This is a genomic window from Crateriforma spongiae, from assembly GCF_012290005.1.
In the GTDB taxonomy this organism is placed as follows: domain Bacteria; phylum Planctomycetota; class Planctomycetia; order Pirellulales; family Pirellulaceae; genus Crateriforma; species Crateriforma spongiae.
On record NZ_JAAXMS010000006.1, the window covers coordinates 173015 to 230685 of the forward strand.

Below are 57671 nucleotides of genomic sequence, written 5' to 3' on the forward strand. Positions count from 1 at the left end.
GGATGGGGCACCGAGATGTCCATCATTGGGACGCCCACGATCCGATGGGCACAGTTTATCCGACCGCCGGACGTGTCATGGGCAATTGCGGGGGAAGCGTTTTGACGATGGCTACTGGGGCGATTCGCACAGTGGCACAATCGGACTGGTTGATTCCAACAGCGCCGCGATCGTCACGCGGCTGAACGCGGCCTCCGTTTCCGCGTATGCCTTGTCCAGTTCCGCATGTAACGGACACAACTCATGGTGCGTGGCCAGTCCCAGCGGACAACGACGGATTCGTTCGATCGGGTCGACGATGTTGATGACGTCCAGAATCGTCAATTGATCGGTCGGCCGAGTCAATTCGTAACCGCCACCAGGACCGGGCCGCGACCGGACCAAATCGTGAGCCACTAAGTCTTGCAGCACGCGGGTCAGATAACGCCGTGGCACCTTGGTCTGTTTCGCCAAGTTGTCTGCCGAAACTGGTGCCCCGCATCCGGCCATGCTGGCCACGGCACGCAAAGCGTATTCGGCAGTCTTGGAAATCATGATGGGCCGGCAATGCCGATGACGTTGGGGAAGTTCAGCGGATTCGTTTGTTTCCGCAGAATAGCTTTTCGACGCGGAATCATCCACACGCAGGAGAATCGGTGGCATCCTTCTGGCTACATGTCCATTTGTCACCGATCACCCACTGCGTGTGGGGCGGAAACACGGGCTGTTCGCCCCGTCTTGGCGTGCAACATCAACGGGTTGAACTTGGATCCCGTTGTGTCCGGACGGCTCGTGTTGCGGTGAAACAGGAATGTCAAGAATTCGTCCGATTGTCGGTGTGACACCAGTCGGTTGAATCGTCCTATCGGTGCCAAGCGGAGATCCGTTTGTTTCGGATCGCTGTTTGGAGCTTTCCCCCCGTGAAGGATTTCGAATTCATGTTGACAGGTCAGTCACGATTGACACGCAAGTCACGAATGAAACAGAAGACACGACGCCGACGTCTGATGGCCGAATCGCTGGAGTCTCGGCGATTACTGGCGGCCAGCATGGGATGGGATGGCCCCGGCCAGGGGGCAGCCGATCTGAGTTACTACATCGAGGGCACGGCACCGGGGTTGTCTTCGGAAGAAACGATCCAGGCATTGGAGACGGCGTTCGACGCCTGGGCTTCAGTCGCCGATATCACGTTCACGCCGACATCCACCGCGGGCCTTCGCGATTCGATTGATATCTCATTTGCTGCGATCGATGGATCCGGCGGCACGCTGGCTCAAGCCTACTTCCCGGATGACGTGAATCCACCACGCATTGCGGGCGACATTCAGTTCGACATCGCGGAGAACTGGGAAGTCGGAAATGAGCAAGGCAATGCCGCCTTCGATCTGGTCTGGGTCGCGGTCCATGAGATCGGACATTCGTTGGGACTGGAGCACTCGGATGATTTCGGCGCCGTGCTGTCCGAATCCGTTTCACCGGCTCAAGCGTTCACGGAACTGGGCGATTCGGACACCAACGAGATCTTGGAGCTGTATGCTCCGGCAGTGACCGAAACGCCGTCCGAAGATGACGTCACCGATCCCGATGTCGATGAAGACCCCGATGTCATCATCGACGATGGCGGTTTGATCGATCCGACGGACTCGGCCGATGACGGAACGGACGATGAGTCGGACGGGGATTCGGGAACCGACGACACGCCGACAAACGACGGCGAAGAGCAAGCTGACGGCGACGAAACCGATGGTGATGAAACCGATGGTGATGAAACCGATGGTGATGAGACCGATGGTGATGAGACCGATGGTGATGAGACTGACGGCGACGAAACCGACGGCACGGATCAAAGCGACACGCCGGACGACGGCAACACGGATGCGGGCGATGACATGGCAGATGACGACGACACGGACGCGGGCGATGTTCCCCCGACGCTAAGCGACGCGGCGATCAACCGTTTGACACGTATCAACACCGACACGCTGTTTGAAACTTATGACACCGACGGTGATGGTTTCTTGGCGGAAAGCGAAGTTCCCACGCGGTTGTGGACGCATCTGTTTGACGCACAGGCCGACACCGATGGCGACACGGTTCTATCGAGCGAAGAGATCAGCAGCTTGGTTGCGATGCTTCGCCAAAACCGCTTTGATACTCTGGACAGCGATGGCGACGGTACGCTGACCGAAGACGAATTGAGCCGCCGACAGTGGCGTCGATTGTCGGCCGCGGATGCCGATCTGGATGCCACGATCAGCTTTGACGAATTCGATCAATGGATGGATGATCGTGGATCCGAAGCGGGCGCGAAGTCTGAAAGATTCGGGTTCGGTTCCATGTTCACGCGAATGATTCTGGACACGATGTTGAACATGTTCCGTCAAGTTTTGTCGTTCGCGCTGCATCCATCCGGATTCAGGACCGGTTTCAGTTCGTTCTTTCGGATTTGATCCGGATCGCCTGGACGGCGTATGGCGGGATGGTGTGTTGAAACTCCGTCCCTGCCGCGATCTTTGACGCCACCGGCTTCACCGTCTCGGGCGACTCGAACGTATTGACGGCGTCTTTGGTGCCCGCCAGGGTGACCATCGATGCCGTTGATGCCATGGCTTGAACACCGCTGATTTCGATCTGGGCATCGACTTCAGCGGCCGTCGGATTGACCAGCTTCAGGATGATCTCGCCACCGTCGCGGTCGTACGTCGACGAAATGGAAACGTCCAGCGATCCAAGTTGAATCTGTTGCTTCAGGTCGCCGTTGATGAAACAGCGTAGGGTGTCGCCATTCATTTCGATCTTCAAGTCGTACCATTGGTCGGATTCGATGCCTCCGTCGACTTCGGCGATCGTGCTGCTTTGGTCACCGTCAAACGATTCAATGCCATGTTTTTGATTGTTCCAACCGCCGACGTTCCACCAGTAGCCGCCGTTGCCATTGGCGTCAGAAGCGAATCGAAGCAGGAATCCTTCTTTGCCGCCCGTTTTCCTGACACGCGCGGTGAAGACGATTTTTTCTCCGGAGAAGCTCTCGTGACTAATCGCCAACGCGGGAGTCGCTTGCAGGTCGGTTTGCCTGAGTCGACCGCCGGTGTAATCGAATTCTCCCGAACTTGATTTCCAATCCGCCAAGTCAAGCGGTCGGCCGTTGACCGCCGCTTCGGCCAATTCGATCGTCGTGTTCCATGTGCCGATTCCGACGTGACCGTCAAACAAGGGTTCCGGCGACTTGGCGACCACATCGATGCTGTTCGCAAGGTAGACATCGCCCTTGTTACGGCTGAACAACTGTTGGACGTAGTAGTTGGTCGTCCGCACGACGTTTCGATCGTCAAAATAGATCATGTCGGGACGCCATTGCATGTGTCCTTTGCGGCCGAACAGCGGCGCGTAACAGGTCATGTCAACCAGGTCGGCGTTGCGTTCGATGCCCGTCAAGAACGCGGCTTCGGACAACGCGCAATACAGCGTGTTCTTGCGATCGGTATCGTGCGCGGCGTATTCACCGACAAAGATCAGCGGTTTATCGCGGTCAAATGAATCGAACCGATTCACGTTGTCAAAGAACCAGCGTGGGCTCATGTAGTAATGTTCGTCGGAACTGTAGACTTTTTCTTTCGTCATCAAGTCGTAGATCGGAATGCCCGTGCCCAGTCCTGACGTGCCGATGATTTTGATCTCGGGATACGCCTTTCTTATTGCTTCGGCAAAGACCGGGAATCTTTGCCGCATGTCCGGCGTGTCGTGTTCTTCGTTGCCCAGGCAAACGAATTCCAAGCCGAACGTTTCGGGATGGCCCATTTCGGCACGCACCGATCCCCAAGTGCTATCGACCGGTCCATTGGCAAATTCAATCAGGTCCAACGCGTCCTGAACGTGAGGCCCCAATTCATCCATCGGTACAAACTCCGTGCACCGAAAACCACAGCCAACGCCGATGGGAACCACCGGCAACGGTGCCATGTCCAAGTCTTCGCACAGCTGGAAGTATTCAAAGTAGCCCAGGCCATACGTCTGGTGGTAACCCCAGAGGTTCCAGTTGGGTTTACGTTGTGCGACGTCACCCACACTGTCTTTCCAGCGGTACTGATTGTCCAAGCCCCAACCGTGAGTGATGCAGCCTCCGGGGAAACGCAAAAATTGGGGGTTCAAGTCACGCAATGCTTCGACCAAGTCTTTGCGCAGCCCATTCTTGCGACCGTTGAAGGTTTGCTGGGGGAACAGCGACACCATGTCCAGGTCAAGCGTGCTCGGGCCTTTGGTCGTGATCTGCAGTCGTGCGTCGTCTCGCGTTTCATTGGCGGTCAGCACGCCGTCCAGCTTTTGCCACGTGCTGCCCGGTTTGGGCAGTTCCACCTCTCCACATACATCGCCTTCGGGTGAAAGCAGACGTACGGTAAAAGGGGTGTCACCCCGCCAGTCGTCAACGCGAGCGTACAACGACACGTCGTACTTGGCGGACTGGTCGATCCGTATGCCGTCAAAGCCCAGGTTTTGAATTCCAAAAGTGCCCGGCTGGTCCGCAGTCACGCTGACATAATGCGTGTTGTTGGAATTCAGCGGCGATTCGTCTTGGACTTGCAGGGTCGCATCAACGAAGCGCTCGTGATTCTTGGGCGACGATGCGATTTGCCAAGCGTAAAGCGGATGAAATTCGGTACGTGGATGCGTGTCCTTCAGCGAAAAATATTCAAAAGACCGGTTTTGAATCAGCTCCGCGTAAAGCCCGCCGTCCGCGGCGTCATTGATGTCTTCGAAAAACAGACCATAAAGATGCGGACTGATTTCCACGGTGGGTTGGTCGGCATGAATGCGTACCTTGATCCGTGTTTGTGCCGATGCGATTCCAGCGATGCAACAGAGGATGCCTAGGAAGGCAACCATTCGGTTGCCGTGACGATGGAACGATCGAATCTTGGGAAGACAAAACATGACGCATCGACAACGTGAGTGGTGAGATCAACCTTGTGTGTCATCACGCTAGCACAGGCGGCATTGAACATTTGCGCAAAACAGTGTTGAAATTGCGCTCGCTTTCCTCTCGATTGTGCGTCGAAAAGCCGCGTGGCTCTTTTGTGTGAAAAGGCTTGACACCGGAAGACAACGTGATGCCTGTGTCGAATGATTTATCAGTATTGCTGAATATAAAATGCCGTTGATCTATCTGCTGATCGTCGTTGTTGCTTTGTTGTTGGCGGTCGGCCGATACAAAGTGCATCCATTGATCGCGTTGCTGATGTCCGGTTTGACGCTGGGCTGTCTTTGCGGCGTCGGCGCGGCGGTGACGGTTGATCTGTTGATGCAAGGGTTCGCCGACACGCTGAAGTGGATCGCGGTGGTGATGGTGTTCGGTGCGATCATCGGCGAGATCACCAGCGAAACCGGCGGTGCACAGCGGATTGCGGCCGCAGCGGTTCGCATCGCCGGGCGCAAGCATGTGTGTTCCGCCATGGGCGTCACGGGGTACATCGTTTCGATTCCCGTGTTTGTGGATATCGCCTACATCATGATGTGCACCGTGACGACGGCGGTGGCCCGGCGCAGTGGTCGATCGGTGTTGTCGGTGGGATTGTCGTTGGCGGCCGGTTTGACGGCGACGCATGCGCTGATGCCGCCGACGCCGGGCCCGTTGGCGGTGGCCGGGATCCTGGATGCGTCGCTGGGCCGTGTGATCGTGATCAACGCGGTGGTGGCGTTTTGTGCGATGTCCGCGGGTGTTTGGTGGGCGGCGACGGTAGGGGGACGTGTCAGCCTGGCATCGGATCCGTCCAACGGTGACTCGCGTCGGGCGGATGGTACACCGGATCCATCAAGTGGGACAAGGAACGATCAGCAAGATCATGTTCAGGACGTCAATGGGCAGGACGTCGATGCATCGATCCCATGGTCGGCTTTGCTGCCCATTGTCGTGCCATTGGTTTTGATATCGGTGCGATCGTTCTTGCCGGTGTTGGATGATGCATCCAGTGGTGCTTCCTTGTTGGCATGGTCGGTTGGGGCCTTTGAGGTTTTGGGGCTTCCCTTGGTGGCGCTGACGATCGGCGTCGCCCTGGCGATGTTGCAGTACGGCCGGGACTTTTCCATGGCCCGGTTGGCGGCGGCGACGGAGCGAGGCATCGAGAAATCAGCGGCGGTCATCATGATCACCGGGGCCGGTGGCGCGTTCGGTCATGTCATCAAGAATGCGGGGGTGACCGAATGGATCGCACAAGCGGCACCTATGTTGGGGACCCTAGGCTGGCTATTACCGTTTTTTCTGGCGGCGATTTTTACCACCGCCACAGGGTCGATCACCGTTTCGATGGTCACCACCGCGGGCGTCGTGGCACCACTGGTGGCTTCGATCGGTGTGTCGCCGGAAATGGCGGCTGCGTTGATCGGCAGCGGTGCGTTTTGTGTTTTTCACGTCAATTCAAGCTTCTTTTGGCTATTGAATCGTTTGCACGATGCGCCGCCCGCGGTGTTGCTGCGAACCTACACGGTCCAATCGCTGTGCATGGGGCTGGGGGGACTGGCGGCCGTCGGGCTGATGCGTCTTTGCGGGCTGCGTTGAACAGCGGAATCGGCTGGCTAGACGCGACGACGTGGATCAAGCAAAGTAGCGGGGCGGATCAGGCCGACTTGCCTGCGACGCCACTTCCCCGCCATCGTGCTACGACGAAGAATTGAATTGATGAAGACGAACCTTGATGTGTTCTCAAACGCCGCCATCGGTCCCCGGTTATGGCTGGCTTGCGGAATCGCCGCCGTGCTGGCACTGGCCGGTTCACCGTCATCGGCCGACGAAAATGATGCCGCACTGAGCGTGATGACGTGGAACGTGGAATGGTTCTATGACGAATACCGTGGTGACAACCACAGTGATCTGTCCAAGAAGCAGTCCGCACCGGATCGGGACCGCTGGGAATGGAAACGTGATGCGGTGGCCGAAGCGATCGCGGAAGTGCGGCCGACGGTTGTGGCGCTGCAAGAAGTGGAAAACCGGCGTGTGCTGTGGTACCTGACGCGTGCGTTGGATCGAAACCATCGCGAAAAGTATCGCGAATATCAGATCGATGGTACCGATCACTACACCGAACAAGACGTCGGTTTGCTGTGTCACGAATCCGCTGACGTTGTTGCGGTCAGCCAATTCCATCAGTCCAAGTCGATGCGCGCGACCGAGCGGTTCTACAACCTAAGCAAACACATGTTGGCGACCGTGGAGGTCCCGGTCGGCGATACGACCGAACACGTCCACATCTTGATATTGCACCTGAGAGCCAGAGCGGAGGCGGAGGACCTGCGTATCCGTCAAGCCAGATTGGCCCATTTGTGGATCGCCGATCGTGTCGCCGCGGGCGAACATGTGATCGTGCTGGGTGATATGAATACCGAAGAAGACGGCAGTCAGACGCGACCCGAAAGTGACGTCGCGGCGCTTTGCGGATGGGACACGGCGACTAAAGACGACGACTTGATCGATCTGCACGATCGTTTGCCCGCGTCCGGTCGCCGTACTCACTTGTTACCCGGCAAACAGTTTGATCGCATCTTGGTCACGCCTTCGTTGATCGAGGACGAACCCGGAGTCCCCGATTTGGTGTTCGACGAAATCACCGTCCGCAGTGATGTGAACATTCGCGGCGACTTGGACACCCAAAGCGAACACTGGGACGGATACTGGTCGATGAAAGATCAGGATCGTGATATCAGCGATCACCATCCGTTGGTGGCGACATTTCGGGTCAAGTGAGTCCGCTGGATGTGCTGCGTGACGTTTATAGTCACGCTAATTTTCGAACCAGCCAATCACAGGTCATTGATCATGTGATGTCGGGTCACCATGCGATGGTGGTGATGCCGACCGGCATGGGAAAGTCACTGTGTTACCAGATTCCTGGCATCCTGCTTCGTCGTGATCCGGCGGATTTGACGTTGGTTCTGTCGCCCTTGATTGCGTTGATGCAGGATCAGGTGGACGCGCTGTGTCACAAGGGCATTGATGCGACGTTTATCAATTCATCTCTCGACGCGAATGTAAGAAATCAGCGTTACCGAGAGGTTGCCGAAGGGCGATATGCGCTGCTGTACGTGACCCCCGAGCGTTTTCGGAAACCTGAGTTTCGTGAAGCTCTGGCCAAACGCACGGTTCAGTTGTTTGTCGTGGACGAAGCCCATTGCGTCAGCCAGTGGGGGCACGATTTTCGACCCGATTATTCTCGTATGGCGGAGATCAGGTCTGTCGTGGGAGATCCGGTCACGATCGCGGTGACGGCGACCGCGACGGCCGAATGTCGTGAGGATATCTATCGCCAACTGGACATTGATGCGGCCGATATTCGGTTGTTTCATGAAGGAATCGACCGGCCGAATTTACAGCTGGACGTCCAACATGTTTACGACGAAGCGGAAAAACTGGAACACTTGCACGATCTGTTGCATTCACCGATGGCCAAGACGGGCAGCACGATTCTGTACTTCTCATTGATCAAAACACTGCAGCGTTTCAGCGATCAGTTGCTGAGCCGCGGCGTTGATCATGTCAGCTATCACGGTGATCTGCCGCGAAACGTCCGTCGTCGCATCCAAGATGAGTTCATGTCGGGCCAGGCCGATTTGGTTTTGGCCACACCCGCGTTTGGGATGGGCATCGACAAGTCGGACATTCGCATGGTGATCCATGCGGAAACGCCGGGATCGATCGAATCGTATTACCAGGAAATCGGTCGTGCCGGGCGCGACGGAAAGCCCAGTCGTTGTGTGTGGCTATATGACCAAGCGGACCTAATGACTCAGATGCAGTTCATCGAATGGTCCAACCCTGATGCGGCGTTCTACGGACGCTTGTTTGATGCTCTGCAATCCAAACGGGAACAGTGCCTGGCATACGGGCTGCAATGGCTGAGCGATCAATTGCAACGCATCAGCCGTCACGACCATCGTTTGGACACGGCGATGGCGATGTTGGAAAGGGCCGGTGTCTTGGCAGGCCCACGACCGCCGGAATGTTTCGATCTGACGACCGATCACTTGCCGTCGCCGTTTGATGACGACGCGGCACTGGGGCAAAAGAAGACGCGTGACCAGCAACGGTTGTACGAGCTGGTCAAGTTTGCGGCGACCGATCCGAGCGATCGCCAGAAATACTTGTACGAGTATTTTTGTTGAACGTCGGGGACGGGCATGGAACCTGGCCACGGTTGATCCAGGGAGCGAATCGTGGCATTGGAACCGATGGCGCGTCGCGAATAATCACCGACGCATCGCGATTGATAGACAGTACCGAGTTGATTGCGCAGGGACGCGGCGAGGTTTGGGCGGTGGTCCCGGTCTCGGAGAGATCGGGCTACGTGCTGGGCCTTGCCGGCTAGGCCGCTTTCAGTTCACGGTTTTGGCGGGCGTATTCGACCCAACCGGTGACTTCTTCCAAATCGGGCAGTGCTCCGCCGCGAAGGATCCGTTGACCTTCACCGCCGCGAGCGATCGGATCAACGATCGCCAGCAATTCGGAGGGATCCCATGCGACCAAGTCTTCGGGGCTGGTGATTTCCGCCAACACCAACAACTGGGCATCGTGACCGCGGAGCATTGGCACACGGCAAACGAAGGTCGCTTGCTGTTGCCAAGCCAGAACGGTTTCGGCTTCGACGCGTCGGTGATCCAACTGTTCGGCTACCTTGGCAGGATCGGAAATCAGCAGGTCGTCGACCGTGTAGATACCGATCGCGTTCAATCGTTCCGCCATGCGGGGGCCGATCGACGGAGCGTCGACGACATCGTCGCTGCGTTGCAGGTAGAAACGCAGAGTCTTTTCGCTGCTGGAGGATGATTCACGCGACGACGAATTGCTGGACGTCGACGATCGTGACGACGAGCTATTGGACGATGAACTGCGCGAGGACGATCCACGTTGGCTGGATGCTTCACCGCTGCCGGATCCGTTGGATTTGCCGTCGCCGTTGCGGCCGTAGCCGTCACGATCGTATTCCGACTCATAGGTGCGTCGGGTGTTGTCGTGATCACCGCCATCGCTGATCCGAACGACGTCACGGTCGCTTTGTCGATGGCTGCGGCGTGTGCGTTCGCGTTCACCGTTGCGGTACGAACGGGTGCCAGAGTTTGAGGAACGGGTGGACGAACTGCGTCGGCTGGATGACCGGCTGGACGTCGACCGTTGCGAAGAAGCCGATCGCGACGAACCGCTGCTGCGGCTGGTTGACGACGAACGCGACGATTCTCGTCGGCGTCCATTGCGACGCAGGTTGTCGTAATCGACCGCATCGGATTCGTGACGTAGCACGCGGCGGCGGCGACGTCGGATCAACCGGCCGTCGGCGTCACGATCGTATTCATAGTCGTCGTCATCGTATCTGGCGTCTTCGTATCGCTCGCTGTCGAACGGGTCGCGTTCAATCTCGCGATAGGATCGTGAACTGACCGGCTTGCCGTCGACGACCAAGCCGTCGGCGTCCAGCGAAGTGCTGCGATGGGCCGAAGCGATCCAGCTGGTGATGCGGGACAATTCGTAACTGCTGCCGGACAGCAGGATGCGTTGGCCGCGTTCGGTGGCCAAGAAGGCTTGAACGCGGACCAGAAGCTGGTCGGGGTGGATCGCAGCCAATTGTGCCGGGTCAGTGATGCCACAGCCCACCAGGACGCGAGCGTCAAAGCCACGCAATTGAGGAACACGACAAACCAAACGGCACTCATGTTGCCAACGACGGATGGTCGCGGCGTTGGTGTTGCCCAGCCCAAGCGAATCGGACAGGCGGTTGGAATCTTGTTGCATCAAGTGATTGATGTGGGTGATGCCGAGGCTGCGTAATCGAGCGGCGGCAACGGCATCGATTGACGGTGCTTGGTCGATCGGGCTGTCCACGGTCAAAAAGAACGGGCTGTCGGTTTGATCCTCGCCCGCACTCCGGCGGCGAATCATGCGACTGCCGTCGGCATCGGCCAGCTGTTGGTCGGCCGCGGTTGCCTTGGCATCGCTTTCGCCCGGCGTCGGTTGCACGGTCGTGTAAGTGTTGCCGTAATAAAATCCGTCGCGGTACGTGGTGCCGTCGGCGGCCAAGTCGGTCGCCGGCATCGCGCGGCTTTGGCCTTCGCGGTGCAAGTACAAGTCGTGTTGGCCGTAGGCTTCACGCCAAGCGACGTCAAAGTCACGGTTGATTTGATCGACCGGTGCGTTTGTTGCGTGGCCAACCGCAGCGCGATCAACGGATGTTGTGTGCGGGTGCGGACCGACGTACGTCTCCGGTGCATACTGTGGTTTCCACATCGGGCGGTGCGGATGCAGCGTGGCTTGGCCGTGCAGACGGAATTGTCGTGCGCCGGTGCGATTGGCCTGGTTGGCAAATTCTGCATCGCTGGTCAGCACCAACAACTGGCGTCCGGTGCGGACGAAATCGAACAACGCACTGGTCACGCTGTGGTTCCAGCGTCCGTCGTCACCGTATTCGTGATAGCCACGGTGGGCTTCGGTTGCGCTGACCGGTTGAGTCCCGCCCGCAAGGGCAAACATCGACGGCCAAGTTTCGATAACCAGTGGAACGGGGCGCCCGGTTCGAGCCAGCAGATCGGCCGCGGCCATGCGGATGGCCAGGGAAGCCAAGCCACGATCGGCTTCGCCGAACTGATTTTCCGGCCGGCCATCAATCTGGACGTTCAGCGATGCCGATTCGTGGCCAACGCGAGCGGTGTCATGATGGCTGCGTCGATCCGCCAAGTGACGATGGGCCGCCGGATTCCAGCTGACGTGACGCAGACGTCCGCCGGACAACCGGACCAACCAACGGCTGGCCGCATCGGCAAGTGGCGTTTGGCTGGGCGTTGATCGGACGATCGATCCCAGTTCTTGCAGAATTTGCTGGCGACGACGTTGCAGCCAATCCCAACGTGATCCGTTGGAAAGCTGGTGGTCGATTTGTTTCAGTTCCGAAACGATTTGTTCGTACTCAAAGCAATCACGCTGATTCTTCCATTCATCGCGGTGCGGACCGGTGACGGTTGCACCCATGCCATGCAGATCGACGACGGGCAGATGCCGCAAGGAGGCTCGCAAATCAGCGGCTTCGCGAAGGCAAGTTTCCAGTTCACTGGTCACACGTTGCAGTTCTTCGCTTCGAAGGCCACGTTCGTGATTCCAATTGGGGTGCCGGAAGTAAACGCTGTCGAATTCCGCCGTGCGAGATGTTTCGGCCAAGTGAGCCGATTCACGCAGCAATGATTCTCGCTGGGCCGACAACCGGTCAACGGCGGCGGTCAGCCAATTGAAACAGGATTCCAGTTCGGCCATCGAACGGTCGTGAACCGGACGCAAGGTTTCGACCGAACCACGATAGTCGGTATTGGGATAGTCGGTTCCGGTCGGGTAACGCCAAGCGTCGGTCAAGTCCGCGCGGATCGCACGCAGTGTCTCAGCGATGCTGGTTGCCGAATACGGTCGATCGCTTGCGACAGGTCGATACACCGGAGCTCCCGCGTACCAATCCGACCACAGACCTGGTCCGGCGTCATAGTGATTCAGCAACCAGTCGATTTGACGGGTGGCCGCCGCGATCCGCGACTGGACATCGTCGATCGAGTGCAACGGACGATACGCACGACGGTAGAAGTCTTCCCAACCGGCATCTCGATCGTATCGGTCAAGCGCGGCGGCAAAGTGATCCACCGACGGACGGTTGCGGTAGGTGGACCAGGCGTCGTTGCGTTTGGCCAAGTCGGCGACCAGCGTGCGAAGCGACTGGACTTCCACCAGAGTGCGACGAAGGTGAACGATTTGGGCGTCAACGTCGTTGATACGTGCCCGTAGTCGGCTGTCCAGACCTGCGGCCCATCCGTCAAATCGGCGGTCGGGGCGATAAAGGTGGGCGTCGCGATCGATCGCCGTGATCCAGCGTCGCAGTTCGGCTTGACGATGACGCAGCGATTCGGCGCGGTCGTGCAGTTTGGCCAAGCGGTTGCGCCACTGCGATCGGTCGGCGGCATGCCAGTAATCTTGGGCCAGGACCGATGACGAGGCATCACGGTGTACCGGATCCGCGTCTGGCACGATGCGCCGGCGCTCCAAAACGGCCAAACGCTGGTGAAGTTCTTCGCGTCGACGCACCAGAGAATCGTATTGCCAGGTCCGGTCGCTGGGACGCAGTTCGGCAATTTGCGCGTCCACGTCGGCCAATTCGGTCCGCAGTCGCCGTTGCCGTTCCGATTCGCGGTCGTGTCGATAGTTGCCGCCCAGCGGGTCGGCGGAACCCAGTTCGTGATAGGCGTACCCGCGGAACCCCGATTCGCCCCGTGACGCCAATGCGGAATCGCCGTGCAAGGGCAGATCGCGATAGGTTTCGGGGTGATCCAGGCCGCTGCGGACGCAAGCCGAAACCACGCGACTGACATCGCTCAGGTGCGTGTCGGTGATCACCCCGTCGACGATCGATTCGGGCAATTCGACCGAACGCAGCGACAATCTTGCGTCGGTGTTGTGTGCGGTCGTGCGGACCCACGATCCTTCCAGATTGTCGAAACGGATCGGGTATTCACCGCGAGTTTCGAATTCAATCGTGCGGCGACCGTGTGGCGATCCGTCTTGTTCGCGACGGCAATGAACCATCCCGTTGCGGTCGGCCCAGACGACGCGGCCGGTGCTGCTGCTCATCATTCCCAGCGGGTAATCGCGGTCGACCAGCGAATCGCGGACGAACCTGGCGATTGCCGTTTTTCCGGCACCCGCGGGGGCGAGCAACACGTTCAGATGTTCCGAAAGCGGGCCGATTTCGACTCGCTGCAACGGACCATGAGTGTCAATATCGATGCGGTCCAACAGCATGGTCAGGCTCCTCCATGGCCACGTGGGTCTTCAATACGTTGGGTCTTTCTCGGCCAGCCGGCCTACATGCCTGACTGCGGGATTGCCGAAAAACCTGTGCTGTTTCACAGCGTGCCGGCGAACTTTAATCGAAATGGGAAAAAAGCCGAAAGATCGATTTGTGGTGCAACGTTCGCAATTGTGCACCTGGACAAAAAAGAACGCCCCCGACGAACTCCGCTGCAGATTCCCTGTGCCACAGGCTCAACATCCTGTGACCGGCGACCCTGCGAACCTGCCACCGTCGCTCATTCGCCTTTTTCAGGCACTTTTTCCAGGATGTCCAGCAACACCTGGTCGGTTTCCACGCCCTCGGCCTGGGCTTCGAAGTTCAACAGGACACGGTGACGCATCGTCGGCAAAAACACTCGCCGGATGTCTTCAAAACTGACGTTGTAGCGACCGTCCAATAACGCCCGCACCTTCGAAGCCAACGCCAGCGTCTGTGCGCCACGGGGACTGCTGCCCCAACGCACGTACTGATTGGTGGCATCGACGCTGTGCGGGCCTTCGGGATGCGTGGCCAACGTCAGCCGGACCAGATAATCCTGGACGTGCTTGGCCAGAATCACGTCGCGGATCAGTTGCTGCAGCTGCAAGATTTCTTCGCCGCCCATGACTTTCTCGACACTGGCTCGTTCGCCGCGCGTGGTCCGGTCGACGATCGTGTTCAGCTCGTCACGGCTGCTGTAGCCGACGACCAACTTGAACAAGAAACGATCCAACTGGGCTTCGGGCAACGGATAGGTGCCCTCTTGTTCGATCGGGTTCTGAGTCGCCAGCACAAAGAATGGGCGATCCAATTCAAAGCGATGCCCCGCGGCGGTGACGGTGCCTTCCTGCATCGTTTCCAGCATCGCGGACTGTGTTTTCGGCGTCGCGCGGTTGATCTCATCGGCCAGCAAGATCTGCGTAAACACCGGGCCACGCTGGAACTCGAAACGCCGATGCCCCTCGGCGTCTTCGACGATCATGTTGGTGCCCAGGATGTCCGCGGGCATCAAGTCGGGCGTGAACTGGATGCGGTTGAAATTTAAATCCAGCACTTCGGCCAGCGTGCGGACCAGCATTGTCTTGCCCAGCCCCGGAACGCCTTCCAGCAAGCAATGCCCGCCACACAGCATGGCCGTCAACACGCCGTGGACGATGTCATCGTGTCCGACGATCACGCGGCCGATCATTTCGCGAAGCGCACCGTAGCGGTCGCGGAATTGTTCGGCCTGGGCCTGCATGTCGTCGGCGGTGATGGTCATCTATCCAACCCGGTCAGCAATAGTGAAACGCGTGATCAAGGCCACAGAATAACCGACCAGATCAATCGACGGGGAAGCCTCGTTTACGAAGCAATGCCGCCGTGTCGACATCGCGACCGCGGAACCGCCGAAATCCTTCGGCCGGGTCGATCGTGTCGCCCACCGAGAACACGTTGTCGTGCAGCGACTTGGCCGCTTTCGGATCGTAATAGCTGCCCTTTTCCTCGAACACCTCGGCCGCATCGGCGGTCAACGCGTCGGACCACAGATAACTGTAGTAGCCGGCCGAATATGCATCGCTGGAAAAGATGTGCTGGAAATGCGGCGTACGGTGACGCATGGGCAATTCGTCGGGCATGCCCAACTCCGCCAGCGTTTCGCGTTCGAACTTGTCTGGATCGATGTCAGCATCGCCGGCCAAGTGCAGCTTCATGTCCACCAGCGCGCTGGCCAAATACTCGGTGGTGCCAAAGCCTTGGTTGAATGTGGCCGCCTTTTCGATCTTTTCCAACAGTTCCTTTGGCAACGGCTGGCCGGTTTCATAATGCACCGCGAATTTGTTCAGAACTTCCGGCGTCGACAACCAGTGTTCATTGATCTGTGACGGAAATTCGACATAGTCCCGCGCGACGTTGGTCCCCGACTGGGACGGATAGGTCACATCGGACAGCAATCCGTGCAGGGCGTGGCCGAATTCATGGAACAACGTCACCGCGTCATCCCACGAGATCAGCGTCACTTCGCCCTCGGGGGCTTCGACAAAGTTTGAATTGTTCGAAACGATCGGCGTTAAGTTTTCGCCCATCGCCGATTGCGGACGATAGTCGGTCATCCACGCGCCGCTGCGTTTGCCTTCGCGGGCGTACGGATCCAAGTACCACAGGCCGACATGTTCGCCGTCGCCATCGGTGACTTCCCAAACCCGCACGTCAGGATGAAAGACGGGGATGCCCGTCAGCGGTTTGAATTGCAAACCATACAATTCGCCGGCGGCCCACATCATGGCCTCTCGCAACTTGTCCAGCTGCAAGTACGGTTTGACTTCGTTGAAATCCAGATCGTACTTCGCCTTGCGGACCTTTTCGGCATAGTAGCGATAGTCCCACGGTTCAATCTTGACGCCGGGATCTTCTTTGTCGGCAATCGCCTGCATGTCGGCCACTTCTTCGCGAACGCGAGCGACCGCTTTGGGCCAAACCTTGGTCATCAATTCCATCGTGGCTTCGGGCGTCTTGGCCATCGTCGGCTCCAAACGCCAGTGCGCGTGGGTGGAATAGCCCAGCAATTTCGCGCGGGCCGCACGCAGTTTCAAAATCTCTGCGATGATCGCGTTGTTGTCGTACTGGTCGCCGTTGTCACCGCGGCTGTAATAATTCCGCCAGACTTTTTCACGCAGCCCGCGGTTGGTCGCGTAGGTCAAAAACGGGTCCATCGACGATCGCGTGTTGGTGATCGCCCATTGATCGGGTTTGCCTTTTTCGGTCGCGGCACTTTTCATCGCGGCCACGATGCTGGCAGGCAGCCCGTCCAGGTCGGCTTCATCGCTGATCCAAGTCACATAGCCCTTTTCATCTTCCAAAACGTTCTGGCTGAAATCGGTGAACAGCCGGGCCAGACGCTTGTTGATCTGTGACAGCTTGGCCTTGTCGGCGTCGTCCAGCTTGGCGCCTTTGCGGACGAACGTCTTGTACGTGTCGTCGACCAAACGCCGCTGGGCTACCGTGAAATCGCCGTCGTCCAGTTGCTGGTACACCGCTTCGATGCGTCGAAACAAAGCGTCGTTCTGCGTGATCTTGTCGGAATGTTCGGCCAGCTTGGGAACAATGCTGCGTTCCAAATCGGGCATCGGTCCGACGTTCAAGTTGGACGAGTGGACGTCGAATACGACCTCCAACCGGTTCAACATCCGTCCGGCCTTTTCCATCGGGATGAACGTGTTTTCGAAGGTCGCCGGTTCGGGATTGTTGGCGATCGTTTCGTAATCCGATTCGGCCGCGGCAATGGCCACGTCGAACAACGCCGGAAATTCATCGACGCGAACCGCATCAAACGGTGGCACGCCACCGAACGGTCCGGTCCAGGGTTTCAGCAACGGGTGCGTGGCGGGATCAATGTCGTTGGACGTGGAGGTTTCAGCCATGGATTCCTGAGACGGTGCGGTGATTAAAGTCGCAAACACGGTTGCCATAATGGCGGCGACGATCAAACGGTGATGCATCACGAAAGGGTTCCCGCGGGTTAACGATTCGGATCAGAAAAAACTTGGTGCAAAAATTCAGCGGCGGACCGCTCGATGCCCGGACAGGAACTTTCCCTCGGCCCGGCCACGTTCAATGTTTCCGGACGGACATCCGCCAACCAGCGTCGCACCCGGTCCATCGATTCGCTGTTCAGTTTAAGGGTCATCGCCGGTTTACGGTGCTTGTCGGCCAATCGTTTGGTCAACAGCGTTCCGCCCGACAGCTTTCCCAAATACAGAATCAACGTTGCGTCGCTGTCGATCACGTTTTGCTCGGTCCGCGGCGGATACATCGGTGACCGGTGTTCGGTCATGTGATACCGACTGGGCACCCTGCCGTCCTCCGCCAACCGACCCGCCGGGCACCACCCGCCATGTTCCAATCCCAAATCGATCGCCACGTCCAAACCCGCACGGTCCACGCCGGTTTGGCCACCGGAAACGATCCGCCGGGGCAGCGGTACGACGACATCAGAGGGAAAAAGACTCATGCGTTGAATTGAAACGCATCGGACACCTGTGGCCAATAGTCCTTGACGTCGGCAACGCCCAAGTCGGCCAGCACGCCACGCCAAGTCCGCGGCGGTGACGCGTGAAACGCCATCCGGTCTTTCTTGGTCGGGTGGTCGATCGCCAAAGCCCAACTGTGCAGCGAAATGCCCGCGGGAAACGGACGCTTCGATCCGTATTTTCGGTCTCCCAGAATCGGGTGGCCTCGGTCGGCAAACTGAACTCGAATCTGGTGTTTGCGTCCGGTCGCCAATCGAACGGCCAACAACGTGCACCGATCATCACCGGCGATGGATTGGTATTCCAGTTCCGCCGACTGTGCCGATCCCCCAGTCGGACTTCCGTTGCGGCCGACGGTTCGCATCCGCCGCGCCGCGTCGTCTTTGAACACTTCGTCGCGCAAGTGTCCCGTCGGCGGATCGATTTCACCCTGGACGACGGCCAGGTAAACCTTGCCCGGTCCGCTGTCGTTGCCTTTGCGTGCGAATTGGGTCTGCAGTCGCGATGCCGCCTTGCTGGTCCGGGCCAACACCAAGACGCCGCTGGTCATCGTGTCCAGTCGGCTGACGATGCCGACGAAAACGTTGCCCGGCTTGTTGTATTTGGCTTTCAAGTATTCGCAGGCCACCGCGTGGATCGTCGGACGCCCCGCCTCCGCACCCATCGTCGCGATTTCCGCGGGCTTGTTGACCACCAACAAATGGTTGTCTTCGTAAAGGACCTGCAGTGACATGGGCGGCTGGGTTCCAAAAATTTTGCTGCGTTGCAGGCCAGGATGAACGAGGGTGCGATGGCCACATCGACGCGAATGTCCTTGACTTTCCGCCGCCGGCGACCGATGTTGAAGGTTACCAGTGTTCGCGTCTTCGTTGACACTCCGGGGGCGACTTGGATTCGACCGGATGACAAGAAGCGGCGGCCTGCGTGTCGTGGTTGATCAGTTGGCCACGTAAAAAGCTGATCAAACTTTTTAGTTGCAGACGAAAGTTTTGCACTGGCTGCCTAAGAACAGGCAACCCGGGTTGATGGGGATCGCCAAAGTCGCCTGAAAACCCGTCGTTAATTTTGGCTGGCCCGCCGTCTTGGGTGAGACGCGGCGGGCGAGATTTTGATTCGCCCTAGCGAGCGACGGAGCCTGTCGAGCAGCGCCGTGGTGAGCGAAATTCGGTCCGCTTGCGGACCAAAATGGTTCGACTACACACGTAGACGGTCACGTGGATGCATCGCGGGACGCGGGTTCAATTCCCGCCGCCTCCATCCATGAAAAAGGGCATCGTGAATATTCACGATGCCCTTTTTTCGTCGGCGACCAATCGCTATCACGTCCAGTCGCGACGTGGACGGCTCCGCAACGCGTTCGCATCGGCGTCATCAAACGACTCGGCCTGGGGATTCCAGTTCAAAGGACGATTCAGTTCCATTGCGATCGAACCCAGGTGCATCACCGTGCTTAATCGGTGCAACGATTCCGCATCGTACATCGTCGAATCCCCGGACTTCAGCGCATCCAGAAAATCGCGATGTTCGATCCTTGGCTGTGGCCAGATTCGGCTGTGCGTGGGATCAAAGCTGGCCTCCAGGAACTTCGGATCACTGGCGGTCAGTTCGCCACACCAGCCACGATTGCCAATCCAGCCATCGCTGCCTTCCAGGCGAATCGATGGCACGTCGGACTTCACTTGCATGGTCACGCCGTTGGCATAGGTGTAATCCAGGTCGAATGTGTGCGGGACCGAATTGATCGCGTTCTCTGGAATCTGACCTTTGCCGGTGACCGAAATCGGTGTGGTGTTTTCGCTGAAGTTGGCCACTTGAGCGGTGTCGATCAGGTGGGATCCCCAGTCGGTCAGCGAACCGCCGGAAAAGTCGCGAATCTGACGCCAGCACTGCGCGGTCGTTAACTTCGGCGTGTAGGCCCGCATCGGGGCCGGCCCGATCCACAAGTTGAAATCCAAGTCGTCGGGAACCCGTGCCGGCTGCTCGATCGGGAAAACGGGTTTAACGGGCAAGCCGACTTCGATGTGTTGCAACGTGCCGATGACACCGTTGCGCACCAGTTCGGCGATCCGGAAATACTCCGTGACCGAACGGTCCTCCAGGCCGGTGCCAAAGACTTTGCCACTGCGTTTGACGGCCGCAACCAATTCCTGGCCTTCGCGAATGGTCAACGTCGGCTTTTCACAAAACGTGTGCTTTCCGGCATCCAACGCCATCAACGACATCGGGACGTGCCAATGATCGGGCGTTGAAATCACCACCGCGTCGACGTCATCACGCGACAACACCTCGCGAAAGTCGTACGTCACATCGCAGCACGTATCATCAAAGTGTTCGTTGACCAACCGGCCCGCTTCGATCGCACGCGACTTCATCACGTCACAAACCACCACCGGCCGACAATCGGACTGATTTAGAAAGCCGTTCAAATTGCGTTGAACGCCATGGATGCCCACTCCGATATGCCCGAGGGTGATCGTGTTGGACGGAGCGTTTTTGCCGAAGACACGAGGGGAGACAAACAGCGGTGCGGAGGCCGCCGCGACCATGGTCTTCAAAACGGATCGACGATTCGCGCGGCGAGATGAATGAGGGTGCATGGCGATCGCTTGTAAAAGGTGGGCAAGGATGGTGGGAAGGTGCGGTGGGGCTGGGCGGCGACGAAGCGAACGCTACAGCGGCCGCACCCAAATGTTTCGGTACTCGACCGGGCTGCCGTGTGCTTGGAACATCAGCGGCATCTTGTCAGGGTGTGCGACGTAGGGAAGGGCCTTGTTGTGCCGTGTCGGCCCGAAGATCTCGGTGTTGTTTTGAATCAGCACACCGTTGTGAAAGACGGTGATCCTGGCCGGCGAAACAATGGTCTCGCCATCAAAGACCGGCGCAGTGAAAGCGATGTCATACGACTGCCATTGTCCAGGCTTTCGGCAAACGTTCACCAACGGCGGTGATTGGCCATAGATCGCCCCAGCGGATCCATCGGCGTAGATCTCACACGAATAGGAATCAAAAACCTGCAGTTCATACTTCTGCATCAGAAAGATCCCGCTATTCCCCATGCTGCCCGGCTTGCTTTTGTTGGGCTCCGGATCTGGGGTTCGCCATTCGACGTGCATCTGGATGTCACCGAATGCTTCCACCGTATTCAGGCCGCCTTTTCCGGCGATCAAAAGCCCGTCGCGAAACTTCCATTGGTTGTCACGAAATTGATCCATGGACGTTCCGTCGAACAACACGATGGCGTCCGACGGCGCGCCAACCTTGGCTTCCGCTGATAAGCACGGCGGTTCAACCCGCTCGGGTTGACTGCGGTCGGGCTGGTGAACGGTGAAGCCGGTGTCCGCGATCGATGGCAGGCCGTGGTGGCCAGGGAATTTGTAAAGGTGAAAGCCTTCTTCCGCGATCGCAGTGGGAACGCAGGCCAACAAAGGCACGAAAAAAATGGGCAATCGCATGGCAGCAATCAATCGGCAGGATGACGGTGGGAAAGAGCAGGTGGGATGACACGCTTTCAAATGACGCCGCGTGGGAACAGGCGATGGCAAGAAATTGCCGCGTTGATGCACGACGGTACGTGGAATGTGTTTGGTAAAGAAGTGTTTGGAGTTAAAGCGGACGAATCTTAATATTGCGAAAACGGACGCGGCTTCCGTGATCCTGGATCAGGATGTGGCCTTCGGCCGCTTCGCCATAGTTTTCAATGTCACATGACTTCGACTCGGCCACTCTTTTGCGAAAGTCGTCGCCACCACGTTGGTACTGAACGACTTTGACGCCGTTTAGCCAATGTTCAATGTGGTTTCCTTTGCTGATGATCCGGCTGTGGTTGTACTGGCCCAACGGCATCACGGTTTTGTTCTTCGCGGCGTACAGTTCATAAGCGGACCCAACGGTGCGAAAATCACCGGGTTTCATTTTGCCTTTCAGCATCCACGGATGGTTTGCATCGTCCAGGATCTGATACTCCAGACCGATGCCGTGTTTCGGGTTCTCATCCAAGCCTTCCAGCACAAAAATTTTGACGCCGGAATTGCCGCCAACGCTGTCCATCGCCCAGTCCCAGGCCAATTCAAAGTTGCTGTATTTTTTGACGGTGATGATGTCTCCGCCGTTGCCCGATTCAGCCCCATCGTCGGCGGCGCATTGCAGTTCACCCGATGCGATCACCCAGCCCGCGGTGGGAAAGTCCGGGCGATTGATGCCTCGCCAGCCAGTTGACGTGACACCATCAAAAAGCAATTGCCAGCCGTCAGCCTTCTCTTGCTCGGAAAGCGTGTTCGCGGGGGCTTCGCCAAACGTCGCCACGGCACCCTGCGTCAGCAGAAAACACAGTGTCGCGGCCCAGCGAACCAGCAGATGGCGTGTATCGGTCATGCCGATGATTGGGGGCTTGGTGACTCGGATCCTGTACGTCGAACTTGATAATGCTGACTGTACGTCAATCGAGTCTCATCAGACACCGGCAAATACGAAACCAGTTATCAATATTGCGCAATTTCGGTGTGGCTGATCGAGCCTCGCGTCAATTGGCCGCAGCTCTTTTACGCAGCGTGCTGCTTGCGATAAGCCGTTGGTGTTTGTCCGGTCGCCTGTTTGAACTTCAGTCCCAAGAATGCGGCCGATGAAAAACCCGTGCGCTGTGCAACCATTTCGATCGGGTACGCTGTCTCCACCAACATTTCTTTGACCAGTCGCAATCGCTCGCGAACGATCTGGTCGTTGATGGTCGATCCCGTTGACTTTCGAAAACGAATCTCGGCCATGCGGCGGGACATGCTCATCTGGCCAACCACGTCGTGCACCGAAATTTGTTTGGGCAACTGGTCGCGGATAAAGTAGAGCGCGCGTCGGACCGCTAAGTCTTGCACGGCAAAGGTATCGGTCGATAAACGCTGGATCGTGTACAGCGGTTGGGAAATGATTTGTTGGCCCGACGCGTCTTCACCACGCATCATCCGATGCAACAACTCCGCGGCGCGATACCCTGCCTTTTCGTTGGCCACTGCGATGCTTGACAGTGGGAACTCGGCCAAGTCGCAAACCATTTCATCATTGTCAACGCCGACGACCGCGATCTGATCGGGGACGGCGAAACCGCGGTTCAACGCGCATCGGATCACTTCTTGCCCACAATCATCGTTACAGGCAAGGATGCCGGCGGGGCTTCGCAGCGATTTCAGCCAGCGTTCAATCGCGGCTTCACGTTGTTCGACGCTCAGCCGGCGTTTGCGGCGTGGTTCTTGAAACCAGTCCACGTCGATGTTTTCCGACTTGGCGTGTTCTGTAAAGCCTTTGCCCCGGTCGTCCGACCAGTACATATTCGCGTAGCCACAGAAACCAAGGTTGCGAAAGCCCAAGGACAACAGATGCTCCGCCGCGATCTTTCCGATGGCCCGGTCATTGGACTGGATCGTGGGGATCTCAGACGGCAGTTCGCCGATGCCTTTCATGATCAGCGGAACATTCTCAGCGATCAATTGCTTCATCAGGCCGGCATCATCGGTGTGGGCAATGATCCCATCGACGGGACGGCGGCGATCCGCCCGAACCTCCGCTCGGTCTGGTTTCAAATAGAACGCCGGTTCTTGGATGAACGACCACGGACCATTCGCCCGCGCGTACTTTGAAATCCCGCGCAGCAGGCTCTGCCCATATCCCCGCGACGTCTCAATCAACAACTTCACTCTCAAAATCGTCATCGTTATCGAAAAAGGGGGTCATCGAAAAAGGGGGTCAGGCCTCTTTTTGGGTTTCGGGACGGTCGATGGATACCACCGATGTGAGCGAAAACGCCAGATCGCGGCACGCGGAGCGAGCAGAAAGGAACGCCTGGACGCTGAAAAGAGGCCTGACCCCTTTCTGTGGCGGCGGTCGTTAGCGTGGCTTCAGCTGGGAGATTAGGAAGTCCGTTGGTGTCTTGTGTTGGACGTCGGGGGCACCGGGGTAGGCGAGTTCGCAGTGGACCCCGACGGAAAGGCAATGTTCTTGCAGCTTCACACCGAAGTTTGATGTATGCGTGGGGTCTTTTTGGTTTTGGCCGATCGCTGGCGGGCGCGAGTACGTCAGATAGACGCCAGGGTCGTCCGGGCTGACCAGTGCATAGGGTGAATATTCCGCGATCCACGGCATGATCGAATCGCGACCGTCCAGGAAGGCTGTGAAATTGGCAAAGCCGAAGGCGTGGCCGCCGTATCGGCTGTTGGGCGTCCAGGCTTTCATCTGCTTCGGATCGAGCGTTGTTTGGGCTCCGGTCACAGCCGCGCACCACAGTCGCGTCGATTCGCGAGCCACTGGATCATCGCTCTCTGGATCCGCCATGTCGTCATGAAAGGCGATCCACAAACTCGAACAGGCCCCGGCCGATCCTCCGGCGGCACCGATTTTTTGTTTGTCGATGTTCCACTCACCTGCTTTGCTGCGGATGAATTGCAGAGCCCGGGCGGCGTCATGAAGCGGAGCCTTTACCGGTGGTTTGATCCCCTGCGCCGCGGCCTGCTTGACATGACGATAATTGCACGCGGCGACGGAGATGCCGGCGTTCAGCAACGCACGGGCGTCCGCAAATCGGTGCAACCGTTCTTTCGATCCGCCCTGCCATCCGCCTCCATGAATCACCAGGACCAGCGGAGTCGCCGTATCCGATTCTGCTTTCCAAAAATCCAGCACATGCCGCGGGTGGTCGCCATATTTCACCTCGGAAAATGTCGGCTCAGGAACCGATGCGTCATAGCTTTCTGAGGTCTTTGTTTTCTCGGTCTGGGCAACCGACTGACTCGGTGGAAACGTCAAGCAAGCAAGAAGCACAACGAGTATGCACGGTGATGATTGGCTCATGGATGTGTTTCCGTTGGGGGGAGGGAGGGAAGTTGGATCGCAAGGATACCTGTGCCCGCCACCGATTGCACGCGCGCGAGTCACGGGCCACTGCTCCCTTGAAACCCGCCCGACCCGTGCAAGTGAATGGACCGATCTGAACACCATTGAGTCTGTCCGGTTTATGGCAGGCGGGCTTGATCGGTGCGGCGATTTGCCATCTGTCGTTGGGGGATGTCAGGATATCAAATGACGATTGGGTTACAGATGCAAGCGGTTTGCGAATACGGCGGGGGATCTGCGTTGTCCGGTTCCGTCGACTTTCAGGTTGCCATTGGCGAGCCGGCTCAGAAAAAAAACGATCCGGCGCCAACGGCAAACAAGACGTTGGGTGATGGTAAGCTCGTTGCCTTGGTGCGTGGGAATTGCGGATGGCATGGTTGGAACGCTATTGCCAACATGGGTTATGTGATCGTTGTCCGGAATCACAACATTCGTGTCGCATTTCCTCGACAGCGAAACAATTGGAAGAGGTGGCTGTGCAAACTTCACTCAAACGTGGTGACATGGGAAGTGTCGGCGGTGGCTGTCATCAGCGGTCGCTGTTGCCGGTGGGACCCATGATCAGGCGTTGGTGCTTTTCGGCCGGCTTGTTGGGCCTTTCGGCAATTTTGATCGCAGGATGTGAGGAGCCACGTTCTGGCGTGACGGACGGGGAGCAACCGATCGTGGTGTTCACGAGCATTGTCCCTCAGGAGTTCTTGGTCCAGCGAATCGGAGGGAAGTATGTCGAGGTCCATGCGCTCGTTCGACCGGGCAGCAGTCCCGCCACTTACGAACCCACGCCGCGCCAGATGGCGGCGTTGTCCGACGCAAGACTCTACTTCCGAATCGGTGTCCCATTCGAAAACGCGTTTCTATCGAAAATCGAAACGACGATGAAGCGTTTGCGCATCGTTGATACTCGCAAAGGCATCGAATTGAGGGAAATCGCGGGGCATTCCAACCGAGGAAGCGGCGCCACCGAGCACGACGCTGGACGCGATCCGCACATTTGGCTTAGCCCGTGTTTGGCGAAGGTTCAGTCCAGGACCATGACAAACGCACTCGTTGAAATCGATCCAGAGCACAAAGAAATCTACGAAGCAAATTTGGCCGAGTTGTTGCAAGAATTGAACGCACTTGATGCTCAACTTGCTGCCACGCTGGCCCCAGTACGGGGCAAGTCGTTTTTGGTCTTTCACCCGTCCTGGGGCTACTTTGCAGACGACTATGGATTGATACAAGAGACGGTGGAGGTCGAGGGGAAAGAGCCCAGCGCCAGGCAGCTATCGCACATCATCGAATTAGCCAAGCAGCGCGACGTACGCGTCGTTTTCGTGCAACCTCAGTTCGGTCAGCAGGCGACCGGTGCGGTCGCCAAAGCGATCGACGGTGCGGTGATTCCCATTGATCCGTTGGCTGGTGATTACATTGATAACCTGGAGGTGGTCGCGGATAAGATCCGGGCCGCGCTGGAGGCACAAAAGTGAATTCGAAGTGCTCAGGATTGCAGGACAGCTCAATCGCACTACGGTTCAAAGACGTTTGCTTTGCCTATGATCGCGAGGAAGTCATCCATAACGTGGATTTGGCGATCCCCGAAGGTAGTTTTGTTGCGGTGGTGGGGCCTAATGGGGGCGGCAAGAGCACACTGATGAAGCTTGCGTTGGGGCTTTTGCGACCGGACCGGGGGCATGTCCGTGTGTTCGGCCAAACGCCGGAGCGTTTGCGATGTCGCGTTGGTTATGTTCCACAGCATCTTCGTTTCGACGCGGCCTTTCCTGTCAGTTCGCTCGACGTGGTGCTGATGGCGCGATCCGATCGGCACTGGTTCGGGCCCTATCGACAGGAAGATCGTCAGAAAGCCAAATCAGCATTGCGGCGAGTTGGAATGGCGCATCTTGCCGATCGAGGATTTTCGCACCTGTCCGGTGGAGAGCGACAACGCGTGCTGATCGCACAGGCATTGGTCTCGGATCCTGACATGATTTTTCTGGATGAGCCGACCGCCAATGTGGATGCCAGCATGGAGCACGAAATCTATGAACTTCTACGAGAATTGAATCAGCACAAAACGGTGCTGGTAGTCTCTCACAATCTGAACGTCGTCACGCGACATGCATCGCATCTTGCGTGCGTCAATCGGACCGCATCGTTGGAACGGATCGGCGCATTGACCGAGCGGCAGCTACATCGTTTTTACCGTGGGGACATGACGGTGTTTAAGCATGGCACAGATTGCCACGTTTTGGATGCCAGTAAGGCGATGCGTGAACCGCATCACGGCACCGCGGAGGGGTAAAGATGAACCTGTTTTGGGAGCATCTGTTTCAGCACGCATTTTTGCAGTACGCATTGATCGGTTCGCTGCTTGCTTCGGTCGCATGTGGCATCGTCGGCAGCTTTGTGGTGGTGCGACGGACGACTTACGTGGCTGGTGCAATTGCGCACTGCGTTCTCGGGGGCATGGGAGCGGCGCGGTACCTGCAACGTGTTCACGATGTTTCCTGGGCAAGTCCACTGCTTGGTGCAACCGTTGCGGCGGTGTTGGCGGCATTGATTGTCGCTGCGATCACTGTTTGGGGACGGCAACGTGAAGACACGGTTCTGTCGGCGATCTGGGCGATCGGTATGGCCATGGGGATCTCGTTCATCACCGCCACGCCGGGGTATTACGAAGACTTGATGAGCTATTTGTTCGGCAACATTCTAATGATCGGTGCCGCCGACCTGTGGAGTATGGCGATCCTGGACGCGGTAATCCTCAGTCTGATGCTGTTGTTCTACAACAAGTTCTTGGTTATCAGCTTTCAACCGGAGCTTGCACGTTTGCGAGGCATTCGCGTTGGGATGTACCAAACGTTGCTATTGGTTTTGATTTCGTTGACCGTGGTGCTTTTGACCCAGGTGGTGGGGTTGGTGATGGTGATCGCACTGTTGACTTTGCCGGCAGCCACTGCGTTGCAGTTTGTCGGCCGTCTTTGGTACGCCATGGTTTTCGCCTCGGTGTTAAGTCTGCTGGTTACCGTGGGCGGTATCGCCGTCAGTTATGGTCCCGAACTGCCGGCCGGTGCCACGGTGGTTGAACTCGCCGGCGGTGCGTATTTGCTAGCGATCGTCGGTAAATGGATCGGCGGCCGAATGCGAATCACGCAAGACTCTGTTATCGCTTGACGATCACCATGACATGATGTGGGTATCGTCAATCGACAACACCACGAACTCGGCACCCCACCGCCCTCGAAAAGGGGTCAGGCCTCTTTCTTTTCCGCAGAGACCGTGGTACGCTTGCAATATGCCAAGACCACCAAGAGCTGACGAAGCGGGCGGGCTCTATCACGCCCTGAATCGCGCCAACATGCGCGCCGAAATATTCAAGAAGCCGGAGGACTACGAAGCCTTTGAGCGGATTCTTGCCGAAGGCCTGGAGTTGTGCGAAATCGAGTTGTACAGCTACCAGCTAATGCCGAATCACTACCATCTGGTTCTGCGGCCATTGGTTGATGGCGAAATGAGTCGATTCATGGGCTGGGTTGGTGGCACGCACACCATGCGATACCACGCCCATTACGGCACCAGCGGGATGGGGCACTTGTACCAGCAACGTTACAAGAGTTTTCCGATTCAGGATGACGAACACTTTCTGGTCGTCTGCCGCTATGTCGAGCGAAATGCGCGACGCGCTGGCATGGTTCGCAAAGCCGAGAACTGGCGTTGGGGCTCGCTGTGGCGTTGGTTGCAAAAGCCCGAACCCGAACCAAAGCTGCTGTCACCGTGGCCGTTGTCTCGATTGCCTCGCTGGGCTGATCGTGTCAACGAACCGCTGACCGAGAAAGAGCTGGAAGCCGTCCGCCGGTGTGCTCATCGAGGGGCGCCGATGGGCGACGAAGGTTGGGTGGAGTCGATCGCCAGAAGGTTGAATTTGGAGTCAACGCTGCGACCGCGGGGGCGTCCACGCGTTCACAAGCCAGAAAAAGAGGCCTGACCCCTTTTAGGGCCGCTGACCCCTTTTAGGGCCGGGACGCAACGCGGGGCGTTGCGTTTTGGAGTTTGCGAGGATGTGGACATCCGTGGTCAATTGGGTCAGTCTTTTAGGCCGTCGATCGCAACGACGGATCCGACGGGCTTGTCGAATTCTTCACCCAATTGAGAAACATACAAACGATTGTCGGGACCGAAGGTACACGCCACGGGGCCACTGAGCACCACGCCGGTTTCTTTCACTTCGGCATCGTCGTCTTCGCCGAGCGTCGCGATCAAGATGCGACCGGAGTTGGTCTGGTTCAACGACCAATTGTTTTCAGCCACCGCGAACTTGTTGCCGCTGATGTGCGCCAATCCCATCGGGTTGATGACGCCGGGCAATGACCATTGGTCGGTGGGCTTTTGGGTTGTCAGGTCCCACTTCACGATCAAGCCATCCGCTTCGCCGCCTTTGCCGGAGTACAGCACGTACAGCGTGTTGTCGTCGGCGACAACGGTTTGCATCGGTGAATTGGTTTCAATGCCGTTCTCGTCGGCCGACAACAATGGGGTGAGTTCCTTGGACGCAATGTCCGCCGACAACACCCAAGATTTTCCGTCGAAGCCTTGTCCACAGACATAGGCGGTGGTGCCGTCTTTGCTGAGGCTCATGCCGGTCAAGTTGCCTTCGCCCTTGTCGGCCGGATCGTCCGATGTCGGAGGAACCGCGTTGGTGGCCGTGCCGGATTCTGCTTTGCCCTTTTCGTCAAAGAACAGCAAGGTCTCTTCACCGTCGCCTTTACCGGCATCGGTCACGATCAGGGTGGAGCCTGACCAAACGGCGGAAAGAGGCCCGACAGCGTACCACTTTTGGCCTTCGTCGTTGGACTTCCAATGTTCGGTGTCAAATCCGGTGACGTAGTTGGTCGGCTTATTGTCTTTCAGGACGACCACGATTCCGCGAGCATCGCAAACGGTGAGTTCACCTTCAGGGCTGAAGCTGACGCTGGATGGATTGACCAAGCCACGCAGCACCGTTTGAACGCTGGTTTCGGCGTTGACCGAGTTGCCGAGACTTCCGGCCAAGCCGGCGACCACGACCATGCAGGACGGACGAAGAAATGAGGTGAGACGTGAAAACATGCAGTGCTTCTCGTTATTTCGGCAGGGATTGATTCAGATGTACAGACGGATGGCAATTGCACAACGCCTGCATCGATAGGAGACATTCCAACGGATCTTACTTGTAAGATGAACCCCCCGTAGAACCCAGTCAGGTCGGGTTCGATTCAAATGCCGATGGCTGCCCACCGCAGTGATTCGATCGCGTCAGCAGATGATCGCAGTCATGGCGGCCGGCAGAAAGCGAGGTCCCGCCTCCGTTGCAGATCAGTTTTGTGCGATCCAGTTTGCCCAGCGTGATTGGACGTCCTTCGCAGAGAACGTTTGTGAAGAAACAACGATCCTATAGCGAAGGGTGCGTGTTTCTTCAGCGGCGATCGTTTCGCCGGCGTCAAACAGGACCGCCGGGCTGAAGTAGGGCATCGACGGTGTCACGTACCATTTGGTCGGCGAAGAAAAGTTGTTTGGATGGTCCATGAACAAGAGGCTGCCAGCGGAGTCGTGCTGGAAAATCATCCACGGCGATGCCTTTCCGTGACAATGCAATCCCGATTGGCCATCGGCGTTGAAGAACGATCCGGATTGCATTTTCGCATTCATGCGAATCGATAATCCGGCATAACCGCCATACGTTTTTCCGCGTGGTTGTCCGGCAATAGGAGTTCGGTCGAGAGTGAGCGCGGTTTCCGATGCGCTAAACTGACTGGTCCAGTCGATGTGATATTCCGGCGACTTTTCGGGTGCCGAGATTGCCAACGTGCGGGATTCGGTCATCACGGGTGACGCTTCGCTGTACGGCGCATAGGCCAGAGTCTGTTCGATAAGTAAACCGCCGGACGGGGCGGTCGATTGTCGGGTGGAAAGTAGACGAGTTTGTCCGTCGGATTGTCCGGTCTCTCGATTTTCTTCCCAGTAATTAACGCCGTCGATGAACTTCCACGAAAACCATAGGCCTCGGTGCCACGGGTGGTCCTCGGGGCGCAGGTCAGTGAATGGATCACGACCGATCGCCGCCAATGGATGGAAGTACGGTTTGCCTTCGGCCGGGTTGTGATGGTATCGCCAAAGGGTTTTCCCATCGAACTGGCACTCCGTCGATGTCTGCGTCGAAACAATGCGACAACTCGCCGATGGCGTCGTGCTGGAGGACTGGTCCAAGATTCTGGCTGCTGCATCGCGGCTGAGGTTCGGATTGCCGTCCAGGTGCAGGGTTTGAAGATTCTGCAGCTGTTTCAGCGGTTCCAGGGAAGCGTTATCCAAGCTACATGACGAAAGGTTCAGGATTTGCAGTTTTGAAAGAGTCGCAATCTTTGCGATGGCACCTGGCGGCAGAAAGTTCTCTGGCAAATCCAAACGTTTTAGCTCGCCACACTGCGCGATCGCATCGAAGGTTTCGTCGATGAGAAAGGTTTGTCTCAGCCCCAGTGTTTCCAGATTCGCGGGGGCAGCCAATGATTTTAAAAAGGTGCCGGTGACCGGCATGTCGCGAAGCATCAGCGAACGCAAAGAAGGCAGGCGGCTGACGAACTGCAAGGCCGTGTCATCCAGTGCCGCACATCGGGCGAAGCTGAGTGCCTGCAATTGACCAGCGATGGGGGCCAACGCCTGAATTCCCACGGCATCGATCGATGCGTCTTCGATGGTCAAGTTCGAAAGCTTGTCGATGGACGCGATCGAACGCATGCTTTCGTTGTCGATTCCGTATCCGCCAAGCTTTAGGTCTTTGAGGTTGGCGACGTCATGAAGGGCATCGAAATCGCGACCGCTAAGCCGACTGCACAAACGCAAGTCCAGCGCCGCAAGCTTGGCAGCCGTGGCCAGTGCGTCGAGCGAGGGGCCGTCGATCGGCAGGTCAATCAGTGAAAGGTGGGTCAGGTTGGGAAGCGAAGCAATCGCTTGCAGCTTGGAAACGCCCGGCGTGTTGCGAAGCGTCAGTCGGCGAAGATCGGCGAGTTTCGCGATCACATCAGCGACGAAGTCGTCATCGATGCGAACGTCTTGCAGGGACAGTTCCTGCAGCGAAGAAAGCGAACGAATCTTGGCCAAGTCTGCTTCGCTTAGCCCCGGTGCCCGCAGACGTAGTGAAGTTAGCGTTTTGCATTGGATCGCGGCGTCAAAACCTGCCTGGTCGGCGGATCCGCGATCCGCAGCCAAGTCGACCTTGATCGGCCGACCCTGGTCGTCCAGTTCCAGGTGGCCGCCGCAGTCTTCGATCGCTTGGCGAATGGATGCGATGTCCGGCGGCGTTGCGGCATCCATGCGGATTGCCAGCTGGGTCAACCCGGCGACGCAAACCGCCAAGGCCGTGATCAATCGTAGGCCTGAGCGTCGCATCACGCGTCTCCCGTGGGCAACGTCCATGGGCCACGCATCGCGCGGGACAGCATGGCCGCGGCACGCTGGCTGGGGTTCACCAGTTTCTGTGCTTTCGGGTCCCATGTGATCTTTTCGCCGGTGCGAACGGCAATGTCACACAGGTGGCTGATGATGTCGCTGCGGACGGCGTCGTTCAGGTTGGAGACTGCGGCGTTTGGGTCGTCGTTTTTCACCGCTTGGATGAAGTTGGCTTGATGATGATTGCTGACCACCAGTTGGTTTTGTTCCGGGGCCAACGATTGTGTCAGCAGGCCGGGATCGCTGGCGGCGTTTCGGTCCTTGGCTCGCGCGACATCGATCCAACCGTCTTCGCCAATGAACTTGGTGCTGTCGGCTCCGGGGCGAAACGTGACCGGAATGTCGCCCAGTTGGATCTTCATGTCCCAGTTATAGACGCAATCGTATAAACCATCGGATGGGATTTCGCCCGTACCTTCGACGACGATGGGGCCACTAAGATCGGCATCGCATCCCCAGACCATGATGTCCAGCGGATGAGCCCCCCAGCCGGCCAAGTAGCCGATCGACTGGTCATAAATCCAATAGCTTCCCGGCGGCTTGCAGCGGTCGACGGTATAGGAGGTCATTGGTGCGGGGCCGATCCACATTTCATAATCCAGCCCGTCGGGAACATCCGATTCTTCGGTGATTCCGCCTGCGCCGCCGTTGGGACAGACGACTTCGATGGATTGAATTTTTCCGATGGCTCCGCGACGCACCTGTTCGCATCCTTGACGGCAATGAGCCAGGCTGCGTTGTTGGGTTCCGTATTGGAAAACGACGCCTTGTTCGTTGAAGACCTTTTGGCAGGCAAGGACTTGGTCAATGGACAATCCCAGTGGTTTTTCCACATAGGCGCTTTTGCCGGCCTGCGCCGCCATGATGGCGATGGGGACGTGCCAGTGATCGGGGGTGGCGACGACAACCGCATCGATGTCGTCACGAGCCAATAGGTCACGAAAATCTTGGTAAGATTCGCCGCCGATGACTTTCGCGATCATGTCGCGTCGGTCGCGATAGCAATCTGAAACGGCAACGCTTTGAGCGTCGGGGACACTGCGGATTCCGTTCAAAATTCCTCGTCCCCGCCCGCCGACGCCGATGTGTCCGACGGTGATGCGGTCGCTGGCCGGTGGAGTGTTCGTGTCACCCAGCGCGGTGCTGGTGATCACATACGGGGCGGCCACAGTGGCGGCGGTGATCGCAGTGCTTGCTTTTAGAAAATCACGACGTGTGGGTGACGTGTTCTGCTTGGTCAAAACCTTTTGAGACTTCATGGGGGTGCTCCGTCGGGATTCGCGTCAGTTTGGCGGGGGATGAAGGTGGGGGAGTCTGGGGCGAGGGGATGCCTCAATCGGCGATACCACATTGCCGCAGATAATCGACGCTGCGTTGCAGGATGTTTTCGTCGCCGATGATTTCCAGCGTGGAAGATTCGATGGATGCGTCTTTCAGAGCGTCACAAACGCCACGAATGTCGATGACACCATCGCCCAAAGCGATCGTTGAGAACCCGCAGCCGAACATTTCGCCGCGTTTGGGTTCCCACTGGGCTTCCAAATCTTTCCAGTGGACGTGATAGATTTTGTCGTGGAACGTTTTGGCCATTGCCACCGGATCGGCACCGCCAAGCCATGAGTTTCCGGTGTCCAGATTGATTCCCAACGCTTCAGGGTTGCCCAAGCGGTCGATCACATCTTGCAAGCCTTGGATGCTGTCGGTAATCGGACCGTGAGGTTCCAACAACACGCGGACGCCGTAGTCGGCCGCCATTTTTAGCGGCGTGTATAGTTTTTCAGCGACGACGAAGACCTGTTCGGCATGGCTGAGACTTTTTGCCCAATCGGAACGCGGGTCCATGTCCGTCGTCACCACATCTTTGATGCCGATCGCGGCGGCGAATTGGATGGCTTTGATAATTTCGGATGTCCCGAAGATTCCCGGGTTGCTCGGTTCCAACAGTCCCGCGTGAGCGCAAACGGTTGACGGTACAATGTCATACCTTTCGAACAATCGCTTCACTTCGAACGGATTGTCATCCAGGCTGACCGTCGGCGAAAAACCCGCGGTGCCCAACATACTGCCGCCCGCATTGGTGTCGGTGATGTCGGCACAGTCAAAGCCCATCGCTTTGGCGCGTTGCAGTTGAACTTCCACGCTGGCGAAAGGTTCGATCAATAGAAAGACACCGATTTTCATCGTCGGACTTTACGGTTGAGGGGTTGGGGATGGATCGTTCGGGGAACCCGTTGGCATCGCTTTGCCTGTTGCCGCCCAATAGGTTCCGCGTCGCAGCAGAGTGCCAAAGCCAGGCGTGTCCATCTGTTTGGCGGCGTGGCCCAACAACAGCGTGAAGCTGTGGCCGGATCCAAACGCATCGGCCAACGCGACCGGTTCGAATTCGCCGGAACCGCGGTTGCGAGGATCGGAATAGGCGGATGCCAAGACCGTCACACCGTCTTGGATACCGGATCGATGCCACAGTTCGTCATGGATTGAAAAGTCGTCCATGCCTGCAGTGATCGGATGGTCGCTTGCATCGATGCGTACCACAAATTCGTGTGGCGGACCGTGGCCGGTTTGCCCCGCTTGCCATGTCGCCAGCGTCAACTTTTGATATTCGGGCCAGTCGGCAAACGATGATGATCCCGCGTGAACGACGACGTGTCCGCCACCGTTGCGAACGAAGTCCAGATAGGCCTTGCGAGTCTGCGGGGGCCAGTCGCCCGTTGCCCTATCGCCGCGGCCAAACGTGTTCCAGTTGCTAAGAATGACTTGGTACGGCTGTAGCCGATCGCCGGTCAAACGTTGTGGTTGTTCTTCAATGGTGACATCGAACTGACCGTCGGCTTCCAGGAGGGTTTTCAGCTTTGGTGTGGTCGTTTTCCAGTCGTGGTTGTTGCGTCCGCTGATCAGCAACACACGGATCGAATCGCTGTCGGGTGTGTCCGCGTGGGCGTTCGCGGCCAAGGACGCCAGCAAGCACAAGAGGATCGGCAGAGAGTGGATCGGGGGCATGGTGACGATTTGCCGTTGCCGTCGATTGGGATTTTCTGAACGCGCGGTTTTGATCGCCGGCTGTAATCAACGCCAGCGTGATGGCGGAGCATTTTAACGGTCGGATCCGCGCGTTAGAGTGCGATTTGTTTCACTGAAAGAAATTGAACTGATGGTTCGGCCTGATGAGTCCGCGGATACCGATCTACAAAATTCAAGACGCGACCTATCGTGCGGATTCCTGTCGGCGATTGATGGAGGCTGCTGAAGCCGATCAGATTCAGTTGGATGCCGTGGTGCACGGGCATTATCCCGGTCGTCGATTACCCAAAAACGCGCTGCCGGGCTTGAAGGCGTTGGGATATTGGGACGCCGCGCATCCGCAGTCTTGGGGCTTGGATTGGCATCAAAACGAAGGCATCGAGCTGTGTTTGTTGGATCGCGGCCAACTACAGTTTGCGGTGGAAGGTCAGGCGTTCACGCTGCAGCCGAATGATTTGACCATCACGCGTCCCTGGCAACGACACCGCTTGGGCGACCCCAACATCGGACCCGGGCGGCTTCACTGGGCGATCATTGATGTTCAAGTGCGACGACCACACCAAAGTTGGAAGTGGCCGGACTGGGTCGTTTTGACGCGGGAGGATTTGCAAGAGCTGACGGAATTGCTGCGACAAAATGAGCAACCGGTTTGGCATCAAGCCAGCGATGTCGGCCAGTGTTTTGGACGCATCGCTGACATATTAGGACGCTGCGATGCGGACGGTTCCATCGACGTGTCTTGGTTGACACTGTTGATGAATGAGTTGCTGTTGCAGATTCTGTCGCTACTACGCAGTCGCGATGTGTCGATGGACGCGAGCTTGGCGGACACGCAGCGAACGGTCCAATTGTTCTTGGATGATCTGCGACACAACCGCGATCACTTGGCGGAACCCTGGACGATCAAGCTGATGGCCGAGGCCTGTGGGTTGGGCATCACACGCTTCACGGATTACTGCCGTCGCCTGACCAACGCAACGCCCGTCCAACATTTGAACGCGTTACGGTTGGATGCTGCGGCAGATCTGCTTGTACAGAATCCAGGTTGGAGCAATCGTCAGGTGGCGATCGAATGCGGATTCAGTTCGCCCCAGTACTTTGCAACCGTGTTTCGTCGCCATTTCGGCTGTTCGCCACAACAGTATCGCCACCTCGATCAGGACGAACGACCGCAGGCAGATGTCGCGAATTGACACTTGCTTTCAAGACGCCGGTTCGAATCATCACGTTACAATGTGCACCCGGAAGCTACGCGGGCCGATAGCGTGCATGGCTGTGGAAACGTGCGAACGTAGATCGCGCGGATTCATCAGGTCGACGCAGTGATTCGTCCCGTCCGGTCCTGGCGTCCGACTAGTGGTTTTCCGCCTGAACCGATTCGAAGACACGTGACGACCTGTCTTGCATTCCAAGTCAAATGATCGACTGATTCATCGATGTGCCGCGCTGCTGTTTTATCGCTTGTCCTGATTTCTTTTGGGTTTCCTTGGTCGCGTTCCGTGGTTTCGTTCGGAGCGGAGACGGTTTTGTCTGGTGGGGCGGACCCGACGATTGTGTTCGCGACGAATGCGAAATCCGAGAAAGGCTACTACGTGGTCTCCACGGGGCGAGGAATCAATCTGTCCTATTCGCGTGACTTGAAATCGTGGACCCGACTTGGGCGTATCTTTCAACAGGATGTGCCAGCGTGGGCGAAGAAAGAAGTGCCGAAATCGAAGGCAATTTGGGCCCCCGATCTGACTTTCCACGATGGCCAGTATTATCTGTACTACTGCGTGTCCAGTTTTGGCAGCCAGCGATCGGTCATCGGCTTGGCAACGAACCGCTCGATCGATCCAAGTGACCCCGAATATCATTGGGTGGATCACGGAAAGGTGATCGAATCTCATCCCGGGCGTGGTCATTACAATGCGATCGACCCGGCACTGGTGGTCGACCAGAAAGGACGCTGGTTTCTGTTTTTCGGATCGTTCTGGTCTGGATTAAAGGCGGTGGCGATTGATCCCGAAACGGGGAAGCCGCCGGCGAATGCGGAAATGGTTCCGATCGCCGCACGACCCCGACATCGGGCCCACGCGATTGAAGCCCCGTTCGTGATCTTTCGTGACGGATACTATTACCTTTTTGCATCCTGGGGCCGATGTTGTGATGGTGCCAAAAGCAACTATCAAGTCGTCGTCGGCCGATCCACCAATCCGTTGGGACCCTACGTCGATGTTGACGGACGTCCAATGTCCGATGGCGGTGGCACCATCATCTTGTCCAGTTCCCAGCGATATCGAGGGCCGGGGCACAACAGCGTTTTAACCACCGACGACGGCCAGTGGATGGTCCACCACACCTATGATATGCAGCATCTGGACGCCCATCGAATTCTTCAAATTCGCCCGATGAACTGGACGGCCGACGGTTGGCCAAAAGTGGGACAACCGCTGACCGGTTCGTTCGAGTGATTGGCTAGTATCGTTTCATCAACGAAAGTTGTTGATGGCGCAAGCCGCACTGGCATTCCAAGAAAGCAAACCGAGAAAGTGTATCAATGAATCAAGATTATGGCGGGGAGTGGATTCGATTGGTTTGCATCGCAGCGATAATCGTTTGCGGCACGCTCGGCAGCGATTCGACCGTTACGGGGCAATCGGCAGATCCCGCGATTGTTCATGCGTCGATGGGCCCCTTGACGGTGCATCGATCGAACCCTCGATTCTTTTCCACACCTGATGGACGCGCCGTTTGGCTGACCGGATCGCACACGTGGGCAACGCTGCAGGAACGCGGGATCGAGGGGGAAACACCAGATTTTGATTACCCGCGATACCTGGATTTTATGCACCGGCACGGTCACAACTTTCTGCGGCTGTGGGTGTGGGAGCACGCCCAATGGATGCAGTTTGTCGATGCTGATGTACCCATTCGCTATACGCCATCGATTTATCAACGCACCGGTCCCGGGAATGCCTTGGACGGCAAACCCAAGTTTGACCTGACCAAATTCAACGAGGCGTTTTTTCGACGTCTGCGAAACCGCGTGCAAGAGGCCCAGCGACGCGGCATTTATGTCAGCGTGATGTTTTTTCAAGGGTTCAGTGTCAAGAAAAGACCGGCATCGGCCAACAGCGGAAACAACTGGCACGGCAATCCTTTTCATAAGGCCAACAACGTCAACGGGATCAATGGCGATCGTTCGGGAAGCGATACCGGCCACGATTTGCACACGTTGGCAGACCCTGCCGTGACAAACCTGCAAAAGGCTCATGTCCGTCGAGTGATCGATACGTTGAATGATTTTGACAACGTACTGTGGGAAATCGGCAACGAGTTACCGATGCCCTCCAAAGAATTCCAATATCACATGATTCGTTTCGTTCGTGAATATGAATCACACAAACCGAAGCAGCACTTGATCGGCATGACGGGAGCGCCGTTGGGGACAAAAAAACTGATGGGCAGCGACGCCGATTGGATCAGTCCCGCGGGTGCGATATGGATGGGAAATCCGCCGGCCGCTGACGGCGAAAAGGTCATGGTGGTGGACACGGATCATTGCCGGGCGCTGCGGTACGACCCCGATTGGGTCTGGAACAACCTGACGCGAGGCAACCACTTTATCTTGATGGATGAGTATTTGGATTTCCGTGCGGGATCACCCAAGACCCCGGACCCGAAATGGGATCACACTCGGTCGGCGATGGGGGCCGCTAGGCGTTTGTGCGAACGCTTGGATCTGGCCACGCTGCGCCCCCAGTCCGAATCGGCATCCACCGGGTTTTGTCTGGCTGATCCCGGCCACACTTGGGTCGTCTTTCAACCGAAAGCACGGGCCACCACGGTCCAAACCGGCCGCGGGCGATGGCATGTTCAGTGGATCGATCCGGTGACCGGAGTCCCGTTCGGCGATTTGGAGGCCAAGGCCGCCGACGGAGCGATCACCGTGACGTCGCCCCGATCGGGAGCGACAGTGTTGCTGGTGACCAAGGCCCACCGCTAGGCATGAAAAGCGAATGCAGCGACGGGATTCGCCGATTGGCGGGAAGGCCAGGCTTGGTCTGCATGCCGCCGTGTAACGGATCGGACTATTGCGCCAAGGCTGGTTCGCCTTTGGTGTCGATGGTGATCACGCTGGCAATGTCATCGGGCGCCGTCGAAGGCAGGTCAATGACCATCATTTGACCATCCCGTTTCAAATTCAATGTCGTTTCCGGAGATGCCAACAGCGAGACACGCCGGACTTCGTTAGACAACGCTGGGATGGTCAGTTTGCCATTGCTGGGCCAATCAAACACGTGCAAGTACAGCGTGCCGTCTTTGCGTGTCACGCGGCCCCAGCCGGGTCGGAAGAGTGCGGCCTGGGTGCCGTGGATGGATTCTCCGTTGACGCTCATCCATTGGCCAATGGCACGCAACCGGTCGACGCTGGCTTGAGGAAACGTTCCATCCGCCTTGGGGCCGATGTTCAGCAAATAGTTGCCTCCTTTGCTGGTGATGTCGATCAAGTTTTGGATCAGCCGCTGGCTGCTTTTCCAGTTCTTGTCGGACGTTTTGAATCCCCAGGTGTCGTTCATGGTCATGCAGGATTCCCAGTCACTGTCGACGCCGGTTGCGGGAATCTCCTGTTCCGGGGTGCCGAAGTCGCCGGCAAACGAACCATCTTGGGTGAAGCCCGACATTCCTTTGCGACCAGCACCGACGCGGTTGTTGACGATCAGTTCGGGGTTCAATTCCAGCAGCCATTGATACAGTTCTTGACCATCCTGGTCGGTCCACCAACTGGGCCATTCGCCGTCGAACCACAGTACGTGCGTCCGATAGTCTTCGACCAGTGTTTTTAAGTGCCCTTTCATGTAATCGACGTATTGTTGTTTTTGTCCGTCGATCATTTGGGTCGGGTTCCAGACGGGACGCCCGTTGTTCATCTTGGCCGGTTTTTGAGACGGGTGGTGCCAGTCCATGATCGAATAATAGGTGCAGAACTTCACACCGTGACGTTCGCATGCGTCGCGTAGATCGGCCAGAATGTCTTTGCCGTACGGGGTCGCATCCACCACGTCGTATTGGCCCGCGGAATCAAACAAACAGAATCCGTCGTGGTGTTTGGACGTGATGACGATGTACTTCATGCCCGCATATTTCGCGAAGCGGGCCCACGCATCGGCATCGTATTGCTGGGGGTCGAATTGGGGAGCAAACTTTTCGTATTGTGCACGTGGGATGTTCGCACGGCTCATGATCCATTCGCCGATTCCTTTCACTTCTTTCCCGTCGTACTTGCCCGCCGGTACGGCATACAGTCCCCAGTGGATGAACATCCCGAATCGGGCGTCCCGCCACCAATCCATGCGAGAATCATCGGGGGATGCGGCTGTTGACGGGATCGAACCACCGGCCAGCAGGACGGCGACAAGGAAGGCGACCAGGATGCGAAGGCGCAATGGAAGGCGTGACGATTTCATGGCAATTCAGTTCGTCTTGGCAGGAGGGAATGCAAGGCGGGGGGACCGTGTTTCGGCCATCGTATCCGACCGAAGCGAAAAGTGGGGGCGTGCGTCAATTCGACGCGAGTGTCGTCCTGTCAATCCAACTCATTGGACGCGACGCGAGCCAAATAGATCGCTTGGTAGGGCGAGTTTTCTCCGGCTTCGTAAAGACACAGAATGGTTTGGTCCGACAAGACGGCCAGGTCCGAATAGGCGCTCGGGCCGGAATGCAGAACGATCTGCTTCGGCCAAGTCGCTCCTTCATCATGGCTGGCGCGAAGCGTCATGTTGACCCGCTTGTCGGCACTGGCCGGATTGCTGAACAGAATTGTGCCGGGTTGATCATCGTGGGGCCAACGCAGACGCTCCGTAGCGGCTTGACAGATCGGTTCGACCAGCTCCGGTGCAAACGTCTGGTCGAACCAGCTTTCGCCTCCATTGTCACTGATGGCGATCTGTCGTGTGGTTCGGTTGCGGTCATAGTTCCGCATGTTCAGCATCAATCGACCGCCGGACAATTCGACGACTTCGCATTCATTGACGTCACGTTTGGGGGTGCGTTCGCCTGCCTGCCAAGTGTTACCGTTGTCGTCCGAATAGATCGTGTGCGAATACTTGTGTTCCGTTTCCGCTTCCATGTGGTCGCACGGGATGACCAGTCGCCCGGCATGCTTGCCGTGCTTGATTTGAATGCCGCTGCCCGGGCCAGTGGCGTACCAAGTCCAGGTGTCTGATTTCACATCATCGGTGATGTCGGTCGGCGTGGTCCAAGTGAGACCGTGGTCCAGCGAATGGCTGAGGTATACGTGGCGAGTGTCTTCACTGGTTTGCCGGATGATTTCACGTTCGGTATCACGGCCAAGGTTCCATGTCAGCAACAGGCTGATTTTGCCTGTTTGCCGATCGACAACTGGGCACGGATTACCACAAGTATTCGACTGGTCGTCCCATAAAACCTGCAGGTCCGACCAGGTGACACCGCCGTCGGTGGAACGCTTGTAAACCAAGTCGATGTTGCCGCTGTCGCCACGACCGGCCAAGCGTCCTTCGCATAACGCGATCACCGTGCCATCGGTCGCGACGCACAGCGACGGGATACGAAAGGTGTGGTAACCCGATTCGCCGGCTTGGAAAATCGCTTCGCCACGTGGCGGTTTCGATTCCGCTGGCGTGCCATCGTCCGCGCTGGCTTTGGAAGCGTGGGATGTGGCGAAGGTAATCAAAACAAATGCCAACCCGAATCGAAACAGATTTTCGTTGACGGGGGATCGGCGAACCAAAGCAGAATGAAACGAGTTGCGAAACATGGCGGGGACCGTTGGCGGGAAGATCAAGCTAAGGAGACGGGGCACCGGTCAGGCGAACTGCGTCAACTAGTCGGTTGGATTCAGAACATCGTTGACCCAGTTCCAAACCGAAGTGCGATAGCGACTAGGTTTTAACAGCCAAGCGTCGGTGTGTGCGGCCTTGGCCAATGCATTGGGGAATTCGCCAAGGGCATCGCGGGTGTTGACGGGTAAGAACGTGAAGTGATCGGTCTGAGGAAGTGAGGCTTGTAAAAAGTCTCTCGTTAAATCGATGTTTCCGTTCTGGCTGACCAACCACGGGCGATTTCCGGCGCGTTTGACTCGGCGTATTGCTTCTTTGCGATAGTCGGCCAGTGGCGAACCCCAATCGGTGCCACGCCACTGGCGGACGCCGTCGAAGTGATCGTGCGTAGCGAAGGCTGTCCAAAGGCCAGCGATTTCATCGTCATGCAGACCGATCATGCTGACGCCGATCGCACCGCGCGAGAAACCACACAGGAACACGGCATCCGGATCTGCGTTGAAACGGCGGATGATGCGTGGCACGTTGAGCTTCGCGTAGTGAACGGTCGCATCGATGTCGCCCCACCAATTCGGTGCGTTGCGTTGGCCAGAATGGTCGATGTAGGGAAGCGTGACCCAAATGAAACGGCCACCGGAAATCCCGAACCCTAATACTGCGTCTTTGGGGTCGCCGGTCGAACCGGTCGGTGGATGCCGGTTGCCCGTGTATTCAAAAATGATGGGCAACGGCGGGCCGTCCGGACGCCAGTTGTCGGGCAAATACACGTGGTGAACGACGTCCGTGTCTGCAAATTCCGGGGCATGGACCGCGACACGACGTCCCGCGGTGGCAGGTCCGGTCGACAGTGCCGGTGGTTCAAGGACTTTTGCTGATTCCGTTTTCAATTGTGCGTCGCGGTGCCCTGGGCTGTCATCGCCAGCCACGGTTTCCAATGCCAAGCCGACAAACAATGCGAATACAAACAGGCGGCAAAACTTCATCGGCAACTCGGTGCGACTTTGAATGGAATCCGGTCGGGTCAGATGGACGTTTGTTGTCCGTCGATCAGCGATTGGTTTTACTTCACTTGCGGGGCGGCGGTAAATTAAATCGACCTGACTTTTTCCCCGTATCGCGTCAGTGGGCGGATCCGACGATCGGCGCCCCCCGTGTTCAGTGGACTGGGACAGGCGACTCGCATCTTTCGCTTCCCTAATTTTGCGAAATCGATGGCTCGGCCGCCCCGACCCCGGCAAGATTCGGCTAACTTCGTTTTCACACCGTCCTGTTCCCCTGACGAGAATACGAAGATGCGTCGAAGAGAGTTTCTTGCGTCCACCGCCGCCGCGTTGCTGGCCGCCGTGCAGTCATCCGCTTACGCCGCAGCGGGTGATACCCCGATCCGAGCCGGGCTGATCGGTTCGGGCTGGTATGGCAAAACCGATTTGTTTCATTTGATCCAAGTCGCGCCGGTCGAAGTCGTGGGCATCTGCGATGTTGATTCCAAGATGGCCGAGGAAGCCGCACAACTGGTCTCCCAACGACATCCGTCGGGCAAGGTTCCGCCGACCTACGGGAAGCACGAAGACTTGTTGTCGAAACACAAGCCCGATGTGGTGTTGATCGGGACGCCCGACCACTGGCACTGTTTGCCGATGATCGATGCTTGTCGTGCCGGTGCGGATGTGTACGTGCAGAAGCCGATCAGCTGGGATGTCGCCGAAGGCCAGGCGATGGTCGCCGCGGCGCGGAAATACAACCGGACCGTCCAAGTCGGGCTGCAACGACGCAGCACACCCCACCTGTTGCAAGCGCGTGATCGATTCATTCGCAGTGGCAAGCTTGGCAAGATCGCCTACGTCGATGTGCATGCTTATGGTGGCGGGCCACGCGACTTTCCCGCAACGCAAGCACCGCCGGAAAACTTGGATTGGGATCGCTATGTCGGGCCGGCACCTTGGCGCGACTATAACCCCGGCATCCATCCGCGACGCTGGCGTGCCTGTGGCGAATTCAGCAACGGCAAGACCGGCGATTTGTGCGTGCACTTCTTGGACGTCGTGCGATACTTCCTGGATCTGGGCATGCCCAAGACGATCGCCGCGACCGGCGGCCGGTACATGTTACCGCCGGATTCCAACGTCAATCTTCACGATACACAAAACGCTTTGTTTGATTTCGGCGACGTCCAAGTGACTTGGAACCAGCGAAACTGGGGCACCAATCCGGAACCCGATTATTCCTGGGGTGCGACGCTGTACGGCGACAAGGGAACGTTGAAGCTGAGCGTACGTTCCTATGATTTCATTCCGAAAGGACGTGGCCAAGCGGAACACGGTGACTGGGTGGATGAAAGCGAACAATATCCCGAAGACCAACAGCACAAAGAAACGGAGATGTTCGCCGCACCCGCCACACGTCGTCACATGCAGGACTTTGTCGAAGCGCGTCGTGAAGGCCGTCGTCCGGTTGCCGATATTGCCGAAGGTCATGCGTCGACGGCGTGCTGTCTGTTGGCCAATCTGTCGATGCGATTGGGACGTTCGCTGGCGTGGGATGCCGACGCAGGTCGGGTGATCGATGACGACGAAGCGAACCAGCAATTGGCGCGTCCCTATCGCGGCGACTGGGAACACCCGACGGCGCAGGACGTTTGATCTTTTGTTTCCAGCGACCCGCGATTCGGTGGGCGGACTGATCGCGGGGCATGGTCATCGACTTTGCGTCTTCGTCAAAAATTCATCAAGTCTCCGCTATGTCGCGGATCCAACTCGGCATCGCGAACGTGATACCTTGCTGGGCTCATGGCGGAAGCTTTCCTATCGAATGCGTCAGATAGGGCCGACACATCGAAGCCGACCCTTGGATCATGGGAGTCCACCGTGAGCGATATTCGCAGTCTGATGACCCAACAGTTTGAAAACGAGATCGCGCGGACGCGTCAGGTCTTGGACGTTGTTACCGATGCGTTGCTGGACTATCAGGCGAGCCCGACGATGCGATCGGTTCGCTGGAACGTCAGCCATTTGGTCGATGTCCCAAGCTGGGCCGAGATCATCTTGAAAGCCGACGAATTCGATGTTGCTCCGCCGGACGGTCCGCCGCATGAGACGCCCGAGATGGCGACGATGGCCGACGCGATGAACGCGTTGGACAAGAACGTTGCAGAGGCTCGGACGGCCTTGGCAAGTTTCGACGTTCAATCTCTGGACGCCGATTGGTCGTTGAAAGCGGGGGGACAAACCCTGATGACGATGTCACGTTACGAGACATTTCAGATGTTTGAAATCTCGCACGTCGCTCACCACCGCGGCCACTTGTTGGTGTACTTGCGGATGAACGGCGTGGAAACACCGCTGCTGTACGGCGGCTGATCGTTGGGGAGTATCGATCAGGGCAGCAAATCCGTCAGATCGACGCCTTCGCGGGTCGGCTGGACCATTCGGATGCTGCCGTCAACGTCGAAGTCCAGGTATTCGGCGCGAAGCTGTCGCTGGTGTTTCGGATCGTCGTTGATCCACTGGTGATAAAACAGGATCCAGCGGCCACGGTATTTGATGATGCTGTGGTGATTGTTGCCGCCGTAGGGTTTCATGAATTCGCCGCGGAATTCAAACGGTCCCAGCGGACTGGATCCGGTGTAGTAGATCAGGTTGTTCCAACCACGCGCGATCGTGAAGTAATACGTGCCGTAACGTTTGAAGACGTAGGCGGCTTCGAAGCGGTCGGGACGGTATTCCAGATTCAGGTCGATCGGGCCTTGGACGATCGACTTCATGTCGTCCCCCAGTTGATAGACGCGGTCTTGCAGGTACAGCCAGTAAACGCCGTCGTCGTTCAAGATGGCCGGGTCGTGGCCGCGGACCAACGGGCGATCGGTCAATTCGGTGAACGGACCTTCGGGGGATTCCGCTTCGGCGACGCCGATGCCTTGTCGGCCTTTACCGCCGTTGTTGAAGTAATAGAACAGGTAGTACTTGTTGTCTTTCTTGGTGATGTCCGGTGCCCACGCCTTGTGGGTTCCCCAGCGAGAATCCTTGTCGGAAAAAATGGTCCCGTGGTCGGTCCAGTTGACCAAGTCGTTGGTTGAATAGCAGGACCAACCTTTTTGTTGGTCCCAATCCTTGTTGTCCGTCGTAGGGTACAGGAACAGACGTCCATCGTCGCCGATGATGACCGACGGGTCGGCAGCATAAAACGGATGCCCGTTGACCCGCAGCGGATTGTTCGGGGGTGCCGCGGGGGAATCGGTCTTCGAAGTGTTCTGGCTTTCCGTTTCGGCGGAATCGGCCACCACGACGGACATTGAACAACACAGGACGAGGATGAAGCCGACAAGTACCGAATGAACTGGCCGAGATTGCTGGAGCATGGCAGGGGGTGAAGGAGTTCGGGTGACGGATCGGCAGAGAAGGCGGGACGGAAAGCCAATCCTGGGGAATCGACGCGAACAGACAAGAGCAGAATTTTGGACAAGCACCGGCGGTGATTTGCTGGCAAGTCGAAACAGAAAATGTCGGACAAACCATGCCCGATTGGGCTGAATTTCAAATCACCGTTCAGATACAATATGTCGCACGTTCTTTCGCAATGGCGCAATCATGCATCAATTTTCACCAGCATTTTCGAAATGGCCGATCGTCTTGACGGTCTTGCTGTGCCAGATGCATGTACCCGTGCCCGTTGTTCACGATCATCAACACGTCGGTGTTGCGTTTCGTCTTCATGATCATTTGACGCAACGTCACCACGACTTGTCCGATGATGCATGTCGGCATGTTCACTGGGTTTGGCCGGCGCCGTGCGCCCCATCGAATTCGTCGCACGATGATCCGATTGATGAATCGATGCCCAGCATTCCGATGTTCAGTCGTCACGTCAGCGGAAACGTGATGGCCGGATTGGGGGGCGGTGTGAACGCCACCGAATCGCTGGACATGATTGGTTTGGCGATTGCCCCGGTGTTGTCCAACGGCTTGGTCCGTGGACACGGCGATGTGATCCGCGGCGGTCAGCATCGCGTTGACAAAACACGTTTCTTGGGTCGCCCTTGCGCGGTGCTTTGTATCGCAAGGTGTTAACCGATTCGACGCATTGAATTGCTGTTGTTGATCGGTATCTCAGCACCCTTGGACCGCCGAATTCGCTTGGTCCATCAGCGGGATGGTTGAACGATTCGTCATCGAACGAATCGATCACATCACGCTTGATGTCATCGCGGATCGGTGAACTTGGTCCTGGCCGGAAACAGGTTTCGTTTTGCGATCATGTTTCCGTGGGTGTGTTTCCCAAGCGAAAATTTTTTCCACCGCTATGAAGATCCACCACTGGATTGCCGTTGCCATGATTGGCGTCGGCGGCCTGTTGGCGTTTACCGCCTATTGGCAAGACCAAAGTCCATCGTCACAGACGCCATCCGCATCGGAGTCGGATGATGCGTCGGACGAAACCGAGGTTGTTCAAGGAAGTCTGGTTCGATTGACGGCCAAAAAGATGGCGGCCGCGGCGATTCAGATCCAGACACTTCAGCCCACCGAATTGATCGTCACGCGGACTTACCCCGCCAGGTTCGAATACGATCAATCGCTGCACGTGGCGATCAACGCGCCGACCGACGGCATCTTGGAATCGATCCGGGTCAAACCCGGTGACGACGTAAAGTCGGGGCAGGTCATTGCGGTCTTTCGCAGCCCCGCGATCGGTCAAGCACGCAATGAATGGCTGCGTCGTTTGGACGATGCCGAATTGGCATCCAATGAAAGCGATTGGAAACAAACCATCCGATCGGGAACGTTGCAGTTGATCGAACGAATCGAGCAGCGCCAGGCAATCGAACAGATCAAAGCGGAGATGCAGGATGTCACGCTGGGGCAATACCGTGGCGACTTGCTGATGCAGTACAGCCAGTGGTTGCTGGCCGATCGGCTGGCACGGTCGGCGGGCAATATCGGCCAATCCGGGGCGGTCAGCGGCCGGGTCGTTCAGCAACGGCAAGCATCGGTGGACCAAGCGGCCGCAGCGTTGAGCGCAGCTATCGAATCCGCACGCTTTGAGGTTGAACAAACGGCTCGCGATGCAACGGTTCGTTATCAGGCTGCGCAGCGGTCGGTCGAACTGGCGGCCCAGCAAGTGGCGAATTTGACCGGACAGATGCCACAGCGATCGTCCGACTTGAACCAGCCAAAAACAGGAAGCAGCTTTGACGAAACCGGTGATGATGAAACGGGCGATGCCGATGGCAGTGATCTTTCCCGATTGGTGCTTCGCAGCACCATCGACGGCGTCGTCCAGGAGCGGCGGTTCGCACCGACCGAACGCGTCACGGCGGGGCAGCCCATGTTTGTCATTGCCGACACTTCGCGATTGTGGGTGCGTGCAGACATTCGTGACGACGATGTCGCATCGATCCATGTATCACCCGGTGATTTGGTGCGGCTAATTCCGACCAGTGTGCCGGAAAGAGCACTCGATGCGACCGTCCATTTCATGGGGCGGCGGCTGGATCCGCAAACCGGCACAATTCCCTTGGTGTTGACCGTTCCCAACGACAACGAATGGTTTCGACCCGGACAATTTGCCCGTGTTTCGGTACCGATTCAACGCATCGAATCGGCATTGGTGGTACCGGAATCGGCCGTGATCGACGTCGACGGTTCGACCAGCGTGTTTGTCCGTGACGGGGAATCCTTTCGCGCCGTCGGCGTACAGTTGGGACGCACCGGCCGACAGGGCGTGCAGATCACCGAAGGGTTGCATGCGGGAGACCCCGTGGTGACCGAAGGTGCGTTCGTGTTGAAAAGCGAACTGTTGTTGGAAGGAGAGGAGTGATCGATGCTGAAGCGATTGATCGAACTCTCGTTGCACCACCGCATGTTGGTGTTTGTCATCACTTTCCTGGTCGCCTTGGCCGGATTGCGCAGTGCATTGCAATTGCCCATCGACGCGGTGCCCGATTTGACCAACACTCAGGTAACGGTGATGACCGAGGCCGGTTCTTTGCCGCCGGTGGAAGTCGAACGTCAAGTGACGTATCCGATCGAATGGGCGATGGGTGGATTGCCCAACGTTGAAGAAGTCCGCAGTGTGTCGAAGTTCGGGCTGTCGGTCATCACGATCGTTTTCAACGAAGGCACCGATGTCTACTTTGCTACGTCACAGGTGGACCAACGGTTGTCTTCGGCAGCCGCCGAAATCCCTGAAAACTATGGGCCGCCTGAATTGGGCCCAATGACGACCGCTCTGGGCGAAATCCTGCAGTTCGAAGTGCGTGACGATTCGAAGTCGCCGATGGAACTGAGAACGCTGTTGGAATGGCAGATCGCACCACGGCTGCGTGAGGTCGCCGGAGTGACCGAGATCAACAGCATGGGCGGCTTTTACAAAAGCTTCGAAGTCCGTCCGGATCCCGACCGGCTGACGTCCCTGGGCATCGGTTTGGATGAACTTTACCGGAAGATCGAAGATGCCAACGTGAACGCAGGTGGTGGTTACATCGTGCACCACGGAGAGCAACGCTTCTTGCGAGGCGAAGGATTGTTGGTCGACGAATCGGATTTGGGCAACATTGTTTTGCGTCGCAACGATGAGGGGCTGCCATTGTTGCTGTCCGATGTGGCACGCATTTGCATCGCACCACTGCCACGTCAGGGGGCGGTCAGTCGGGACGGTCGCGGCGAGGCGGTGACCGGTATGGTGATGATGCGAATCGGCGAGAATTCACGTGAGGTGGTTGCGCGGGTCAAAGACCGTATCGAAGAATTGCGGGATTCGTTGCCGGCGGGGGTTCAGCTGGAAATCATCTATGACCGCGAAGATCTGATCGGTCGGACATTGAAAACGGTCTTGAAGAATCTGGTCGAAGGCGGCGCTTTGGTGGCGATCGTCCTATTGGCGATGCTGGGCAGCATCCGGGCCGGTCTGATCGTGGCGTTGGCGATTCCGCTGTCGATGCTATTCGCGTCCAATTTGATGTTGGCCCTGGGGATCTCGGCCAGTCTGATGAGTCTGGGTGCGATCGATTTCGGGCTGATTGTCGATTCGTCGGTGATCATGGTGGAAAACTGTGTCCGGCGTCTGTCCGAGACGGCGGCGACGGGCATGAATCGGCTGGCCGTGATACGCGATGCGGCGATCGAGGTCCGGGGACCGACGATGTTCGGCGAATTGATCATTGCGGTGGTCTACATTCCCGTGCTGTTGCTGGAAGGCACCGAGGGAAAGTTGTTTCGGCCCATGGCGCTGACCGTGCTCTTTGCGCTGGGCGGATCGCTGATTCTGTCCATGACGTTGATGCCGGCCTTGGCGTCGGTCGCGTTGCCCAAGTCGCCCAAGGAGAAAGAGGTTTGGTTTCTGCGGTGGATCAAACGGTTTTATTTGCCTTTGGTGGGGCTGTGTTTGCGACGGCCCGTTTTGACCATCGGGACCGCGTTGATGGTGTTTTTGATCAGTATCCCGATCGCTCTTGGCTTGGGGGCGGAATTCATGCCCCGTTTGAACGAAGGCGATTTGTTGGTGGAAGCCGTACGGTTGCCCAGTGCGTCGCTGGAAGGTTCGCGGGAGATGGCACAGGCCGTTGAATCGGAGCTGACGCAATTCCCCGAGGTCAAAACCGTGTTCACCAAAACGGGGCGACCCGAAGTCGCCAACGACGTGATGGGCGTCCACCAGTCGGACGTGTGGGTCATGCTGAATCCGCCCGACCAGTGGCCAGCGGCAAAGACCCGTGATGAATTGATTGCAGAAATGGAAGCGGTTCTGACCGATCGAGTCCCCGGTGTGGCGTTCGGTTTTACCCAGCCGATCGAAATGCGAGTGGACGAGCTGGTTGCCGGGGTGAAAGCCGATGTGGCCGTGTTGGTATTCGGCGACAACTTGGACGTATTGGCCGACAAGGCAAAGGCGATCGAACGCGTGTTGAAGCAAATACCTGGTGCGGCGGATGTGAAAGCGGACATTCAATCCACCTTGGAAACGTTGAACATTCGACCGCGCCGCGACCGTCTGGCACGTTATGGCATCGATGCCGCGGCGGTGATGGACGTGGTGGCGGCGATGGGAGGACGGCCGGTGGGCGAAATCCTGCAGGGACGTGCGCGTTTCCCCATTCGTGTCCGGTTGCACGAAGATTGGCGCAACAGTGTCCCGCAGATGCAGCAGTTGCCCGTTGCCATCGCCGGTGGACAGGTCGTCCCGCTGGGGGAACTGGCTGATATCACATTGGAACAAACACCGCCGACGGTGGAACATGAAGACGGCCGCCGCCGGACTTTCGTTTCCGCCAACGTCCGCGGTCGCGATGTGGCAAGCTTTGTGTCCGATGCAAAGCAACAAATTCGTGATCAAGTGCTTTTGCCGGCGGGATATGAGTTGCGCTGGGGAGGCGATTTTGAAAACTTGCAATCAGCCAGCAAGCGATTGCTGTTGATCACGCCACTGGTTTTGGTGCTGATCTTTCTGTTGCTGCACACCAGTTTCAACTCGATGCGTTTGGCAATGCTGATCTTTCTGTGCGTGCCTATGGCGGCCAGCGGCGGTGTGTTCGCGCTGATGTTGCGGGGAATGCCATTCAGCATTGCGGCCGGAGTCGGGTTCATTGCGTTGTTCGGCGTCGCGGTGCTGAATGGCCTGGTTTGGGTTAGCGACGCTGAAAATCACCGTCGATCCGGGGAATTGCCGAAGGACGCCGCGATGTCGGCCGCCGACGATCGATTGCGTCCGGTGTTGATGACCGCATTGGTGGCAAGCCTGGGATTCCTGCCGATGGCGATGTCCACCAGTGACGGTGCGGAGATCCAGCGACCGTTGGCGACCGTGGTGATCGGTGGACTGGTGACCAGTTCACTGTTGACGTGCCTGGTGATCCCCACGGTCTATTCCGTGATGGCGATTCGCGGGAATCGGTCCGACAACCCGTTTGATACCGCTGGTGAGGTCCCGGTGGAAACTTCCCTGTAATCGCTTCTCGGTTTGACGCGCAACGGTGCGTCCGGTGACCGGTATGCTACGCAATTACATCGGCCGAACGTTGCCGGTGTTTTCCAGCCACCGTCATGGGCAGCCCCGTCGAATGAAGTCTTCCCAAATCGTGATTGCGAATCGTCCACCACTGGCAAAGGTTTGTCTGTGTTTGGCCGTGCTGTTTCCATCGGCTTCCGCATTCGCGAAGTCGGGTGATCCCCTGGCCATCCGACTTTGGCCGAAGGATGTCGTTTCGGTGGAATCGTTTTGGGGGCTGGAGGTCTACATCGATCTCGGCAGAGCGAGCGTCAACGCCGGATCGACGGAGAGTCAACTGGATGCCACGGCGGGGCGGATCACCGTCACAGCGGACCGGTCGGTCGACCATGTTTTGGATCGTCTGCCGAATCAAGCATTGGCCACGTGGACACCGGCCGAGCAAAGCGGTGCGGCAAGTCCCCACGCGATTCGAGTCCGCTGCCCCGGCGGTCGATCAGGGGATCAGGCCACTGAGAGCATGGTTTTGATCGACGCCGATGGTTTGACAATCGTGGTGGTCACCGGCGATCAGCTGCCATTCGTACAAGAACACCTGGCTGAGGATGTACGGCCCGACGTGATGGTGGTCGCGACCGACGATGCGGCAAGAGTCCAAGCGTGGGCACGACAAGAATCCAACGCAGCGATCTTGCCGCGTCGAATGGTCTTGCCCAGTGCTTCGGGAACCAGCGATGTCGATGGATCAAACGCACACCGGATCGATCATAACACGATGGCTGTTTCGGCAAGCGGCTTGAGCGACCAACCGATGCAGTGGTTTTGGATGACCGACCAGCCGTGGAAGATGAAGGCCTCGTTGGTGGAGCCCTTTGATGCCATGGATGCGGCTTGTCAACAGTCGCAGCGGGTATTCGCAAAGCTGTCGGCCAAGCAGTTGAACTTTCGTCCCTCCAACGGCACCCATACGCCTCGCTGGAACGCCGAACACATGATGGGGCGACAGTTGCTGTTCTTTTCGCAAATCTATCACGCGATCGACATCCAGATTCCCGTCATGGATCAAAATCCCAAGCAGATGCCGCCGGACTACACGCCGGCACATCCCGAATGGGACGGTGTTGAAGAGGCCAGGCAGATGCAGCGAGTGAGTGATTTCTGTCGGCGTTTCGCCTATTTGTTGCAAGGGATTGAACCGGAGGACAAGGCCCCGGGGTCACGATGGCCGACGTTGCAGGCGTTGATGAAACAGATGCAGCGGCACTATGGCGAGCACACGACCAACACAATTGCGAAGTTCGAACTGGTGGATTTTCCCGATGAGTAACCTGATTCGTAAAATGATCGTCATTGGTATTGCCATGACCGTGTGGTTGTCGGTTGCCTCAGGACGCGCCCGCGCCGCGGATCCGCTGCGCGAACAGGCATTGCGAACCGCGAAGCAGGCGACCACGTTTCTGACGGAAAACATCGCCGATCATGGCGGTTATCTTTGGCGGTATTCGTCCGATTTGGAACTTCGTGAGGGCGAAGGTGTTGTGGATACAGCCACCGTTTGGGTGCAGCCGCCAGGGACGCCCGCGGTGGGCGAAGCGTTTGTGCGTCTGTACTTGGCGACATCGGATCCACAGTTTCTGGACGCCGCGATGGCCGTCGCCGGTGCGCTGCGACAAGGGCAGATGCGTAGTGGTGGTTGGCAAGCGCACATCGATTTCGATTCCGACCGACGCGTCAAATGGGCATATCGGACCGAACCACCGGCGAAGAAACGCAAGGACCAATCAAGCTTGGATGATGACAAGACACAGTCATCGATTCGGTTTCTGGTCCAGCTGGATCGTGCAACCGATTTTCGGGATGCCGGCATTCACGCCATGACAACCGACGCATTGAAAGGGCTGATGAATCAGGGCCAGTTTGACAACGGCGGTTTTCCACAAGTTTGGATGGGCCAACGGCCCGTCGATGCCAAGCGTCCGCCGATCCAAGCATCGTTTCCGGACCAATGGCCACGCGAATATCCCGGCCACCGCGAATACTGGAATCGATATACGCTGAACGACAACTTGGCGTCGACGTTGATGACGACGCTGATTTTGGCGAGCGAGACCTACGATGATCCGGCCTATCGTGATGCCGCGATCCGCTTGGCCGATTCATTGTTATTGGCACAGTTACCGTCGCCCCAACCCGCGTGGGCCCAGCAATACGACCAGCAGATGCAGCCGATCTGGGCAAGGAAGTTTGAACCGCCCGCGGTCAGTGGATCGGAATCACAAGCCGTCATCGACACCTTAATGGATGTGTATGAATGGACCGGGGACGAAAAGTATTTGAAACCGATTCGTCCGGCGATCGAATATTTGCAAAGCAGTCGTTTGTCTGACGGAAGGTTGGCACGGTTCTATGAGCTGCGAACCAACCGCCCACTGTACTTCGATCGCCAGTACAACTTGACGTATGACGATTCGGATGTGCCGACGCATTACGCATTCAAAATCAGTGATCGAACGGATCGATTGCGACGGCGTTACGATCAAGTCAGCGATCGGGGCATGGTCACAGACGATGCACGAGAGGCTTGGCTGGATCGATTGATCGGTCGTCGCGAAGCCAATGCGTCAAGAGTCCGAAAGATCGTGGACGCGATCGATTCACGAGGCGCGTGGGTGGTCGACGAACCGATGCGGTACCACCGTCATCCAGGGCCGTCGATCAGCATGGCGACCACCGTGGACCACTTGAACCGTATTGCTGACTTTCTGGATGCGCCGAATTGATTGTTGGGGCGGTCGGCGATACGTCAGTCTTTCTGGACCACCGGGTACAGTCGCAACTTGCGGTACTTCACTGACGTATGATCGCCCTGCAACAGAATCGGTCCCGGCGCCGTGTCGTCTGATTCGATGCCGCCGCCGGTGCATCCGGCCAAGGGTTCATTGTCGATCACGGTCACACCGTTTAGCTGAACCGTGATGTGTCGGTCGACCAAGGTCAGCACGTACTGGTTCCACTGTCCGCCGGGCTTGCCGGCGTTGGTCGACGGGGCAATGCGACCAAAGATTGCACCGGGACCGCTGATCCCCTGCATCTTGCTGTCGCGGTCCACGACTTGGGCTTCGTAGGTCCCACGCAGATAAACACCGCTGTTGCCGCCCGCGGGAACGTTGTATTCCAGTTCCAAGCGAAAGTCGTTGAATTTCTGCTGGGTGACCAAGTTTCCAAAGACGCCGTAAGCGCTGAAGTCCTGCTTGGGTGTTTCGTTGACCAAGACGCCATCGACCGCTCGCCAGCCGTTTTGCTTTCCCGCTGGGATCAATACCCAGCCGGACAAATCGGTTCCATTCAGCAGGTCGATGGGTTCACCAAAGTCCACTTTGGTCAGGTCAGGTTTGGGCGGCATCAATGGAATCCGCTTTCCACGCAGGCGGACCGTTTCGGTGGTTGATGATTCATCGCCGGCCACCCGTTGTGCAAACGTCAGCGTCATCGAATCATCGTCGTTCAGCTTGGCGATCAAGTCGCCGACCAATTCATAGGCGACGTCGGCGCCCCCCGGTTTCCATTTTCGTTTGCGAACGAATGCCAGGGCCCCGTCGTCGGTCCATCGTGTTTGTTGAATCGGGCCGGCGCTGCCGACGCTCCACAGCAGCGAACCGGTGGGGTTTTGCAGGTCTTGGGTTCGGATGTCCAGCCATACCGGATAGCCGTCGGGCAGATGGAATGACCAGGTACCGTCATAGCCCAACCGCTGGACGGTATTCCAAAAGTCATTCCGCATCGCGTCGACGTCGATACGGTCGTAAACCCAGATCGGTCGACCGCCATTCTCCGGCGGGCCGGGAACCTGTTTTTCGTTCGCCATCTCGGGGTGCAACATCGCTTCGACCAAAGCCAAGTCCCACATCACCCATTTTTGACTGTCGGGGAAACGACGAGTCCAGGACTCGGTCAGATATTCACCAACCGGTCCCATCTGGCTTTGGCGTTGGAAGGAATCTTTTTGATCGAACTTGTACGCTTGCGACAACGTTGCGGTCATCACGTGCATTTCGACATCGGGATGAGACAACAGAAAATCGGCCGCGTTCAAATCACGACGGACGTTGAATTCGGATTTGTTCCAAGCCCCGGTCGATTCGTCGTAGCGAAATCCCATGCAGTAGCATTTGATTTTCGCAGCGATTTCCGGTGCCATCCGGATAGCGGACGCCAGGTTGGTTGTGGCGCCGGTGCAGACGACGATCAGCGATTGGTCATCGGGAATGGACCGGGCTTGTTCGATGATGAATTGACAGGCGGCGCTGTCTTTAGGGTCGGTGCCGCCCCAGGGTTTTCCCATCGGTTCTTCGGATCCCATCGGTGTCGGCAAATCGTCGCGGCGCATTCGTCGCAACAATTCTTCGTTCATCCGCTGGCTGGCCTGGACCGAATCAGGTTCACCCAGATAGTGCAGCCACTGTGCAGAGGTCAGCCCGAGGACCTGGAATTTGTCTTGATGCAGCATCCGAACGATGGCGTACAGGTCATCGATTTCGTTGGCGGTATCACAATCCAAAATCAGTTTTGGTTTCGCCGTGTCCGCCGCTTGACTCTGGCCGGCAACGACCAGCAGTATCAGCATCCAGACCCAGCGAATCGAACATGGTCTTTGGCGTGGTTGATCCAGTGGGAACGATGTCATCAACGATGGCTGTGGCATGGATGAATGTGTCATGGGCTGGGCGAAGCAAGAACGCTGTCTTGGGCGGGGAATGAAAACGTTGGAGGCCGCTTCAAGATATTCGACGCGGCGCGTCGACGTGGGATGAGTCCACGTTTTACCCGACGGGTCAACGAAAAAACCGCACGCCGCCATTCCGATGTCCGGATGGTCGCGTGCGGTCAGATTCCGTTTCAATGTGGGGCAACACGATCGGTGGGAGCTCGATCGGTGCCCGTCGCGATGGTTCAAATTTGCCGGATGCGGCGAATCAGGTTTAAAACATGTTGGGCTTCATTAACGCCACCCGATTTGCGGATGAACTCCATGCCCAATTCCAGAACATCCAGACCGACGGTGGCGTCGATGGAGTTGGACGAATCGGCCGGGGCGCCGGTTTCGGCAGCGACAGGAGCGGACTTTGCGGCGGTCGGTTCGGATTTGCCTTTGTTCTTTTCCGCTTTGCGTTTCAGCTGGGCTTTGACGTTGGCAACGTCGGCGGCCTTCACGCCGTGGTGTGACAATGCGGCGACGACGTCTTTGTTTCGCACACCGGGATGCTGTTTCAGATACAGCCGAACTCTTTCACTTTTACTCAATTGGGGCTTTTCCACTTTGGTTTGGGTGGTTGATTCTCTTTGCGACTCGTCCAGCGCCGACTCAAGCAAACCATTCAGATCGTTCATTCGATGAAGGTTCTCTTTTTTACAATGTGTGATATGAGATCCGCGGTAGGGGTGGTACGGACGCACCGTCGATGATGAATAGGCGTTCAATCCCCGCGGATGGGTTAAACCACCGTGCATCACGCATGACACGGCGTTCGGATTGAATGTGCGTCCAACAAACATGTGTAAGTGATCATTCCTTGCAGAGACCTACAGCGATCACCTAGCGATCCATCACCCGAAAAGTGAATCCATTCCGCGTCCCCGAATGCTATTTCGTTTTAGCGAAGCATGTGTGCGATTTTCCGCTCAATCGCCAAACAGCACTTCGACCATCCCGACAAGCAGGGGCGGTTGACATTGCGATCCGCTGACCAGCCCAAAGT

General features: G+C 57.4%; 42 protein-coding genes and 1 other RNA gene. 19 read left to right on the top strand and 24 right to left on the bottom strand.

The features are described from left to right. Positions 1–111: 111 nt before the first annotated feature. Positions 112–534 carry an RrF2 family transcriptional regulator gene (locus tag HFP54_RS17145; RefSeq protein WP_146414642.1) on the bottom strand — a complete coding sequence of 141 codons (423 nt, stop codon included), beginning with the start codon at positions 532–534 and terminating at the stop codon, positions 112–114. Between the two features lie 365 nt (positions 535–899). Here HFP54_RS17145 and HFP54_RS17150 point away from each other — a divergent pair, with 365 nt between their 5' ends. Beyond that, on the top strand, positions 900–2429 hold the full coding sequence (locus tag HFP54_RS17150; protein ID WP_168566097.1) for a matrixin family metalloprotease: 1530 nt from the start codon (positions 900–902) through the stop codon (positions 2427–2429). Here HFP54_RS17150 and HFP54_RS17155 read toward each other — a convergent pair. Further along, positions 2407–4908 carry an alpha-L-arabinofuranosidase family protein gene (locus HFP54_RS17155; RefSeq protein ID WP_168566098.1) on the bottom strand — a complete coding sequence of 834 codons (2502 nt, stop codon included), beginning with the start codon at positions 4906–4908 and terminating at the stop codon, positions 2407–2409. The two genes, HFP54_RS17150 and HFP54_RS17155, sit on opposite strands and share 23 nt — an antisense overlap. A gap of 217 nt (positions 4909–5125) precedes the next feature. Here HFP54_RS17155 and HFP54_RS17160 point away from each other — a divergent pair, with 217 nt between their 5' ends. From HFP54_RS17160 to HFP54_RS17170, 3 genes are all read left to right on the top strand, one after another. Then, positions 5126–6529: a GntP family permease gene (locus HFP54_RS17160; RefSeq protein ID WP_168566099.1), complete on the top strand. Its 1404-nt coding sequence runs from the start codon at positions 5126–5128 to the stop codon at positions 6527–6529. A 120-nt stretch (positions 6530–6649) separates the two neighbouring features. Then, positions 6650–7711 carry an endonuclease/exonuclease/phosphatase family protein gene (locus HFP54_RS17165; protein WP_168566100.1) on the top strand — a complete coding sequence of 354 codons (1062 nt, stop codon included), beginning with the start codon at positions 6650–6652 and terminating at the stop codon, positions 7709–7711. Next, positions 7708–9126, top strand: coding sequence for a RecQ family ATP-dependent DNA helicase (locus HFP54_RS17170; protein WP_168566101.1), 1419 nt, complete (start codon positions 7708–7710; stop codon positions 9124–9126). Before HFP54_RS17165 ends, HFP54_RS17170 begins: the two co-directional genes overlap by 4 nt. 199 nt (positions 9127–9325) lie before the next feature. Here HFP54_RS17170 and HFP54_RS17175 read toward each other — a convergent pair whose 3' ends face one another. From HFP54_RS17175 to HFP54_RS17195, 5 genes are all read right to left on the bottom strand, one after another. After that, positions 9326–13783 (bottom strand): DUF4332 domain-containing protein, encoded by a 4458-nt coding sequence (locus tag HFP54_RS17175; RefSeq protein WP_168566102.1) that lies wholly within the window; start codon positions 13781–13783, stop codon positions 9326–9328. Positions 13784–14070: 287 nt separating this feature from the next. Further along, positions 14071–15075, bottom strand: coding sequence for an AAA family ATPase (locus HFP54_RS17180; protein WP_145296204.1), 1005 nt, complete (start codon positions 15073–15075; stop codon positions 14071–14073). A gap of 61 nt (positions 15076–15136) precedes the next feature. Next, complete coding sequence (locus HFP54_RS17185) at positions 15137–17293, bottom strand: M3 family metallopeptidase (RefSeq protein WP_168566294.1); 2157 nt, start codon at positions 17291–17293, stop codon at positions 15137–15139. 20 nt (positions 17294–17313) lie between these two features. After that, complete coding sequence (locus tag HFP54_RS17190; protein WP_168566103.1) at positions 17314–17805, bottom strand: putative molybdenum carrier protein; 492 nt, start codon at positions 17803–17805, stop codon at positions 17314–17316. Beyond that, positions 17802–18557: an RluA family pseudouridine synthase gene (locus HFP54_RS17195; RefSeq protein WP_168566104.1), complete on the bottom strand. Its 756-nt coding sequence runs from the start codon at positions 18555–18557 to the stop codon at positions 17802–17804. The genes HFP54_RS17190 and HFP54_RS17195 overlap by 4 nt, the downstream gene beginning before the upstream one ends. Positions 18558–18703: 146 nt before the next feature. Between HFP54_RS17195 and ssrA the strand changes: the two genes are divergently transcribed. Beyond that, positions 18704–19084, top strand: a transfer-messenger RNA (tmRNA) gene (gene ssrA, locus HFP54_RS17200). A gap of 59 nt (positions 19085–19143) precedes the next feature. On the opposite strand, the gene HFP54_RS17205 is transcribed toward ssrA, so the two are convergent. From HFP54_RS17205 to HFP54_RS17225, 5 genes are all read right to left on the bottom strand, one after another. Further along, complete coding sequence (locus HFP54_RS17205; RefSeq protein ID WP_235952012.1) at positions 19144–20370, bottom strand: Gfo/Idh/MocA family protein; 1227 nt, start codon at positions 20368–20370, stop codon at positions 19144–19146. A gap of 123 nt (positions 20371–20493) precedes the next feature. Then, positions 20494–21276, bottom strand: a complete 783-nt coding sequence (locus tag HFP54_RS17210; protein ID WP_168566106.1) for a 3-keto-disaccharide hydrolase — start codon at positions 21274–21276, stop codon at positions 20494–20496. 151 nt (positions 21277–21427) lie between these two features. Beyond that, positions 21428–22195: a 3-keto-disaccharide hydrolase gene (locus tag HFP54_RS17215; RefSeq protein ID WP_168566107.1), complete on the bottom strand. Its 768-nt coding sequence runs from the start codon at positions 22193–22195 to the stop codon at positions 21428–21430. A 167-nt stretch (positions 22196–22362) separates the two neighbouring features. Continuing rightward, a complete protein-coding gene (locus tag HFP54_RS17220; protein ID WP_168566108.1) occupies positions 22363–23520 on the bottom strand; it encodes an AraC family transcriptional regulator in 1158 nt (385 codons plus the stop codon). Between the two features lie 175 nt (positions 23521–23695). Then, on the bottom strand, positions 23696–24655 hold the full coding sequence (locus HFP54_RS17225; protein WP_168566109.1) for an alpha/beta hydrolase: 960 nt from the start codon (positions 24653–24655) through the stop codon (positions 23696–23698). A gap of 518 nt (positions 24656–25173) precedes the next feature. Between HFP54_RS17225 and HFP54_RS17235 the strand changes: the two genes are divergently transcribed. The 4 genes from HFP54_RS17235 to HFP54_RS17250 all read left to right on the top strand — a co-directional run bounded on the left by HFP54_RS17235 (position 25174) and on the right by HFP54_RS17250 (position 28661). Beyond that, positions 25174–26166: a metal ABC transporter solute-binding protein, Zn/Mn family gene (locus tag HFP54_RS17235; RefSeq protein WP_206036274.1), complete on the top strand. Its 993-nt coding sequence runs from the start codon at positions 25174–25176 to the stop codon at positions 26164–26166. After that, positions 26163–26978: a metal ABC transporter ATP-binding protein gene (locus HFP54_RS17240; RefSeq protein WP_168566112.1), complete on the top strand. Its 816-nt coding sequence runs from the start codon at positions 26163–26165 to the stop codon at positions 26976–26978. Before HFP54_RS17235 ends, HFP54_RS17240 begins: the two co-directional genes overlap by 4 nt. Positions 26979–26980: 2 nt before the next feature. Beyond that, complete coding sequence (locus HFP54_RS17245) at positions 26981–27850, top strand: metal ABC transporter permease (protein WP_168566113.1); 870 nt, start codon at positions 26981–26983, stop codon at positions 27848–27850. Between the two features lie 121 nt (positions 27851–27971). Continuing rightward, on the top strand, positions 27972–28661 hold the full coding sequence (locus HFP54_RS17250; RefSeq protein WP_168566114.1) for a transposase: 690 nt from the start codon (positions 27972–27974) through the stop codon (positions 28659–28661). A gap of 98 nt (positions 28662–28759) precedes the next feature. Here HFP54_RS17250 and HFP54_RS17255 read toward each other — a convergent pair whose 3' ends face one another. From HFP54_RS17255 to HFP54_RS17275, 5 genes are all read right to left on the bottom strand, one after another. Beyond that, complete coding sequence (locus tag HFP54_RS17255; protein ID WP_235951982.1) at positions 28760–29782, bottom strand: hypothetical protein; 1023 nt, start codon at positions 29780–29782, stop codon at positions 28760–28762. 246 nt (positions 29783–30028) lie between these two features. Then, complete coding sequence (locus tag HFP54_RS17260) at positions 30029–32095, bottom strand: DUF6807 family protein (protein WP_168566115.1); 2067 nt, start codon at positions 32093–32095, stop codon at positions 30029–30031. Beyond that, positions 32095–33414, bottom strand: a complete 1320-nt coding sequence (locus tag HFP54_RS17265) for a Gfo/Idh/MocA family protein (protein ID WP_168566116.1) — start codon at positions 33412–33414, stop codon at positions 32095–32097. The genes HFP54_RS17260 and HFP54_RS17265 overlap by 1 nt, the downstream gene beginning before the upstream one ends. A gap of 73 nt (positions 33415–33487) precedes the next feature. Continuing rightward, positions 33488–34336, bottom strand: coding sequence for a sugar phosphate isomerase/epimerase family protein (locus HFP54_RS17270; protein ID WP_168566117.1), 849 nt, complete (start codon positions 34334–34336; stop codon positions 33488–33490). Positions 34337–34345: 9 nt separating this feature from the next. Continuing rightward, on the bottom strand, positions 34346–35155 hold the full coding sequence (locus HFP54_RS17275) for a ThuA domain-containing protein (RefSeq protein ID WP_168566118.1): 810 nt from the start codon (positions 35153–35155) through the stop codon (positions 34346–34348). 164 nt (positions 35156–35319) lie between these two features. On the opposite strand from HFP54_RS17275, the gene HFP54_RS17280 reads away from it, so the two are divergent. From HFP54_RS17280 to HFP54_RS17290, 3 genes are all read left to right on the top strand, one after another. Further along, the gene (locus tag HFP54_RS17280; protein ID WP_168566119.1) at positions 35320–36369 is read left to right on the top strand and encodes an AraC family transcriptional regulator; all 1050 of its coding nucleotides are present in this window, start codon (positions 35320–35322) and stop codon (positions 36367–36369) included. Positions 36370–36612: 243 nt separating this feature from the next. Next, positions 36613–37629 carry an arabinan endo-1,5-alpha-L-arabinosidase gene (locus tag HFP54_RS17285; RefSeq protein WP_235951983.1) on the top strand — a complete coding sequence of 339 codons (1017 nt, stop codon included), beginning with the start codon at positions 36613–36615 and terminating at the stop codon, positions 37627–37629. Between the two features lie 86 nt (positions 37630–37715). Beyond that, positions 37716–39164 (top strand): DUF6298 domain-containing protein, encoded by a 1449-nt coding sequence (locus tag HFP54_RS17290; protein WP_168566121.1) that lies wholly within the window; start codon positions 37716–37718, stop codon positions 39162–39164. An 85-nt stretch (positions 39165–39249) separates the two neighbouring features. Here HFP54_RS17290 and HFP54_RS17295 read toward each other — a convergent pair whose 3' ends face one another. From HFP54_RS17295 to HFP54_RS17305, 3 genes are all read right to left on the bottom strand, one after another. Next, positions 39250–40626: an alpha-L-fucosidase gene (locus HFP54_RS17295; RefSeq protein WP_168566122.1), complete on the bottom strand. Its 1377-nt coding sequence runs from the start codon at positions 40624–40626 to the stop codon at positions 39250–39252. A gap of 119 nt (positions 40627–40745) precedes the next feature. Then, positions 40746–41957 (bottom strand): sialidase family protein, encoded by a 1212-nt coding sequence (locus HFP54_RS17300; RefSeq protein WP_168566123.1) that lies wholly within the window; start codon positions 41955–41957, stop codon positions 40746–40748. A gap of 66 nt (positions 41958–42023) precedes the next feature. Next, positions 42024–42962, bottom strand: coding sequence for an alpha/beta hydrolase family protein (locus HFP54_RS17305; protein WP_168566124.1), 939 nt, complete (start codon positions 42960–42962; stop codon positions 42024–42026). A gap of 309 nt (positions 42963–43271) precedes the next feature. Here HFP54_RS17305 and HFP54_RS17310 point away from each other — a divergent pair, with 309 nt between their 5' ends. Continuing rightward, positions 43272–44618 carry a Gfo/Idh/MocA family protein gene (locus HFP54_RS17310; RefSeq protein WP_168566125.1) on the top strand — a complete coding sequence of 449 codons (1347 nt, stop codon included), beginning with the start codon at positions 43272–43274 and terminating at the stop codon, positions 44616–44618. A gap of 225 nt (positions 44619–44843) precedes the next feature. Then, positions 44844–45335, top strand: a complete 492-nt coding sequence (locus tag HFP54_RS17315) for a DinB family protein (protein ID WP_168566126.1) — start codon at positions 44844–44846, stop codon at positions 45333–45335. Positions 45336–45352: 17 nt separating this feature from the next. Here the strand turns inward: HFP54_RS17315 and HFP54_RS17320 are convergent, their stop codons facing one another. Together HFP54_RS17320 and HFP54_RS17325 are read right to left on the bottom strand one after the other, a co-directional pair. Further along, positions 45353–46267 (bottom strand): family 43 glycosylhydrolase, encoded by a 915-nt coding sequence (locus HFP54_RS17320; protein WP_168566127.1) that lies wholly within the window; start codon positions 46265–46267, stop codon positions 45353–45355. 307 nt (positions 46268–46574) lie between these two features. After that, a complete protein-coding gene (locus HFP54_RS17325) occupies positions 46575–46739 on the bottom strand; it encodes a hypothetical protein (RefSeq protein ID WP_168566128.1) in 165 nt (54 codons plus the stop codon). Positions 46740–46808: 69 nt separating this feature from the next. On the opposite strand from HFP54_RS17325, the gene HFP54_RS17330 reads away from it, so the two are divergent. The 5 genes from HFP54_RS17330 (at position 46809) to HFP54_RS17350 (ending at position 54695) form a co-directional block, all read left to right on the top strand. Next, positions 46809–47042: a hypothetical protein gene (locus HFP54_RS17330; protein WP_146414613.1), complete on the top strand. Its 234-nt coding sequence runs from the start codon at positions 46809–46811 to the stop codon at positions 47040–47042. Between the two features lie 232 nt (positions 47043–47274). After that, positions 47275–48789, top strand: a complete 1515-nt coding sequence (locus HFP54_RS17335; RefSeq protein WP_168566129.1) for an efflux RND transporter periplasmic adaptor subunit — start codon at positions 47275–47277, stop codon at positions 48787–48789. 3 nt (positions 48790–48792) lie between these two features. Continuing rightward, the gene (locus tag HFP54_RS17340; protein ID WP_168566130.1) at positions 48793–51915 is read left to right on the top strand and encodes an efflux RND transporter permease subunit; all 3123 of its coding nucleotides are present in this window, start codon (positions 48793–48795) and stop codon (positions 51913–51915) included. A 112-nt stretch (positions 51916–52027) separates the two neighbouring features. After that, positions 52028–53242 carry a DinB family protein gene (locus HFP54_RS17345; protein ID WP_168566131.1) on the top strand — a complete coding sequence of 405 codons (1215 nt, stop codon included), beginning with the start codon at positions 52028–52030 and terminating at the stop codon, positions 53240–53242. After that, on the top strand, positions 53235–54695 hold the full coding sequence (locus HFP54_RS17350; RefSeq protein ID WP_168566132.1) for a pectate lyase: 1461 nt from the start codon (positions 53235–53237) through the stop codon (positions 54693–54695). The genes HFP54_RS17345 and HFP54_RS17350 overlap by 8 nt, the downstream gene beginning before the upstream one ends. Before the next feature lie 23 nt (positions 54696–54718). Here HFP54_RS17350 and HFP54_RS17355 read toward each other — a convergent pair whose 3' ends face one another. Continuing rightward, positions 54719–56632, bottom strand: a complete 1914-nt coding sequence (locus tag HFP54_RS17355; RefSeq protein ID WP_168566133.1) for a 3-keto-alpha-glucoside-1,2-lyase-like domain-containing protein — start codon at positions 56630–56632, stop codon at positions 54719–54721. Positions 56633–56865: 233 nt separating this feature from the next. After that, positions 56866–57303, bottom strand: a complete 438-nt coding sequence (locus HFP54_RS17360) for a hypothetical protein (protein ID WP_168566134.1) — start codon at positions 57301–57303, stop codon at positions 56866–56868. Positions 57304–57671: the final 368 nt, after the last annotated feature.

Bases quoted from the DNA above. Each gene is read 5' to 3' on its own strand.
- HFP54_RS17285 (WP_235951983.1), top strand. From the start codon at position 36,613: ATGTGCCGCGCTGCTGTTTTATCGCTTGTCCTGATTTCTTTTGGGTTT.
- HFP54_RS17255 (WP_235951982.1), bottom strand. From the start codon at position 29,782: ATGTTTTCACGTCTCACCTCATTTCTTCGTCCGTCCTGCATGGTCGTG.
- HFP54_RS17205 (WP_235952012.1), bottom strand. From the start codon at position 20,370: ATGGTCGCGGCGGCCTCCGCACCGCTGTTTGTCTCCCCTCGTGTCTTC.
- HFP54_RS17190 (WP_168566103.1), bottom strand. From the start codon at position 17,805: ATGAGTCTTTTTCCCTCTGATGTCGTCGTACCGCTGCCCCGGCGGATC.
- HFP54_RS17265 (WP_168566116.1), bottom strand. From the start codon at position 33,414: ATGAAGTCTCAAAAGGTTTTGACCAAGCAGAACACGTCACCCACACGT.
- HFP54_RS17335 (WP_168566129.1), top strand. From the start codon at position 47,275: ATGAAGATCCACCACTGGATTGCCGTTGCCATGATTGGCGTCGGCGGC.
- HFP54_RS17355 (WP_168566133.1), bottom strand. From the start codon at position 56,632: ATGACACATTCATCCATGCCACAGCCATCGTTGATGACATCGTTCCCA.
- HFP54_RS17295 (WP_168566122.1), bottom strand. From the start codon at position 40,626: ATGAAATCGTCACGCCTTCCATTGCGCCTTCGCATCCTGGTCGCCTTC.
- HFP54_RS17175 (WP_168566102.1), bottom strand. From the start codon at position 13,783: ATGCTGTTGGACCGCATCGATATTGACACTCATGGTCCGTTGCAGCGA.
- HFP54_RS17225 (WP_168566109.1), bottom strand. From the start codon at position 24,655: ATGAGCCAATCATCACCGTGCATACTCGTTGTGCTTCTTGCTTGCTTG.
- HFP54_RS17160 (WP_168566099.1), top strand. From the start codon at position 5,126: ATGCCGTTGATCTATCTGCTGATCGTCGTTGTTGCTTTGTTGTTGGCG.
- HFP54_RS17280 (WP_168566119.1), top strand. From the start codon at position 35,320: ATGAGTCCGCGGATACCGATCTACAAAATTCAAGACGCGACCTATCGT.
- HFP54_RS17345 (WP_168566131.1), top strand. From the start codon at position 52,028: ATGAAGTCTTCCCAAATCGTGATTGCGAATCGTCCACCACTGGCAAAG.
- HFP54_RS17185 (WP_168566294.1), bottom strand. From the start codon at position 17,293: ATGCATCACCGTTTGATCGTCGCCGCCATTATGGCAACCGTGTTTGCG.
- HFP54_RS17305 (WP_168566124.1), bottom strand. From the start codon at position 42,962: ATGAAGTTTTGCCGCCTGTTTGTATTCGCATTGTTTGTCGGCTTGGCA.
- HFP54_RS17330 (WP_146414613.1), top strand. From the start codon at position 46,809: ATGCCCAGCATTCCGATGTTCAGTCGTCACGTCAGCGGAAACGTGATG.
- HFP54_RS17360 (WP_168566134.1), bottom strand. From the start codon at position 57,303: ATGAACGATCTGAATGGTTTGCTTGAGTCGGCGCTGGACGAGTCGCAA.
- HFP54_RS17210 (WP_168566106.1), bottom strand. From the start codon at position 21,276: ATGCGATTGCCCATTTTTTTCGTGCCTTTGTTGGCCTGCGTTCCCACT.
- HFP54_RS17260 (WP_168566115.1), bottom strand. From the start codon at position 32,095: ATGCGACGCTCAGGCCTACGATTGATCACGGCCTTGGCGGTTTGCGTC.
- HFP54_RS17145 (WP_146414642.1), bottom strand. From the start codon at position 534: ATGATTTCCAAGACTGCCGAATACGCTTTGCGTGCCGTGGCCAGCATG.
- HFP54_RS17165 (WP_168566100.1), top strand. From the start codon at position 6,650: ATGAAGACGAACCTTGATGTGTTCTCAAACGCCGCCATCGGTCCCCGG.
- HFP54_RS17340 (WP_168566130.1), top strand. From the start codon at position 48,793: ATGCTGAAGCGATTGATCGAACTCTCGTTGCACCACCGCATGTTGGTG.
- HFP54_RS17180 (WP_145296204.1), bottom strand. From the start codon at position 15,075: ATGACCATCACCGCCGACGACATGCAGGCCCAGGCCGAACAATTCCGC.
- HFP54_RS17350 (WP_168566132.1), top strand. From the start codon at position 53,235: ATGAGTAACCTGATTCGTAAAATGATCGTCATTGGTATTGCCATGACC.
- HFP54_RS17300 (WP_168566123.1), bottom strand. From the start codon at position 41,957: ATGTTTCGCAACTCGTTTCATTCTGCTTTGGTTCGCCGATCCCCCGTC.
- HFP54_RS17215 (WP_168566107.1), bottom strand. From the start codon at position 22,195: ATGACCGATACACGCCATCTGCTGGTTCGCTGGGCCGCGACACTGTGT.
- HFP54_RS17220 (WP_168566108.1), bottom strand. From the start codon at position 23,520: ATGACGATTTTGAGAGTGAAGTTGTTGATTGAGACGTCGCGGGGATAT.
- HFP54_RS17195 (WP_168566104.1), bottom strand. From the start codon at position 18,557: ATGTCACTGCAGGTCCTTTACGAAGACAACCATTTGTTGGTGGTCAAC.
- HFP54_RS17245 (WP_168566113.1), top strand. From the start codon at position 26,981: ATGAACCTGTTTTGGGAGCATCTGTTTCAGCACGCATTTTTGCAGTAC.
- HFP54_RS17325 (WP_168566128.1), bottom strand. From the start codon at position 46,739: ATGCCGACATGCATCATCGGACAAGTCGTGGTGACGTTGCGTCAAATG.
- HFP54_RS17290 (WP_168566121.1), top strand. From the start codon at position 37,716: ATGAATCAAGATTATGGCGGGGAGTGGATTCGATTGGTTTGCATCGCA.
- HFP54_RS17155 (WP_168566098.1), bottom strand. From the start codon at position 4,908: ATGTTTTGTCTTCCCAAGATTCGATCGTTCCATCGTCACGGCAACCGA.
- HFP54_RS17250 (WP_168566114.1), top strand. From the start codon at position 27,972: ATGCCAAGACCACCAAGAGCTGACGAAGCGGGCGGGCTCTATCACGCC.
- HFP54_RS17270 (WP_168566117.1), bottom strand. From the start codon at position 34,336: ATGAAAATCGGTGTCTTTCTATTGATCGAACCTTTCGCCAGCGTGGAA.
- HFP54_RS17310 (WP_168566125.1), top strand. From the start codon at position 43,272: ATGCGTCGAAGAGAGTTTCTTGCGTCCACCGCCGCCGCGTTGCTGGCC.
- HFP54_RS17275 (WP_168566118.1), bottom strand. From the start codon at position 35,155: ATGCCCCCGATCCACTCTCTGCCGATCCTCTTGTGCTTGCTGGCGTCC.
- HFP54_RS17320 (WP_168566127.1), bottom strand. From the start codon at position 46,267: ATGTCCGTCGTGGTGGCCGATTCCGCCGAAACGGAAAGCCAGAACACT.